This window comes from Flavobacterium sp. CG_9.1 (assembly GCF_015751645.1).
GTDB lineage: Bacteria > Bacteroidota > Bacteroidia > Flavobacteriales > Flavobacteriaceae > Flavobacterium > Flavobacterium xanthum.
Map to the genome: position 1 here is coordinate 173,014 of NZ_JADOVC010000002.1, position 53,817 is coordinate 226,830.

Genomic DNA, 53,817 nt, shown 5'->3' on the forward strand with positions numbered 1-53,817 from the left:
GATGCAATTGCGAATCACAGAAAACTTACAACAAAAAATATTTGTTCGCTCTTCATTTGAATTCGCTGCTCGTTTGCCAAAAATAAAAATGGAGGAGTTGTACAATAGCTATCCTCCAGAATTAGCCAATCGTTTTTTTGATACGATGACCATTCAAAAAGGAACTTCAAAATTATTAATCGATTTTTCGGCAGCATTATTGCAAATAGTCTTCGGTTTGCTCTTATTGTCGTTGTACCATCCTTACTTTATAGTATTTGGAATTTTATTGTTTTTTCTTTTGTATTTTATTTTTAAATTCTCTTTTAAATCTGGACTAGAAACGAGCTTGAAAGAATCTAAATTTAAATACAAAGTCGCTGGATGGTTGCAAGAAATGGCGCGAAACAATTTTAGTTTCAAAAATGACTTCCACTATAATTATGGCTTGCAAAAAAACAACAATCTAGTTGCAGATTATTTAACTAATAGAGAAAAACATTTTAATGTAATCAAAAGACAGTTCACGCAATTGATTATTTTTAAAATGGTTATAACTGCGAGTTTACTGGCGATGGGTGGTTTTTTAGTTTTGTCACAACAAATGAATATTGGACAATTTGTGGCTGCAGAAATCATTATTTTAATGGTTATCAATTCGGTCGAAAAAATAATAGTTGGACTAGAAACATTCTACGATGTACTCACCTCCATTGAAAAAATAGGCCAAGTAACGGATCTAGAATTAGAAGAGGAAGCCTCTTTTAAAAGTGATACGTGTTATGCTAATATTTCATTAGAAATAGAAAACCTTAGCTTTAAATTCCCTGATTCCCCCGGACAAATATTAAATGCGCTAACCTTAAAAATCCAGCAAGGAGAAAGAATTACAATCGAAGGAGAAAATGGCTCTGGAAAAACAACACTCATTCGAATATTATCCGGTTTGTTACAACCCACATCTGGTTCTTTTTTTATTAATGATGATACCTTCAAAAAAATAAACTTGAAGCAATACCGTTCCCAAATTGGAAGTATTATCTATGGCGAAACGCCATTTGAAGGAACGCTATTAGACAACATAACTTTTAATGACACTGCTTTAAACACTGAAGATTTAAAAACAGTTCTTGACGGAGTCCAACTTTCGTCCTTTGTTAAATCATTGCCAAAAGGTCTCGAGACCCATATTTTTCCCGAAGGAAAACAATTGTCCTCTTCTAATGCTCAAAAAGTATTGTTAGCACGCAGTATTCTTCACAATCCGAAAGTACTCTTCTACGAAGATCCAACAGATAAAATGGATGATAAAGTGGCGAATCAAGTTATTGATTTCATCACTTCGGAAAAACACAAATGGACAATCATCGTTTCTTCAAAGAATCCATATTGGAAAACCAAATGTACTCGAAGCATCACCATGCAAAATGGGGCAATTCAACTTGATTTAAAAAATAATTAGCCATGCTAAACATATCCTATAACAAAACTAAACTACAGGCTCTTGACCGCTTCGACACTGTTAAAAACCTTACGAATAGACCTCATTATAAAATTTTAAATAAAATAATAGCAGGTGTATCTATTGTGGCTGTAGTGGGACTATTTCTACCTTGGACACAAAATATTTCCGGAACTGGAAGCGTAACTACACTGAAACCAAATCAAAGACCACAATCGATTCAAAGTGTAATCTCTGGTAGACTTGAAAAATGGTATGTACAAGAAGGTGATTTTGTAAAAAAAGGGGACACCATTGTCTTTATCTCGGAAATAAAAGAAGATTATATGGATCCTAACTTAGTACAAAACACCAAGAGACAAATAGATGCCAAGAAACAATCGTTGCAATCTTATGGGTCTAAAGTAAGTACTTTAACGGGGCAAATTCAAGCCATCGAACAGGAAAAAGTCTTAAAACTGGAACAAGGACGAAACAAAATCAAACAATCATTTTTAAAAATAAAGAGTGATAGTATGGATTTAGTTGCTGTAAAAACACAGCTAAAAATAGCGAACACGCAATACAATCGTTCCGTTGAGCTGAATAAAGAAGGGTTAAAACCACTGACAGACATTGAAGAAAAAAGACTGAAATTACAGGAAGTAGAAGCTAAAATTATTACTCAGGAAAATAAATTTTTAACCAGCAAAAACGAATTAATCAATGCTAAAGTTGAAATAAATAGGATAAGCGCAGAGTATGCAGAGAAAGTTTCAAAAGCCAATAGTGATAAATTTACCGCGTTAAGCAGTCAATTCGATACGGATGCTCAAGTGAATAAACTCGAAAATCAGTATGCTAATTATAGCATTAGAAATGGAATGTATTACATTAAAGCATCACAAAACGGGTATGTCAATAGAGCGCTACAATCCGGTATTGGAGAAACCATTAAGGAAGGAACACCTATAGCAACCATCATGCCGTCCGATTATGATATTGCCGTAGAAACTTTTGTAAATCCAATTGATTTGCCTTTGTTAATTAAAGGAGAAAAAGTCAGAGTTTGGTTTGATGGTTGGCCTACAATCGTATTTTCAGGCTGGCCAAATATGTCTTATGGAACTTTTGGTGGTGAAATAGTTGCCATTGAAAATTTCATCAGTGAAAACGGTAAATACCGCGTATTAATAGCACCAGACAAAAGCGAAGATCAGTGGCCAAAACAACTAAGCATAGGGGCCGGTGCACAAACTATAGCTTTATTAAACAACGTTCCTGTGTGGTTTGAATTATGGAGAGTCTTAAACGGCTTTCCGCCAAATTATTACAAACCCATTAGTAAAACTACAAAAGAAAAGAAGTAATGAAACAAGTATTTATAGCGTTTTTATTCTTTGGGTTTGCTGCCACAGCGCAAAATAGTCCCTCAAAAGAATTCACCTACACTGAGTTTCTAGGTTATGTCAAGAAATACCATCCACTGGTTAAAAGCGCCAATTTAGAAATCAATAAGGCACAAGCTAACTTGATGATGGCCCGAGGTGGATTTGATCCAAAAATTGAGGTCGACTTTAGCCAAAAACAATTCAAAGACAAAGAATATTATTCAATCTTAAACAGCAGTTTCAAAATTCCAACTTGGTATGGAATCGAAATAAAGGCAGGCTTTGACAACAACGAGGGTATTTATTTAAATCCTGAAAACACAGTTCCTAATCAAGGATTGACATCGCTTGGCATAACAGTCCCGCTAGGTCAAGGACTGTTTATCAATCAAAGAATGGCCGATGTTCGAAAAGCAAAAATGCAAATACAACTGAGTCAAGCAGAACGAAAATTGCAAGCTATTGCTGTTTTGTATGACGCCTCTTTGGCATATTTTAATTGGAAGAAAAATTTCAATGAAGTGCAATTGTATCAAGAGTACAATAGTAATGCGCAAATAAGATTCAAAGGAATACAGTCATTAATCAAGCAAGGAGACAAACCATCAATTGACAGTGTTGAAGCTGGGATTATTGTCAAGAACAGAATATTGAACTTAGAAGATTCGGAGCTCAAATTGGCTAAAGCCAAATTGGAACTGTCTAATTTCCTTTGGTTAGAAAACAATATTCCACTTGAATTATCTGACGAACTGATTCCAGAAATACAACTAGAATTCACGATACAAGAAAGTTTAAAAACGAATGATTTGCTAAATGCTGATTTCTCTATTACCAACCATCCCAAAATCAATGCGTTGCAAAGTAAAATTGATATGCTAAACGTGGAAAAAAAGTTAAAAGCCAACATGCTTTTACCAAAAATTGACGTTGGATATTCTTACATATCAGAACCTAGCTATATTGACAATTACCAATTTCAAGATTATAAAATTGGATTGGATTTTTACTTTCCGTTATTTCTACGAAAAGAACGCGGAAGTTTGAAATTAGCAAAGTTTAAGGTGCAGGAAACTGAATTTGCATTGGATCTAGAAAGAGTGCAGTTGACCAATAAAATCAATGCCCAGAAAATGGAAATTGAATCGCTTTTGAGGCAAAAAGAATTAATCAAAGCTTTAGTCCAAGACAATCTCACGATGTTAAATTCAGAGGAACGCTTATTTTCTTTTGGCGAAAGCTCCTTATTTTTAATCAATACCCGAGAGAATAATTTAGTGATTGCGCGTCTTTCAAAAATAGCTTTGGAGAACCGATTTTACATTTCCAATTCCGAACTTTTTAAAATAATGGCTAATCCGGATTAACTAATTTATAAAATTGTATTTTTGCACCCTGAAAATTCGAAATTATGATTATTGTAAAATCCCGTGAAGAAATAGAGTTGATGCGTGAAAGTGCATTAATCGTATCAAAAACATTAGGAATGATTGCTTCTGAAATAAAAGAAGGAGTTACCACTTTATATCTGGACAAATTAGCGGAGGAATTCATTCGTGACCATGGCGCAGAGCCTAGTTTTCTTGGTTTATATGGATTCCCAAACTCCCTTTGTATGAGTCCAAACGCACAAGTGGTGCATGGAATTCCAAATAATAAACCATTAGAAAGTGGCGATGTGATCTCTGTCGATTGTGGCGCTTACAAAAACGGATACCATGGTGACCATGCGTATTCTTTTGAAATAGGTGAAGTGGCTCCAGAAACTAAAAAATTATTGCAGATCACAAAGGAATCACTATATGTAGGAATCCGTGAACTGCGATTAGGAAATCGTGTTGAGGACGTAGGAAATGCAATTCAAAAATATACTGAAGCTCATGGTTACGGCGTGGTACGGGAACTTGTAGGTCACGGCGTGGGTCAAAAAATGCACGAAGACCCTGAAATGCCTAATTATGGTAAAAAAGGAAGAGGAAAACTTTTTTTAGAAGGCATGGTGGTCGCTATTGAACCAATGATCAACCAAGGAACTAGAAATATCAAACAACACAAAGACGGCTGGACTATTACCACCGCTGATGGAAAACCATCTGCTCATTTTGAGCATGATGTTGCTATTATTGATGGAAAACCAGAGATCTTATCGACTTTTGCGTATGTGTATAAAGCATTAGGAATTGTGAGTACTGAAGAGGATGAGTTTAGAAGAGTACCGCTGGTAATCTAAGTTATTACACAAAGATTCGCAAAGGATACCCAGAGATTCGCAAAGGTTTTAAGTAAAGTTTTTTAGTATTTTTAGCATCGAAGAAAATGGAAAATAAAGATAATGACTTAAGCGATGATTTAAATGCACTTTCTTATCAAGTAATTGGATTAGCCATTGAAGTACATCGACAATTGGGTCCGGGTCTTTTAGAATCTGCTTACCAAACATGTCTTTTTTATGAACTTCAAAATGCAGGCTTTAAAGTTGAAAAAGAAATAACACTTCCAATAAAATATAAAGAAATCAGACTTGACCAAGGATATAGAATAGACTTACTTGTTGAGGACAAATTAGTAATCGAATTAAAAACAGTAGAAAATTATACTGCCGTACATTTCGCTCAAATACTAACGTATTTAAAACTTGGCAATTATCCTCTAGGATTATTAATAAATTACAATAGTACAATTTTAAAAAACAACATAAAAAGATTTATAAATACGCCTTCAGATTCCAAAAGATAAACTTAGCGAATCTTTGAGCCTTCTTTGTGAATCTCTGTGAAACAAATATGAAAAAACTTTTTAAATTAATACTCAATACTATTCCTCGTCCTTTATTAATCAGGCTGAGTTATGTAGCCCGTCCTATTATTGCCTTTACTTTAAAAGGAACAAAATTCGCTGATCCTATTGACGGAAAAAGTTTCAAATCGATGTTGCCTTATGGATACGAAACACAACGCAATAACGTGCTTTCGCCAAGTACACTTTCACTGGAAAGACACCGATTGCTTTGGTTGTATTTAAATGAAGAAACCGATTTTTTTACGGCTCCGAAAAAAGTCTTGCACTTTGCACCGGAACAAGCTTTTTATAAATTGTTTCGAAACCAGAAAAACCTAGACTACACCACAACCGATTTATTTTCGCCCTTGGCGGACGTGAAGGCTGATATTTGTAATTTGCCTTTTGATGACAATCAATACGACGTTATTCTTTGCAACCACGTTTTGGAACACATTCCAGATGATACTAAAGCCATGCAAGAATTGTATCGCGTATTAAAACCGGGTGGAATGGCAATTTTGCAAATTCCTCAGGATCTAAAAAGAGCCGTAACATTTGCAGATGATTCTATTACAGACCAAAAAGAACGCGCTAAAATCTTTGGGCAATACGATCACGTTCGTATTTACGGCTTTGATTATTTTGACAAATTACGCAGCATAGGGTTTAAAGTAATTGAAGAAGATTACACCAACAAAATCGCCCCTGAATTAGTAGAAAAATATTGTTTGGCAAAAGGGGAAATTATTCCTGTTTGTTTTAAATAATTCAACCCAGAAATTTACAACATAAAAAAACCTGCTAAAGTCCATTTTAGCAGGTTTTTAGTTTCATAATGTGTCGGTTTATTTTTTTTCCGGCATCAACATTCCAATTACCTTATCTTTAGTAAGATATTTTTTTGCAATATTCTGAAGATCCTTAGCAGTAACTGCATTGACCATTTCTTCAAATTTCAATACATCTTCTGGACTGTTGCCATTCGTGTATGACCTTGTGAAATTAGACAACCAATACCTGTTTTCTTTACTGTCTTTTCTAAAATCAGCCAATTCACCTTCCTTGAATTTAGCTACATCTTTTTCATCCGGACCATTATCAATAATGTTTTGCAATTCTTTTAAAGCAGAAGCAGTCAATTTTTCCGCATTGTCTGGTCCGCAAGGAAAACCAATCGTAAAATTATAGGATCCATTTGGAATTTTACTCAAACTCCCTCTTGCAGAAACACCATAAACACCGCTTTCGTTTTCACGTAATTGTTCGATCAATTTTATGGTCAAAACTTCTCCTAATGCTTGCATGCTCATCGCATCTTTAGCGGAATATGTTGCATCACCATAATACATAATAGTGACAGTACTCTTAGGATCTGTTCCTTTATTAACTACTTTTTTTAGATCCCCCTTTAGCATTCTATATCCTAAATCTACTGCTTTTTCTTTTTTGTCAGTAGCAGGTAAAGAGGCTAAATACTTAACTGCATACCCTTCCATCGCTTTATCATCAATATTACCTACAAAGTAAAACTCAAAATCAGCCGCATTCGCAAAACGCTCTTTGTATTTCTTATAGGCTAATGCATAATCCGTTTCTCCCCATGTTTTTTCATTAGGAATCAACCCGTTAAATCTTGGATTTTCTTTATTTAAATACGAATAAAACTCTTGCTGAAAATAAAATGAAGGAGTCGAAGCCATATTATTAAAGAAAGAAGCCTGTTTTTGTTTGTAACCATCAAAAGCAGTCACATCCATATTCAAATCTGTGAAATAAGCATGCGTCATTTGGAAAAGATATTCTAAATCCTTTGGAGTAGCATTTCCACGTAAACCTTCTGTTGTATTTCCAATATATGGATTTACACGCGCTATTTTACCCGTCATAAATTTATTAATATCATTCAATTTTAGTCCTGAGAATCCGGCCTCTGATAAAGCGCCATTGGCAAATTGAACTTTTTTCATATCCTCATTAGAGTATAAATTAGTTCCTCCAAGACTCACTGCTTCAAAAAGAACTTCATCATTTTTGAAATCTGTATTCTTATACGTCACTTTCACACCATTAGATAAGACTAGTGTCTTTGTACCAATTTTAGCATTGTTCTCACGGCTAACAATAGTACCGGGTTTTACTTCGTTTCGTATCAAACTTGTTGCAACGGCAGCATCTTCATAAGGCTTAAGATCCTCGGCATTTACTTTCAAAGCATCAAGAACTTGTTGTTCTGTCACTTTTTTCAGACCTTCTTTTTCAGGACCAGTAAGAATAATGACACGGTTGTCTTCTTTCACATAATCTTTAATTAAACTATTTACGTCCTTTAAAGTAATCAAAGGCATAACCTGTTTCATCGTTTGGTACGTCCATTCAATTCCAGGAACTGGTTCTTTTTCTAAAAAATTAGCTTGATACTCCCCTACAAAATTCACTGAATTTGTTTTTTCTCTATCATTGTATGCTTTTTCTATAGAGGCAAGAAACTCTAATTTCGCACGCTCTAACTCGCCTTGCGTAAATCCAAATTTCTTGGCTCTTTCATTCTCTGTTACTAAAACTTTCAAGGCGCTTAGTTGTTTGTCCTCTTGAGACATTGCCACAGATTGATATCCTTTTTTATTTCTGGCAAAAGTGCCTCCGTAGTATGAATATCCATAAGTAAAGGGAGGTGTAGCTGAGTTTGTAAGTTCATCTAATCGCGTGTTCAATAATGTCGAGAATAATCCCTCAACCAAAGAGTTTTTAAAATCCCCTACTGTTACCACTTGCTTTGGAGCTCCGTAATCTTTATAAAGCAATTGTACTTGCGCGCTTGAAGCTTCTTTATCACTTTCGACAGCTACAAAAGTTTCTTTGTGATTGGGCACATCGTAAATCTTTCTTGGTTTTTCCTTAGCTGGATTTTTATAAGTGGAGAAGTGCGAAATAATTTTTTGCTCCATTTCGGCCATATCAATATCACCTACCACAATTACACTCATCAAATTAGGTCGGTACCAATCTTTGTAAAAATCAATTAGCGATTGGTACTTGAATTTTTCTAGAACTTCTTTTTGACCTATTGGCAAACGCTCCGCATAATGAGAATCATGCATCATTTTTGAAATATAGCGTCCTTGCATTCTTTTTCCTGCTCCTAATCCCAATCTATATTCTTCTAAGACTACGCCTCTTTCTTTGTCAATTTCTTCTGGAGTCAAAACCGTATTGAACGCCCAGTCTTCTATAATTTGGAATCCTTTCTCTAATTTTTCAGGATCGTCTGATGGAATTGGTAAAAAATAAACTGTCTCATCAAAACTAGTGTACGCATTCAAATGTTGTCCAAACTTCACTCCTATACTTTGTAAATAATCAACCAACTGATTTTTTGGAAAACGCTTGGTTCCATTAAAACACATGTGCTCCATAAAGTGCGCTAATCCTTGTTGGTCATCGGCTTCAAGAATAGAACCAGCATTCACCACCAAACGAAGATCTACTTTATTTTCTGGTTTGGCATTTTTCTTGATGTAATACGTTAAGCCGTTTTCAAGCTTGCCTGTTTTGACACTAGAATCAAAAGGAATTGCCTTCGAATAATCCATTTGCTGTGCGAAAACAGCTAAAGGAAACAGCATTATTCCAAATACTAAATTGTTAATTTTTTTCATAAGGTTTGTTTGTTTGAAGTAAAAATAATACGATTACTCTTAATATCTAACAATATTGTATTTTAATTAACAGAAATTACACACGAAAAATAACTTTTTTGAAAATAAATAAATAAATTAAAAACAGGAGTATTCCTTATATTTACCGAATCTTAAGCACTGCAAAATGACACAATTCTTTTTCAAAAAAGTACTCCTTTTTTCTGTTGTATTTCTGACCCGTACCGCTTTTGCGCAAGCAGAAAAAGAAGTGGCACCTCCCTTTAATATTAAAACCATCTCATTTGTACAAAATGATAAAAATATAATACCAATTGTAAAATTAGGAGAAGGATTTCAATTGCAATTTGATGATCTTTTTGGCAATGAAGCTAATTATTACTACGAAATTATTCATTACAATTACAACTGGAATCCTACCGAAATACCTAAAAATGAATATTTAGAAGGGTTTGACAACCAAAGAATTCAAGATTACACCAACTCCTTTAATACCTTACAAATCTATTCCCATTACAAATTAGCAATTCCCAATCAGTTTACCCAACAGTTAAAAATCAGCGGAAATTACATGCTTAAAATTTTAGATGAAAATAGAGAAGTTGTGTTCTCTAGAAAATTCATTCTTTATGAAGATCTAGTTACCGTTCCCATCCAAGTAAAACGAGCACGAACAGTTAGTAATATTGAATCCAAACAAAATTTAGATTTTACCATTAGATCCAACACCATTACTTTTCAAAATCCGTTACGAAATGTAAAAGTCCTTTTACTTCAAAACGGCCAACTGAATAGTCCTATAAAAAATATAATTCCACAATATACCATTGGAAATGATTTGATTTACAAATACGATTCTGAAACTCAGTTTTGGGCTGGAAACGAATTTTTATTTTTCGAAAATAAAGAAATCAGAGCTGCAAGTAATAATGTCGCTCGCATCGATTCTAATACTCCAATCTATGGATCCCATTTATACACTAGCGCGGCCAGAACTAATTTTCCGTATGTATTTACCCAAGATGTCAATGGCGACTTTGTCGTCAAAAATATAAATGCGGCTAACAGTGAAATAGAAGCGGATTATGCTTGGGTTTATTTCAGTCTTTCGGCTCCTACTTTCAGATTAAATAAAAACATTTATGTCACTGGAATGTTCAATAATTACAATAATACTCCCGCCTACAAAATGGATTATAATCCGCAAAAAGGAATTTATGAAAAGGCAATTTTAATCAAACAGGGGTTCACAAACTTCCAGTATGTAGTTGCTGATGACAAAGGAGTTATTGATTCTGAAAATGCAATTGATGGCAATTTTTATCAGACTGAAAACGACTACACTATTCTAGTTTATTACAGAGAAAGCATTCATCGTTACGACCGAATTGTAGGCAGAGGAATGGCAAATTCTTTAAATATAATTAACTAAAAAAACTTATTTAATTTTTGTAAAACGAAATCAATTTTTTGTAAATTTGACCTTATTAAACACCCCTTCATCCACATAATATGGTTTCTCAAATAACAAGAGGCATAAAAATATCGGTATTGACTAGTTTTGAAGGCACCTACTTCAAGAACTACAAGATTCACTTTGCCTTTAGTTACGTAATCACAATTGAAAATCACAGTAAGGATTCTGTTCAATTAATTTCACGTCATTGGGAAATTTTCGATTCTTTAAATGAAATAGAAATGGTCGATGGCGAGGGAGTAATTGGCAAAAAACCAGTATTAAAACCAGGAGAATTGCATACATACAGTTCTGGTTGTTTACTATCATCCCCTTATGGCGCTATGAAAGGCCATTTTAATATGATTAATTTTACCACAACAAGAAACTTCAAAGTGATTGTACCTACTTTCAGGTTGTGCGCACCATTCGCGTTAAACTAGCTTTTTAATAGTTTCCTTTTGAGCCTATCCTGCTATCCATTTCAAGTTTTTGTACTCTCCTTTATTTTTTTCTAAGTAAAATAAGGAGCTTCTAAAGTCGCTCTTATTTCACAAGAAAAAATATAATGAGACCACAAAAAGCTTTCCATTGTTATCAGGGCTACCACACGACTATTCCTTTTTATCGCCTTTAGTTTAGCTCGAAAATATCATTTCTTTAAAGAAACCTTCGTACTTTTGTGCTTTAGTTACAAAGACACAACACCCATTTTCTAATTTTATAATTTTAAAAATATGTTAAAAGGATTTTTTCACGTACCAAAAGCAGTAAACGAGCCTGTAAAGAGCTACGCACCAAACTCTCCCGAAAGAGCAGCAGTTGATGCGGCCTACGCAGCAATGTGGAATTCTAAAATTGACGTTCCTCTTTATATCGGAAACCAAGAAGTTAGAACAGGAGATACTAAAACAATGTCAGCACCACACGATCATAAACACATCGTTGGAACCTACCACCAAGCTCAAAAATCACATATTGAAGACGCGATTGCAACAGCACTTCAAGCTAAAACCGCTTGGGCAAATATGGCATGGGAACAACGTGCTGGAATTTTCCTAAAAGCAGCTGAATTATTAGCAGGACCCTACAGAGCAAAAATTAATGCTGCAACCATGATTGCGCAATCCAAAACGGTATATCAAGCAGAGATTGATGCTTCTTGTGAGTTAATTGACTTTTTACGTTTCAACGTACAATACATGACGCAAATCTACAGCGAGCAACCTAAGTCTACTTCAGACATGTGGAACCGTGTAGAATACAGACCTCTTGAAGGATTTGTTTATGCGATTACGCCCTTCAACTTTACTGCCATCGCAGGAAACTTACCTACCAGCGCTGCCTTAATGGGCAATGTAGTAGTTTGGAAACCAGCAGCAACACAAGTATACTCTGCAAATTTATTGATGCAAATTTTTAAAGAAGCAGGATTACCTAATGGAGTAATTAATATGGTTATGGGCGACTCTGGAATGATCACTGAAACCTTATTAGCTAGCCCAGATTTTGCAGGAGTACACTTCACAGGATCTACTGGCGTTTTTAATGACATTTGGGCAAAAATTGGAACCAACATCAGCAAGTACAAAACGTACCCAAGAATTGTAGGAGAAACAGGTGGAAAAGATTTTATCATTGCACACCCATCTGCTAATTCAAAACAAGTAAGTACAGGAATTGCTCGTGGTGCTTTTGAGTACCAAGGTCAAAAATGTAGCGCTGCTTCTCGTGTTTATGTTCCACAAAGTTTGTGGCCAGCGGTAAAAGCAGAATTAGAAGCCGATTTAAAATCAATGAAAATGGGATCGCCAGAAGACATGAGTAACTTTATTACTGCTGTTATTTCTGAAACTTCCTTCGATAAATTAGCTCGATTTATTGATCAAGCTAAAAAAGATACTGATGCCGAAGTTATCATTGGTGGAAACTATGATAAATCAAAAGGATATTTCATAGAACCAACAGTTATCTTAACTACAAACCCAAAATACACTACAATGGAAACCGAATTATTCGGACCTGTAGTTACTATTTATGTATACGAAGATGCAAAATGGCATGAGACTCTAAAGTTAGTTGATACTACTTCTGAGTACGCTTTAACAGGTGCGGTATTTAGCCAAGATCGTTATGCAATTGAAGAGGCTACTATTGCGTTGCAAAACGCAGCTGGTAACTTCTATATCAATGACAAACCTACAGGAGCGGTTGTAGGAATGCAACCCTTTGGTGGAGCAAGAGGATCAGGAACCAATGACAAAGCAGGATCTATGCAAAACTTATTGCGTTGGACATCAGCAAGAACAATCAAAGAAACTTTTGTAACTCCAGTTGATTACAGATACCCGTTTTTAGGAGAGTAAATCCCCCTAACCCCATAAGTGGGAAACTAAAATAAAAACCCACAAGATTCAAATTCGTTTGAAATCTTGTGGGTTTTGTTTTTGAATATCATTGTACAGAATGACCTTATGACTACAATTGAAACTTCAACGGCACATACACCACTTTCTTAGTTTCAAAAAATTCATCTTCGAAAAAATCAGCTAAGTTATATTCCGTAGCTTTTGGAAAATCCTTCAACTCTTCGGTTAAGTCTCCTCCTTTTAGATAGAGAATTCCGTTTTTTAATTCGTGTTTGTTGTTCTTTTTGATTTTGGTTTTCACCCAAGAAACAAAATCCGGCATATTGGTTACGGCACGACTCACGATAAAATCGAAATCCCCTTTCACATTTTCGGCGCGTAATTGTTCTGCTTTTACATTTTTCAATTCTAAACCTTCGGCAACCGCCTGAACCACTTTTATTTTTTTGGCAATAATATCAATCAAATGAAAACGGGTTTCTGGAAAAAGAATCGCTAAGGGAATTCCTGGAAAACCACCACCGGTTCCCACATCTAAAACATACGTTCCAGGTTCAAAATTTATAATTTTGGCAATTCCCAACGAATGCAGAATATGTTTGGTGTACAATCCATCAATATCTTTTCTCGAAATAACATTGATTTTTTCGTTCCAATCATGGTATAAAAAATCCAGCTTTTCGAACTGTTCTTTCTGAATATCAGTTAAATTAGGAAAATACTTAAGAATCTCGTCCATCTATTATTTTTTTTAACAAAAGTAATACTTTAGAGTTAAAATATTTATCTCAATTTTGTATATCGAAAAATTTATAATAATTACCTTTGAACTTTATCGAAAATATATGAATAATAATAATGCGCCAACATTTGCGAAGCAAGACAGCTTAAAGTTTTTTAGAACACTTAACTCACGGGTTAACAATTACTTCAAAGAAAACAACATACAAAAAACAGGAAATTGGAAACTATATCTGAAAACTATAATTCTCTTCTCCGTTTTTCTTGCGCCCTATTTTTTAATTCTAACACTTGGTATGCCATTTTGGGCACATTTGTTATTGACCATCGTTATGGGAATTGGAATGGCCGGAGTAGGAATGAATGTGATGCACGATGGGAACCACGGATCGTATTCTAATAAAACTTGGGTGAACAAATTCATGGGTGGATCTATTTATGTTTTGGCAGGAAATGTTCACAACTGGCAAGTACAACATAACGTTTTGCACCATACCTATACAAACATTCCTGGTCACGATGAGGACTTAGACGCAGGACGTGTTATTCGTTTTACAAAAGATGCAAAATGGTATAATTTTCACCGTTTTCAGCAATATTATTCTGTTTTTCTTTATGGATTGCTAACCTTCAATTGGGCAATCACAACTGATTTTAAACAGATGCGTAACTATATAAAAAGAAAATTATCGTACGGAGAATTAAAAAGTCCGAAAGTACTTTGGACGACTTTAATCATTACAAAAGTGATCTACGTTTCTATCTGGATTGTTTTGCCAATCGTTATTGGAATCACATGGTGGAAAGTATTAATAGGCTTTTTCGTAATGCATTACACTGCAGGACTAATTCTGAGTGTTGTATTCCAATTGGCACACGTTGTAGAAGAAACAACCAATCCATCTCCAAATGAATTAGGCGAAATGGACAATACTTGGGCGATACACCAATTGTTTACCACTACGAATTTTGCACCTAAAAACGCTATCATAAACTGGTACACTGGCGGATTGAATCACCAAATTGAGCACCATATTTTCCCAAATATCAGTCACGTACATTATGGTAAAATTGCCAGTATCGTAAAAGAAACGGCTCAAGAATGCAACTTACCTTATTACGAATACAAAACAATGCGAAGTGCCGTTATTGCTCATTTCAAACATTTGAAAGAGTTGGGAATGAAACCGGAACTTACCTAATCATAATAACCTAAAGATGTGCTGCAGTACCTCTTTAACTAATAAATAAACTAACTACAACCTATTACAATGAATCCATTATCCGATAGAATAAACAATTTATCTACGTCTCAAACCTTAGCGATGGCAGCTTTGGCCAGAGAATTAAAATCACAAGGAAAAGACATCATCAGTTTAAGTTTAGGCGAACCTGATTTCAATACGCCAGACTTCATCAAAGAAGCGGCTAAAAAAGCGATTGACGAAAATTACAGTACGTATTCTCCAGTAGAAGGCTATTTAGAATTAAAAGAAGCTATCTGTAGAAAATTCAAAAGAGACAATGATTTAGAGTACAAACCATCTCAAATTGTAGTTTCAACAGGAGCAAAACAATCCTTATACAACATTGCACAAGTAATGTTAAACGATGGTGATGAAGTAATTTTACCAGCACCATATTGGGTTTCGTATTTCGAAATTGTAAAATTATCCGGTGGCGTTCCTGTAGAAGTTCCTACTTCTGTAGATACTGATTTCAAAATCACACCAGAACAATTAGAAGCAGCCATCACACCAAAAACAAAAATGATGTGGTTCAGTTCTCCTTGTAATCCAAGTGGATCTGTTTATAATAGAGAAGAATTAACAGCTCTTGCTAAAGTGTTGGAGAAATATCCAAACGTTTATGTAGTTGCTGATGAAATCTACGAACACATCAATTTCTCAGGGACTTTTTGCAGTATTGCATCTATCCCGGGAATGTTAGAAAGAACAATCACCGTAAATGGAGTTGCCAAAGCTTTCGCCATGACCGGATGGAGAATCGGTTATATTGGCGGACCAGAATTCATTGCAAAAGCGTGTACCAAAATTCAAGGTCAAGTAACTTCAGGAGCAAATTCTATCGCGCAACGCGCTACCATTACCGCTGTAGATGCTGATCCAAGCGTTTTAAAATATATGGTTGATGCGTTCCATAGCCGCAGAGATTTAGTGGTTGGATTATTAAAAGACATTCCTGGAATAAAGATCAACGTTCCCGAAGGCGCTTTTTATGTATTCCCAGATGTATCCTCTTTCTTCGGAAAAACATTGAAAGGAACCTTCATCAAGGATGCCAACGATTTCTCAATGTACCTTTTGGGCGAAGCCAATGTAGCCACCGTAACAGGTGATGCGTTTGGAAACCCAGACTGTATCCGTTTTTCTTACGCCACAAGCGAAGAATTACTCACTGAAGCTTTACGCCGAATCAAAGAAGCGGTGACCCTTATTGAAGTTACTGCTTAAAATAAAAACAGCTGTTTCAACTGTAAAAAATAGTTTAAGGTTTAGAGTTTAATGACTTTAAATTTTAAACTATTTTTGTTTGTGTTATCTTCCTGAGCAGATTCTAAATCTGGGCGTAACCATGCTTTCACTACCGTTACAGCATTGGTCGGGCTATTCGTTGCAATCTTTTTCATCATTCCGCTTTCGCTTCATGACAAAAAAGGATTTCCACTGCTATCCCTTACGCTGATTGTGCCAGACCACATTTTCTTATTTGGTTCAGACCTATTAAACTTTGATTTTTATCTTGACTTTATACAAGCATTCAAATTTCATAGAAAATAAGAATTAGTAAGAATATATTGGTATATTTGATAGGAGTTAATGTATAAACAACATTTAATTTTTCACATCTATTAAATAACCAAATAAACCAGAGTTCATGGAAGCAGAAATAAAATTAAAATTAGAGCAATTGCACAGCAGAGTTGACTCTTTAAAAGATCAAATAAATACAGAGGAAGCAACTAAGAATGCATTTGTAATGCCATTTATTCAAATATTAGGTTATGATATTTTTAATCCAACAGAGGTTATTCCAGAATTTATATGTGACATCGGAACAAAAAAAGGGGAAAAAATAGATTATGTGATTAAAAAAGATGGTGAACCGATATTAATTATAGAATGTAAACACTGGAAAGAAAATGTAGATGCTCACAATTCTCAATTACATAGATACTACCATGCTTCAAAATGTAGGTTTGGTGTTTTAACTAATGGGCATACGTATAATTTTTATGCAGATTTAGAAAAACCTAATATAATGGATGATAAGCCATTTTTTACTTTGGACTTATCAAATCTTAAAGAAACAAGTCTTAAAATATTAGAAAAATTTACAAAAAACGGTTATAACTTAGAAGGAATTTTAGATTCAGCGGAAGGTTTAAAATATATAAAAGCAATCAGAAATGAATTTGAAAAAGAACTAAAAGATCCATCAGATGAAATCGTAAAATTATTAGTAAATAGATTTTATGGAAAACCTTTAACAGCATCTAGAATGGTAACTTTCAAAGAATATACCCAGAAAGCTTTTTCAAATTCAATAAATGAATCCATCAATTTTAGGTTGAAAAACGCATTGAATATTAATGAAACAATTCCAACCAAAAGTAACAAAGAGCTTTCACCAATTGATGAAAATATAGAAACACCTAAATTTATTACTACTGAAGAAGAAATGGAAGGCTCTCAAATAATTAAAGCAATTCTGCGAGAAATACTACCTGCTTCTCGCATCGCGTTTAGAGATACACAATCTTATTTTGGAATTTTATTAGATGACAACAACCGAAAACCAATTTGTCGTCTTCATTTTAATTCATCTAATAAATATATTGAACTTTTTAGCAACGGAAAAGACAATGGGGAAAAAAAACTCTTAAATACATTAGAAGAGATTTACATTTACAAAACGGAGTTGTTAAATACTTTAAAGAATTATGAATGAAAAACATCATTCACTATTATTCTTTGGCATAAAAAACCAATTAAATAGTAAACTAAGTTCAATAGTTACATACTATATCATTTTTAGATTGCTTTTTATCTGTTGTGTCAGGCTGTAGCTAAAATAATTATAGAAAACGTATACAGCATTTTTTAACCATACGTTTTCTAAGCATTTTAAGTACAGAATATTACAAATAATCAATTTAATTCTGTAACAATTTACACAACTTAAAGTAAGAGATTTGTAATATACATTAATTAAAAAATATTTATCATGGAAAACACAGATGAAACCACAAAAGAAATAGTTAGTACGTTTGAAGGATTAATTTCAATTCTAGAGGATGGAAAATTAGGGTATACAAATGCAGCTGAACACGCAGAAAATCCGGCTATAAAAAGTGATTTTTTAGAATATGCTAGACAGCGAGCGCTCTTTATTGTAGAGATACAAGATGAAATTAATAAATTAGGCAAATCTACAGATACATCCGGTGGAGGTCCATTAGGCGCTTTGCACCGTACTTGGATTGACATAAAATCATCTTTTACCAGTGGCGACACAGAAGCTATTATAAATGCTTGTATCACGGGAGAAGAAGCAGCAATTGAAAAATACAAAATGGCTTTAGAAAAAGACGAACTTCAAACTTATCAAATTGCAATGGTTGCAAAACAATTAAGTAGCATCGAAAGTACTTTGATCGCAATTAAAGCAAAAAAAATGATGTAATCCTGTGAAAGGATTATTTATAAAAACCACTTAGTGCATATACTAAGTGGTTTTCATGTTTTGTACCAATCATAAACTTTAAACTTTGGGAGATTTTAAGTTGACTACAAAAAGTGAATGTGAAAATTTTATCTTTCCGTTGCTAGGAAACGATTACTTAAACAAACAAAAAATTAATTTTATGATGTTTGGGTATTTTAAAATATTATCTTATCTGAGAAAAATGATTCTAAAATCTAATGCCACAAAAAACCATTTTCTTATTTTTACAGAAATATAAGATAGACAAAATCATGAAAATACTCCTCCTCGGCTCAGGCGAATTAGGAAAAGAATTTACCATCGCAGCGCAGCGAATCGGGCAAACCGTAATTGCGGTTGACAGCTACGAAAATGCTCCAGCCATGCAAGTTGCACACGGTTTTGAAGTCATCAATATGCTAGATGGTAATGCATTGGACAAAATTGTCGCTAAACATAATCCTAACTTTATCGTACCAGAAATAGAAGCCATTCGCACCGAACGTTTTTATGATTATGAAAAACAAGGTATTACTGTCGTTCCCTCTGCGAAAGCAGCGAACTTCACGATGAACAGGAAAGCGATTAGGGATTTAGCTTCCAAAGAATTGGGTTTAAAAACAGCCAACTATCGTTACGCAACCACCGCTGAAGAATTGCGAAAAGGAGTGGAGACCGTTGGGATGCCTTGCGTCGTAAAACCATTAATGTCTTCCTCAGGAAAGGGACAGTCTACCATAAAAACCGAATCCGATATCGAAAAAGCATGGAACTACGCCGTAGAAGGTTCCCGTGGTGATCTGGTCGAAGTAATTGTAGAGGCGTTTGTCAAATTCAATTCGGAGATTACTTTATTGACCGTGGTTCAAAATAATAATCCTACTTTATTTTGCCCGCCAATTGGTCATAGGCAAGAACGTGGCGATTATCAGGAAAGCTGGCAACCGGCCAGAATTTCTGACAAGGATTTATACGAAGCACAAGACATGGCTGAAAAAGTAACCGAAGCTTTGGGTGGCGCAGGACTTTTTGGAGTCGAATTTTTCTTGGCTGATGATGGTGTTTATTTCTCGGAATTATCGCCTCGTCCACACGACACCGGAATGGTAACTTTGGCCGGAACGCAAAACTTTAATGAATTTGAGTTGCATTTACGAGCGATTATGAGTTTACCTATTTTCGAAATTACATTAGAAAAAAACGGTGCGAGTGCTGTAATTTTAGCCTCGGAAAACTCCACAAACCCTAGTTATATTGGAATAACGGAAATAGCAAGTTTACCAAGAACTGATTTCAGAATCTTTGGTAAACCCACTTCAAGACCGTACCGAAGAATGGGCGTAGCTTTAGTCAATGATACTTTAGAAACTCCAATTGAAGAAGTGGTAGAAAAAGCAAAAAAAGCAGCTAGTTTGGTTACCGTGCATTCATAATTGAATAGTGATAGTATTGTCAAGTCGAGCGCAGTCGAGACTAACTGTTGAATCTCGACTGCGCTCCACTCGGCAACCTTATGAATTAAACGGCATTGATCCCCATTAATTTTTAAAAATGCGAAAGTTCGAAGGAGTGATTCCAGTGTTTTTTTTAAACAAACGTGTAAAATAAGAATAATCATCAAAGCCTAATCGCGTTGCAATTTCATTGACAGTAAACTTTTTATCCATCAACATGCGTTTTGCTTCGAGAATGATTCTGTCTGTAATTACTTCGGTAGTGGTTTTTTGTAGCATTTCATTGCAAATCCTGTTCAAGTGTTTCAAAGTTATGGCCAATTGCGATGCATAGAAAGAAGGTGCTTTTTCTATTCTAAAATTATTCTCTAAAACCGTTTCAAACATTTTAATTTTCACATTGTAGGAATGTGCTTCGTGCAGATGGGTTTCACTATATTTTCTGGCAATTTCAATATGGATAATGTCTAATAAGTTCATAATTTTATCTTGATTCAAAAGCTGATCCGATTGCGTTTCTGCAATCAGACTTTTAAAATAAGGGAGAATTGCTTTTGATTCGGTTGCATCAAAAATCATTTCCGGCTTATTATCCACGGAAGAATAAAACGGATAATCCCCAATGGTTTTTTGTCCAAAATATAGATTATACATTTCCTGTGAATAGAAAATTACAAATCCTTCCACATCATCAGACAAATGCCAATGATGCATTTGTCCGGGTTGCAGGAAAAACATACTACCCTGCTGAATCGCAAACACATCAAAATCAATTTCATGTGTTCCCGAACCTTTGGTAAAAAAGACTAGAACATAGGAATTATGTCGGTGCGGTTCTTCTACAAAACTATGATCAATTAAATGATTCTTGAAGGTATTAATGTACAAATCACTATTCACTGAATTACAGTTAAATCGCTGAATGTTATAAATAGGATATTTTTTCATTTTGCTCAAAATGTCTTTATTGTGCTATTATAAGCGAATATAGAAAACATTCATGACATGAATAAGGAATACCTTTGATAAAAATTATAACGATGTCAAATTCTATCGTACACATACTGAATAATGATTGCCCTCACTGTCTTCAAGGGAAAGTTTTCAAAGAAAAAAATATTTTCTTACACATTGGGTTTCCCAAAATGAATGAATATTGCCCGCATTGCAACAATAAGTTCGAGAAAGAACCTGGCTATTTTTATGGCGCCATGTATGTGAATTATGGTCTGACAGTGGCGCAAAGTATTGCTACGTTTACTATTGCTCAATTTTTCTTTACTGAAAATTTTGATTTACGAATCATACCAATTATTGCCGTGGTGATTTTTGCCATGGCTTCTATTAATATTCGTCTTTCCCGATTATTATGGATTTACATGTTTAAAAATTATTCGATGTAAAAAAACCAGTATCTTAGCTAAAGTAAAAATTGAAACATTTATGAAAAAGTTACTATACTTAGCTATTTTATTTTCTGCAACACTTGCAAGTGCTCAGGTTAAAGATAAAAAAGAAGAACCAAAACCTCAAATTGTTGAAGCATCTTGTGGACAATGCCAATTTGGAATGGAAGGACACGGTTGTGAATTAGCGGTTCGCATGGACGGAAAATCCTATTTTGTTGACGGAAGTTCTATCGATTCCCACGGAGATGCACATGCCAGTGATGGTTTTTGCACCGCTATTAGAAAAGCGGAAGTTGTTGGTAAAGTCGTTGATAATAAATTCAAAGTCACCTCATTTAAAGTATTACCTAAAAAATAAAAAAAGGGCTTAAAGAAAATTCTTTAAGCCCTTTTGAACTACTTCGATTTCATACTTGATTTGAGATTGATGTTCTCAAAACTGGAAACATCTATTACTTCTTCTAAATCCACATCAAAGGAAATTTGTATACTATCACCTACTATTGTTACTGGCAATTGATTTGATATTTGTGAGGAACCTACAAAAATATTCGGATAATCTTTCACCTTGAAATAATAAAAGCTATTCCCATTTTTGACATCATTCTGAATTCGGGTCACCACTGATTTAAGTATTTTTTTATTGGAAACACTATTCGGATTTATTTTATTATCCGACATATTATAAACGTTTTTAAACGAAGTCAACGTTTCTCGCATTGTATTGCCCACGCCTACAATCGTATAATCTGAAATGGCGACCATCGCAAACATTTTAACCAATCCACCATCATCTTTCAGTGTCATCACATACGTGGGAATGTTATTGATATTATAAGGAATAGGCAAAGAAGCCTTGTATCCTTTTTCTTGAACTTTCCCTTGCGCGGAACTTTGAGCAGCAAATTCAGTTGCACCACCTTGTTTGTAAAAGGTAGTTTCTTTAGTTCTGGTATCTACTAGTACAAAACCCACTGCCGACTCATCTTTTCCCACCGAAGTCAATCCAGTATACCAATACGATTTATCGTTCTTTCCGTAAACCAATGTCAAACCTTCTGTAATTTGAAGTTTGTCCGCGTTAGAAAAATTCCAATACCCGTGCACATATTCACCCCAATCGTTCAATTGATCTTCAATAAATTCCAAGGGCTGGATTCGATCCACCCATTTTGGAGTTGCAACAATAGCATACTCATTCATAGTACCAGATTGTGCATCAACGACAATAGTTCCAATAGCTTCTTTTCCAGCAAAACCAATTTTTTTCGCATATTTGGTAACAATCCAAAATGGTTTTCCTGCATCATCAATTTCAAAACTAAAATCAGCCAAACCAACAGTAGCATTGCCGTTAAAATAAACGTGTCTGTGAATATCACTTTGAAAATAAGCTCCTGGTTGGTATTTAATTTTGATTGCTACCTCACCCACTTGTTGAACTAATTTCACATCCCGTTCATTGGTTGCAGAAACCATAACATAGCCGGCTGTTCCTTCTTGGTTGTTAAACCATTTAAAAAAACCCGAATGCAATAATGGCGCAACCCAATACAAATTGTTGTTTACTTTTTGAATACAAAAATCACCTAATTCTACTTGACTTCCTAGAGCAGGTTGCGAACCTAAAACTTTTTCTCCCAAAAGATGGGCTAATTCCTCATCAACCACACGGATTTTATCAATAGAAATTGGAGCAATATGATTGGTGATTTTTTGGCCGTTTTTAACCTCGCCTATTAGTTCTTGATAGGAACTACTTCTAAACATTTTTAAACTAGTTACAAAAGGAAGTACAATACAATACACTAAAAGCATTCCTGCCAGAATAGACAAAAACTTATTTGGCTTGGAAACGATCTTAACTTGTTTGGTTTGCTGTGAAACGGAAAGCCCTATTGAAAACAAAATTCCAAGAATCACCAACAGTAAAAAAATAACAGCAAAACCAGTAAAACCATAATGAAGTACAGGCAGGTTGATGTAAAAAAGTAAAAATCCAAAAAGGAGTAAGAACGCAATGGAGAAAATCTTTTTCATAATATTCAATCTTTATAGTTTCTAATTAGTCTTTAATACTGCTAAATGTTACACTTAAGAAAGCGTCAATTTTAAAGAATAGAGTAACCTGATTTGCAATACCACAAAAAATAGTATTTTTGCATCCCGATTGAAACTAACTTTTCAATCTACAAATTTTTTCAATCTTTAAAGTAAACACATGAAAGCATACGTATTTCCAGGTCAAGGCGCGCAATTTACAGGAATGGGTAAAGATTTATATGAAAACTCTCCACTTGCAAAAGAATTGTTCGAAAGAGCAAATGAAATTTTAGGTTTCCGCATCACAGACATCATGTTTGAAGGAACAGCCGAGGAATTGAAAGAAACCAAAGTGACGCAGCCAGCCGTTTTCTTGCATTCAGTGATTTTAGCAAAAACATTAGGTGAGGAATTCAAACCAGAAATGGTAGCGGGACATTCTTTAGGTGAATTCTCCGCTTTAGTAGCTAATGGTGCTTTGTCTTTTGAAGACGGTTTAAAATTAGTTTCACAAAGAGCTTTAGCCATGCAAAAAGCCTGCGAAATTAAGCCATCTACAATGGCTGCCGTTTTAGGATTGGCTGACACTATTGTGGAGGAAGTTTGCGCTTCGATTGACGGAATTGTAGTAGCTGCAAATTATAACTGCCCGGGACAATTAGTAATTTCAGGAGAAACATCAGCAGTAGAAAAAGCATGTGAAGCAATGAAAGCTGCTGGCGCAAAACGGGCGTTGTTGTTACCTGTTGGCGGTGCTTTTCACTCTCCAATGATGGAGCCAGCAAGAGAAGAGCTAGCGGCAGCCATTGAAGCGACTACGTTCTCTACTCCTATTTGTCCGGTATACCAAAACGTAACAGCAAGTGCAGTCTCAGATCCAAACGAAATCAAAAAGAACTTAATTATTCAATTGACTGCTCCAGTAAAATGGACACAATCTGTACAACAAATGATTGCTGACGGTGCTACTTTATTTACGGAAGTAGGTCCAGGAAAAGTATTAGCTGGACTAATTGGAAAAATTGATAAAGAAGCGGTTACTGCGAATGCTTAATCCCTTAACTTCCGAAGGGAGAACAAATACAATCCTCATAAATACATTTTTATGAGGATTTTTAATTTAAAAATCAGAATTCTTTAGCCTCATCGCAATGATTATTTAAAATTCCAGTAATCAAGAATACGAACTCCTGTCTTTCAAAGAATATGTACCAAGTGGTTCGATTATTCGCTTTGTAGAAAATGTAATGTGATCCTAAATAGCGGAGCTTTTGTGTCGTTGGTTTGTGAGTACTTAATCGTAAGTTTTCAGGAACAGAATCATAAATTTTAGAAACATATTCTTCTGCCGTTTCTATAAACCCAAAATATTCTTTTTTATACAAAAGACGAACTAGGTCATCCAAAAAATCAATCACGTGCGGCGTGAAAACAACTTTTATTTTCCCCACCATCCTCTAATTCTTCTAATAGATTCCGCTTTTGCTTCCTCGGGAGTGTACCCTTTTTTCACTTCTTCGTCAAAATCAAAAGTAGCTCTATCAATCCCTTTGAACTTAATTTTTGAAGTTTCGTAATCTATTGAAGGCTCTTCGGCTTTCGTATTTTCAGATTTCTTTTTTTCAGCATCCATAATTCATTTCTTTGTGTAACGAATTTACAACAAATAACTTAAACGAAAAAATCCCAAATTATCGTTGTGATAATTCAGGATTTTAAATATGTTTTCTAGAGAGACTATGTAGTTTATCGCTACGAACGAATTTTCTGTTCCCATTTCCAAGCACTCGCCATCGCTTCTTCAAGCGTAGATTGCGCTTTCCATCCTAAAACATCGTTCGCTTTATCGGTATTGGCGTAAGCCGAAGTTATATCACCTTCTCTGCGTCCTACAATTTTATAAGGCAATTTTTTACCACTCACTTTTTCAAAAGTATGGATCACTTCTAAAACGGAGCTTCCGGTTCCGGTTCCTAGATTAAAGGTTTCTACTTTAGTGGTATTTTTTTTGTTCAGTAAGCGTTGTAAAGCGATTACATGGGCTTTCGCCAAATCGACTACGTGAATATAATCGCGTATTGCTGTACCATCTGGAGTAGGGTAATCATCTCCATAAACAGCTAATTCTTTACGCAATCCATAACCGGTTTGTGTTATAAACGGCACTAAATTCTGAGGAACTCCAATAGGCAATTCCCCTATTTCAGCGGATGGATGTGAACCGATAGGATTAAAATAACGTAATAAAATAGCATTGATATTAGTTACCTTGGCAGTATCAGTGATAATCTCCTCTCCTATTTGTTTTGTGTTTCCATACGGAGACATTGCCGTTTGAATAGAAGCATTTTCAGTAATCGGCATGGTTTCGGCCTGACCATAAACCGTACATGACGAGCTGAAAATGAAATTTGCTTCCGGTTTTTGCTGCAATTCCTGCAAAACATAAACCAAGGCATTGATATTATTTTCATAGTACAACAACGGATTTTCAACACTTTCTCCCACTGCTTTCGAAGCTGCAAAATGAATGACACCTGAAATATCATGATGTCTTTTGAAAAAATCCTGCACTTTTTCTTTTTCACGCAAATCTAATTTTTCGAAAGCCGGAACTTTTCCCGTAATATTCTGAATTCCATCTAAAACACTCAAGGAAGTATTTGATAAATCGTCTACAACTATCACTTCATACCCTTCGTTTTGCAATTCAACTACGGTATGAGATCCTATAAAACCCAAACCTCCTGTAACTAGTATTTTCATGATTTCTATTTTTATACAAACGCGATGTATTGCGTTCTTTCATTTATAAAAAAGATGCGATACATCGCGTCTCTACTAAAATTATCCTAAATATTCTAAAACGGAATCCGTAATAAACTTAATTTGCTCGTCATCTAATTCAGTGTGCATTGGCAATGAAAGTACTTCCGTCACTAATTGATTGGTTACCGGAAAATCTTCTTCTTTATAACGGGAATCGGCGTATGCTTTTTGCGAATGCAACGGAATTGGGTAATAAATAGCGCAAGGGATTCCTTTGTCTAACAAGTGTTGCATTAAGCCGTTCCTGTCGGCATCTATGATTCGCAACGTATATTGATGAAAAACGTGGCAGTCACAAATATCACAAATACTTGGCGCAACAATATTTTTATGTCCTTCAAAAGCAGCAGAATATTTCCTAGCTGCATCTTGTCTGGCTCTTCCATATTCATCTAACAAAGGCAATTTAGCGTTCAAAACTGCAGCTTGAATACTGTCTAAACGAGAATTAACACCTACAACATCATGGTGGTATCGCTCATACATTCCGTGATTTACAATGCCGCGAAGTTTGTGTGCCAAAGCATCATCATTCGTGAAAATCGCTCCACCATCGCCGTAGCATCCTAGATTTTTGGAAGGAAAAAATGAAGTCGCTCCTACATGTCCAATCGTTCCCGCTTTCTTTTTAGTCCCATCCGAAAATTTACAGTTGGCACCAATCGCTTGCGCATTATCTTCGATAACGTATAAGTTAAATTCTTTGGCGATAGCCATAATTGCTTCCATATTGGCGGCACGACCAAACAAATGTACCGGAACAATCGCTTTTGTTTTTGATGTAATCGCTTTTTTAATACCTTCAATGGAAATATTCATATTGTACAAATCCACATCCACTAAAACGGGTGTCAGTTGCAATAAAGCAATAACTTCCACTGTCGCAGCAAAAGTAAAATCGGCAGTAATAACCTCATCACCTCGCTTTAAATCCAATCCCATCATAGCAATTTGCAACGCATCGGTTCCATTTGCACAAGGAATTACGTGTTTTACGTCAAGATATTCTTCTAATGATTTTTGAAATTCATGAACCTGAGGTCCATTAATATAAGTATTAGTGTCTAAAACTTCCTGAATAGAAATGTTAACGACGTCTTTTATTTTTTCATATTGACTTTTTAAGTCAACCATTTGGATTTTTTTCATTGTAATTTATGTTTAATGTTCGAAAGATTCCCGTTTCTAAAAACCGCAGATACTTTCATAAAACGAAGAACAAAAATAGTTATTTATGAGTTGAAACCAATGCAACTCACAGTAAAAAAAGATAATATTACAATGAAATAAAAAGGGAGTTCCTAACACCCAAAATTTAAATATTGCTGCGGAAGAAATTAAAATAAAGAAAACGTATTTTAGCCCAAAAATTTAAATGATGCTTTCATTATATAACTTAATCGTTCATTTTGTTGGTTTTTTACTAAAAATCATGGCGCTTTTCAGTCAAAAAATGAAACTTTTTGTGGATGGACGGAAAGTAGTTTTTCCGGTTTTGGAACAAAAAATAAAACCTAATGACAAAACAATCTGGTTTCATGCCGCTTCTTTGGGAGAATACGAGCAAGGTTTACCTGTGATTGAAAAAATTAAAGAGCAATTTCCTTCACATAAAATAGTAGTTACTTTTTTCTCTCCCTCGGGTTATGAAGTTCGTAAAAACAATACTGTTGCTGATGTTACCGTGTATTTGCCCTTGGACACCCAGAAAAATGCACAACAATTTCTGAAACTTGTTCATCCGGATTTGGTGTTTTTTATTAAATACGAATATTGGCCCAATTATTTAGCCGAGCTCAAAAAATCAAATACTAAAACCTATTTAATTTCTGGAATTCTTAGAAAAAATCAACTGTTTTTCAAATGGTACGGTGGCTTTTACAGAGAGGCATTAAATACATTTACCTACTTTTTTGTGCAAAATGAAACTTCCAAAAAACTACTGCAGCAGTTAGGAAAAACCAATGTTGCCGTTTCCGGAGATACCCGATTTGACCGAGTAGCCACAATTTTAGAAAAAGACAATTCACTGGATTTTATTTCTGATTTTAAAGACAATACAATAACAATTGTCGTAGGAAGTTCGTGGCCAAAAGATGAAGATTTATTAGTGAATTTTATTAATTCAAATACTTTCAATGTCAAATTTATACTTGCGCCACATAATATTAAAGAACAACAAATTCAACAATTAAAAAACAGCATCACTAAAAAAACTGTTTTGTTCTCTGAAAAAGAAGGAAAGAAGTTGGCTGATTTCGATGTTTTTATCATTGATACGATCGGCATTTTGACCAAAATCTACAGTTATGCGGATATTGCATATGTGGGCGGCGGTTTTGGGAATCCGGGAGTTCACAATGTATTGGAACCGGCCACTTTTGGCGTTCCAATCGTTATTGGACCCAACTATTCGCATTTTGCAGAAGCAATCGCGCTGGTCAATATGGAAGCCTGTGTTTCGGTTACCAATCAAAAAGAATTAAATGAAGCGCTTGAAAACCTAATACGCAATGACGACATCCGAAGGGAGAAAGGTCACATATCTAGCACTTTTGTAAAAATGAATGAAGGCGCCACTGCCATCATTTTAAAAAATATTTTGAATGATTACATTTAAAACCCTAACACTTTCTGATATAGAAACCGTCGTCTCCATGATGCAGGAATTCTATGCGATTGATAATTATCCAATGGACATTGACGTATCTAAAGCTTTATTTCAAGAATTTATTTCCAATGAAAATCTGGGAAAAGCTTGGCTCATTTTTTCTGACAATGAAATTGTAGGATATATTATTTTGACTTTTATATTCAGTTTCGAATACCAAGGCAAAATTGCTTTTTTAGATGAATTGTATTTGAACGAAAATGCTCGAGGCAAAGGAATTGGAAGTCAAGCCATACAATTTATAGTAGAGGAAAGTAAAAAATTAGCACTACAATTAATATATCTAGAGATAGAAAATCACAATCAAAACGCACAAAAATTGTATATTGCCAGCGGTTTTGAATTACATAATCGAAAATTAATGGCATACAAAACCAGATAAAATTGCAAACTAAATACATAAACATGAAATTTTTAAAACTATTCCTATTATTATTCGTCTTGCAGACACAAGCCCAACAAGGTGGTATGTGGATTCCTTCGCTACTGAAAGGAATGAACGAGACCGAAATGAAAAATCTGGGCATGAAAATGTCTGTACAAGACATTTATGACGTGAATCAGTCAAGCATGAAAGATGCGGTTCCACATTTTAACGGAGGTTGTACATCAGAAGTTATTTCTCCAAAAGGATTGATTTTAACCAATCACCACTGCGGATATTCACAAATCCAATCCCACTCTACTGTCGAAAAAGATTACTTGACAGATGGATTTTGGGCCTACAAAATGGAAGACGAATTGCCTAACGAAGGTTTGACAGTAACTTTCATTGTCAAAATAGAAGATGTAACCGTTTCCGTTCTAGAAGGAACTGCTGCACTTACCAGTGAAGCCGCAAAACAAAAGAAAATTCAGGAAAACATTTCGGCATTAAGTAATTCGTTGCCAAAGGAAAATTGGCAGGAAAATAAAATCCGTACCTTTTTCGAAGGCAATCAATACATGCTTTTTGTAACAGAAACCTTTACGGATGTTCGTCTAGTTGGTGCTCCACCTACATCAATAGGGAAATTTGGTTCCGATACAGACAACTGGGTTTGGCCACGTCATACCGGAGATTTTTCATTGTTTAGAATTTATGCTGACAAAAACAATCACCCAGCTGCCTACTCAAAAGAGAATGTTCCTTACACTCCAAAACACTTCTTACCTATTTCATTGGATGGCGTAGCCGAAGATGATTTTACTTTGGTATTTGGTTACCCAGGAAAAACAAACGAATATTTACCTTCGGTTGCCATTGAGCAAATTGTAAACGAACTGAATCCTGCCAAAATCGAAATCAGAGATAAAGCCTTAAAAGTTGCCGATGGTTTTATGCGAAAAGACAACGCTATCAAAATTCAATACGCTTCAAAATATGCAAGTATTGCCAATTATTGGAAAAAATGGATCGGCGAAACGCAAGGCTTACAAAAATCAAATGCAGTTGCTGTAAAAAAAGAGTCTGAAAAAGCCTTTCAGCAAAAAATAGCAAAAGCAGGCAAAGAAAAAGAATACGGAACGCTCTTAGCTGATTTCGAAAAAAACTATACGGAAATTGCGCCTTATGCTGTAGCAAGAGACTATTTTACAGAAGTAGTACTGCGCAATACTGAATTGTTGAGTACTGGATATAGATTATATCAATTGGAGCAAGTATACAATGCTAGAGGAGAGCAAGCTTTCAATGACAGAAAAAACAATTTGATTACTGGACTGGCTGATTTTTACAAAAATTTCAATGCAACTGTTGATGAAAAAGTTTTTGAACAATTAATTGAATTGTATGCTACCAAATCCCCAAAACAATTTTTACCAAAAGGGTTGGTGAATGTCAACGCTAAAAATCTAGCTTCGGAAGTTTATACCAAATCTCAACTGAAAAATTACGCCGGTTTGAAACAATTGCTATCCGGCGATGCCCGTACTGTTTTAGCAAATTTAAATAATGATCCGGGTTTCTTGCTTGTAAAAGAATTAGCCGACAAATATTCTAAAGAAGTTGCGCCAAAATACGACGAACTGAACTTAACGATTACGGCATTGCAACGCACGTACATGAAAGCGCAATTAGAATTGAATAAGGAAAGCCGTATTTTTCCTGATGCTAACAGCACCTTACGTGTAACCTACGGAAAAGTAAAAGGATACGAGCCTAAAGATGCTACAGTGTATACTCCAGTAACGTATTTAGACGGCGTAATGGAAAAATATATTCCAGGAGACTATGAATTTGATGTTCCTACTAAATTGATTGATTTATACAAAACAAAGGATTACGGTCCTTATGGCGAAAATGGAAAAATGCCTGTATGTTTTATTGGTACAAATCACACCACAGGAGGCAATTCAGGAAGTCCGGCAATTGACGCTAATGGATACTTAATAGGACTCAATTTTGACAGAGTTTGGGAAGGAACAATGAGTGATATTTATTACGATCCAAGTATTTGCAGAAATATCATGGTCGATATCCGTTACGTACTGTTCATTATGGACAAATATGCAGGTGCAAAAAACTTAATCAGCGAATTAAAACTAGTCCACCCAAAGAAAATTAAACCCTTGAAAAAGAAAAACTTACAAAAAAAATAGCCGCAAAATAAGGCCTCGCAAACGCTATCAAACAGTAATGACCCATTTATACTCACTGGCATAATAATTGGTGTCTGTTTGTATGTTGACAAAAAATATTATTTTTTAAAAAAAAAATAAAAAAATATTTTACATATTAAAAAATTTATATCTTTGCCACGAATTAATAATTAACCTTTTATATTAAATTAAGATGAAAAAAGTATTTTTAAGTTTAGCTGCTGTTGCTGTATTGACTGTTGTATCATGTAAAAAAGCTGACGCTCCTGCTGAAGATTCTGCAACTGCTGTTGATTCTGCTGCTATGGTAGTTGATTCTGCTGCTATGGTAGTTGATTCTGCTGCACAAGTTGTTGATTCTGCTGCTGCTGCTGCTACTGATGCTGCTGAAGTTGCTACTGATGCTGCTACAGAAGTAAAAAAATAATTAGAACTCAAATTCTAAAAATTTTAAAGCCATCCGCTCTGCGAGATGGCTTTTTTAATTTGTAAAAGTTTCCTCAACAAGAAACAGCTTTACAGAACAAAAAAAAGAGAGTCTTGGCTATATACCAAGACTCTCTTTTTTTTATCAATTCAATTAAAAACCTCAATCAATAAAAATAAAATCATTTACTGAGAAATCTAATATTTCAGATATAGAACCATATTTTATGATTTCGTCAATTCCCTTTTGTAAACGTAAAGAAGTAGTATACTTTCTGCTTGTTGCAAAATGAGTATCTCCAAGCATCAATTTGAAATAAAACTTCCCACTAGAAGATTTAAATTTCAAAAAATTAGCTGATTGCATATTCGTTTTAAATCTTTCGATATCTTCTTCACACTCAAACTTGAGTTCATAACTCAAACTTGTAAAAACAACTTTTCCCTTTCTAGAAGTAAATACGAATTTATATTCATCGTTGTATCGTTTACTGATAACAAAAGCCCCCATAAAATTTCGTGTTAGTAAAAATTAAGCAACAGTACTCCCAATAGCATTTTTAATAAGATTTCTTTTCTTGGCTGAATAAAAGCCATAAAAAAAGCTCCTTCTTTCGAAGGAGCTTTGTACTCAGAGCGGGACTTGAACCCGCACGAACATTGCTGTTCACTGGATTTTAAGTCCAGCGTGTCTACCAATTTCACCATCCGAGCATTATGTGGTGTGGAGCGAAAAACGGGGCTCGAACCCGCGACCTCGACCTTGGCAAGGTCGCGCTCTACCAACTGAGCTATTTTCGCATTTTCAATTCTTAGAAAGAACCGCGATACTTGTTCTGTATTGCGGATGCAAATTTAGGACATTTATTGAATTACACAAGCCTTTTTTGCAAAAAATTTACAGATAAAAGTTAACCTTCTGATAACGTAAACTTTAAAACGAAAAATTTATTTTCGCGTCAACATTCTTTTAATTTCATTGAGTTTCATCAGTGCTTCCATCGGAGTAATGGTATTGATATCCAAATTTAAGATCTCTTCTTTGATCTCTTCCAATAAAGGATCATCCAGATTAAAAAAGCTCATTTGCATGTCGTCTTGCGCTGCTTTAATCCCGTTTAACGCATCACTAGAATGATTCTTTTCCAATTTTTTCAATAGCTTTTGTGCTTTCAAAATTACAATCTGAGGCATTCCGGCCATTTTTGCTACGTGTATTCCAAAACTATGAGCACTTCCTCCTTTGACCAATTTTCGAATAAAAAGTACCGTATCTTTCAATTCCTTTACAGCCACATTATAATTCTGAATTCTAGGCAATGATTCACTCATTTCATTCAATTCATGATAATGCGTTGCAAACAAAGTTTTAGGCTTAGAAGGATGTTCGTGCAAAAACTCTGCAATTGCCCAAGCGATAGAAATCCCGTCATACGTACTCGTTCCTCTTCCAATTTCATCTAAAAGCACTAAACTACGATCCGAAATATTATTCAAGATGGAAGCTGTTTCATTCATTTCGACCATAAAAGTAGATTCACCCATCGAAATATTATCGCTGGCTCCCACTCTTGTGAAAATTTTATCTACAATTCCCATTCTCACGCTTTCTGCAGGAACAAAACTTCCCATTTGAGACAAGAGCACAATCAAAGCGGTTTGACGCAAAATAGCCGACTTTCCGGACATATTAGGACCAGTAATCATAATGAGTTGCTGTGTTTCTCGATCTAAAAAAACATCATTAGCAATATAAGGCATCCCCAGCGGCAATTGTTTTTCGATAACGGGATGCCTTCCATTTTTAATTTCCAGTTCGAATGTTTGATCGAGTTCCGGGCAAACATATTTGTTTTCAATAGCCAATTGCGTGAACGAACAAAGACAATCCAACTGTGCTATTAAATTAGCATTCATCTGAACAGGCTTTATGTAAGTTGCAATCCAACTGACCAACTGTTCAAACAATTCTACTTCTATTTTATGAATTTTTTCTTCGGCACCGAGGATTTTCGTTTCATATTCTTTTAATTCTTCGGTAATGTATCGTTCTGCATTGACCAAGGTTTGTTTCCGAATCCATTCCGTGGGAACTTTGTCCTTGTGCATATTCCTCACTTCGATGTAATATCCAAAAACGTTATTAAAAGAGATTTTCAACGACGAAATTCCAGTTGCTAGTGATTCTCGTTTTTCAATTCCTTCTAAAAATTCTTTTCCAGAAGTTGATATTGCCCGTAACTCATCTAATTCCGCATTGATTCCTTTTGCAATCGCATTCCCTTTGGCAATAGCCACAGGAGCATCTTGATTTAAAACCGTTTTAATTTTTTCACGCAGCAATTCGCAACTGTGCAAACTATCACCGATTACTTTTACAGCTTCTTGCGGACTTTCCAGAGCCAATGTTTTTATTGGAATAATTGCATCTAAGGATTCTTTCAAATACACCACTTCGCGAGGTGATACTTTTCCAGCAGCAATTTTTGAAATCAACCGCTCTAAATCGGAAATCTGCTTGATTTGATTTTGGATGTTTTTCAGAACGCTTTGATTTTCTTTTAAATAAGAAACCACTTGGTGTCGACCTTGAATTTTATGACTGTCTTTTAACGGCAATGCCAACCAACGTTTTAGCAAACGCCCCCCCATTGGCGAAAGCGTTTTATCAATAACATCAAGCAGCGTGACCGCATTTGGATTATAACTGTGATACAATTCTAAATTTCGAATCGTAAACCGATCCATCCAGACATAAGCATCTTCGGCAATGCGCTGAATCGCTGTGATGTGCTGCACTCTATTGTGTTGCGTTTCGGACAAATAATACAAAATAGCGCCCGAAGCAATAATTCCTTCTTTGAGTTCTTCGATTCCAAATCCTTTTAAAGAAACGGTTTGAAAATGCTTCGTTAAGGTTTCGAATGCGTAATCTTCCTTATAAATCCAGTCTTCGAGATAAAAACTATGGTAATCGTCACCGAAAATTTCTCGGAAATCATTTTTATTGTTTTTTGGAATCAAAACCTCACTTGGGTTAAAATTCTGCAACAGCTTATCAATGTATTCCGCGTTTCCTTGAGCTGTCAAAAACTCTCCTGTGGAAACATCAAGAAAGGAAATTCCTATAGATTTATTTGCAAAATAAATAGATGCTAAAAAGTTATTCGTTTTAGATTGTAAAACCTCATCATTCATTGAAACTCCTGGAGTTACAAGTTCAGTAACACCACGTTTCACAATAGTTTTAGTCATTTTAGGATCTTCAAGCTGATCACAAATAGCTACGCGAAGTCCAGCCTTAACTAATTTTGGCAAATAGGTATTTAAGGAATGATGCGGAAAACCTGCCAAAGCCGTTTCCGTCTCAGAACCCGCTCCACGCTTAGTCAAGACGATTCCTAAAATTTTAGAAGCACGGACGGCGTCTTCACCAAATGTCTCGTAAAAATCCCCCACACGAAACAAAAGACAAGCATCAGGATATTTCCTTTTTATCTCGTTGTATTGTTTCATTAACGGTGTTTCCTTAACTACTTTATCTTTAGATGCCAATGGTTTTGTGTTTGAAATTAAATAAAATTTAAGCGAATTTATAGATTTTAAAACAAAAATGCGATCTCCTCCAAAAATTAAACTATTTTTTTAAGAGAATATTAAGGCGTAAATTCTAATTTTTACATAGATTTGTGAATATTTATAAATTAAACAAAGATGAAAAAAATAATTGCTCTAGCCTTGCTAGTTACTTTAGGAGTTACTACTTCTAACGCACAAGAAACATCAAAAAAATTAAAAGCAACAAATACTAAAGTTGCAACTGCAAAAGTAAATGGAGCAGGAATGGTATTCGTAACTGAAACCATTGACTACGGTACTGTAGCTTACAATTCTGATGGTCGTCGTGAATTTGTTTTTACTAATAACGGTAACAAACCATTAATCATAACTAATGCTCAAGGTTCATGTGGTTGTACTGTACCAACATATCCAAAAGAGCCAATTGCTCCAGGTGCAAAAGGTGTTATTGGAGTAAAATATGATACTTCAAGAGCAGGACAAGCATTTACAAAAACGGTAACTTTGACCACAAATGCTGTTGTACCAAGTAAAACACTTACAATAAAAGGAAATGTTTCAGCTGCTGATGCTGCAAAAAGCTAAATTTTAGAAAACAATAAAAAAAAGCTCCCTCCTTGTCGGGAGCTTTTTTATGCATAAAAATCCCAAAAAAAATATGAGAAAGCTTGAAAACAGCGAATTGGAGCGAAAATCCATTGAAGATTTTAAACAATCGGAAAAAACACCCCTTATTTTGGTTTTAGATGATATTCGCAGCTTGCATAATATAGGTTCTGTTTTTAGAACTGCTGATGCTTTTTTAATTGAAAAAATTTATTTGTGCGGCATTACCGCTACTCCTCCTAATAAAGAAATTCACAAAACAGCCCTTGGCGCCACTGAAACAGTTGTTTGGGAACATCACAAAAATGTATTAGAAGTAATTGAAAATTTAAAAAAAGAAAACATAATCACACTTGCCATAGAACAAGTGGAAAGCGCTATTTTTCTACAAAATTTTGAAGTTAAAAAGGGAGAAAAATATGCTTTAGTTTTTGGAAACGAAGTCTATGGCGTTTCTCAAGAAGCAGTTGCCTTGTGCGATGGTTCTATCGAAATCCCGCAATTAGGCACCAAACATTCTTTGAATATATCCGTTAGTGCAGGAATTGTAGTTTGGGATTTGTTTCAAAAAATGAATTGGCCGAAATAAAGTTGCTTTTTTTAGCATAAAACGTCTACTTTTATAAAATGAGATTTAGTGCTTTTTTCAAAATAACTTTGCTGTTTTTAGTGTTTGCTCCAATAGCAAATTACTCTGCCATTCCCACTTACACAAAAAACAATAAATGTAATGCAAGTGAAAAAGAAATAAAATCAACATTTATTGAAAACCCTCCAAAGATTACGGCCTCTGGCAATCAAATCTTTTGCCCGGGAACTCCCCTAAAGATTGTAACCGATGTAAATATCATCGGCTCTGACGTCCTCGACACTGGAGCAGATACTATATATATTCAGATCTCTTCGGGATATGTTAATGGACAGGATATAATACAATTAAGCAATCCTGCACTTCACCCAAAAATCACCTTTGACTGGAATCCTGCTGAAGGAAAACTAAAATTATCAAGTCCAATTATTGGCACAGAAGTAGTGTACGAAGACTTTATTAGTGCAATAAAAGATGTTGTTTTTAGCACTTCCTCTCCTGCTCCGTCAGGGATTAGGAAATTCTCAATAACAATAGGACAGGCAAATTATTTACCTAGAAATGGCCATTATTATGAATATTTCGCTAACATAGGTATTAGCTGGACTGCAGCAAAAGCACTAGCTGAACAGAAAGACTATTATGGTCTTAAAGGATATTTAGCTACACTCACAGCAGCCGATGAAGCACAACTAGCAGGAAAACAAGCCCCTGGAGCGGGATGGATTGGCGGTAGTGATGCCGAAACTGAGGGCGTTTGGAAATGGGTAACCGGACCAGAAACGGGAACTACTTTCTGGAATGGACTAGCAAATGGTTCAACAACTCCACCCTTTAATTTTGACTTTTGGAATACTAATGAACCCAATCAGGCAGGAAATGAAGATTACGCACACATAACAGCTCCCTCAGTTGGAAATCCTGGATCATGGAATGATTTATCAAATACAGGAGCAACAAGCGGCGATTACCAACCCAAAGGATATATTGTAGAATATGGTGGCATGCCTGGAGATCTAGTTCTTGAAATCTCAGCTAGTACCACAATTACAATTCCTAAAATAACATCTACAACACCCAATTCAAGATGCGGTTCCGGGCCAGTTACACTGAACGCTACAGCCACAGATGGAACAATCAATTGGTATGCTAGTTCCTCAGGTGGTACGCCGTTAACAACTGGTGAAACTTATAGTCCAGTCCTAACAAATACCACAACTTATTATATAGATGCAGGATGCTCCACTTCCAGAATTGCCATAATTGCCACCATCATAAATTTACCTGACGCACCAGCTGTTATCTCACCTGTTTTCTATTGTCAAAACGATACTCCTGTTGCTTTGTCTGCAGCTGTTTCTCCAAATAGCATCTTAAATTGGTACACCGTGGCAACGGGCGGAACTTCAAATGCAACAAGACCTATTCCGTCATCAACAACAATTGGCACAACATCCTATTATGTGAGCCAAACGAATACTGCTACAGGTTGTGAAGGAGCTCGTTCCGAAATAAAAGTTATCATTAACGCTCGGCCTTTGGCTCCAGTAATCAGTGACATTCGTTATTGCCAAAACGAAACTGGAATAGCGGCTTTAAACGCAACAGCATCTACAAATTGCACTTTAAATTGGTATGTCTCTGCAACGGGTGGAACCCCAAGTTCATCAAGCCCTATTCCAGCAACAACAACTGTAGGCATTTACTCTTATTTTGTAAGTCAAACTAGTAACATTACAAATTGCGAAGGACCTCGTTCCGAAATAAAGGTAACCATTAACGCGCGTCCCTCTGCTCCAGAAGTTACTAATATTAGTTACTGTAAAAATGAGACGGCACCCCCATTATCAGCAACGGCAGCTACAAATTGTATATTAAATTGGTATACCGCAGCAACTGGCGGAACATCTAGTACAACAAATCCTACTCCATCAACTACAAACCAGGGTTCAACGTCTTATTTCGTAAGCCAAACTAATAACACTACTGGATGTGAAGGTCCTAGAACGGAACTAATAGTCACTGTAAATGCACTTCCTGTTGTGGTCAATATTACAATTTCTCAATGCGACACCGATGCAATTCCAGATGGGAAAACTTTGTTTAATCTAAGGGTAAATAATAGTGTAATTTCGGAAAATTACACCGAGGAAACTTTTACCTATTACACCACTCAGGAGGGCGCAAATACACCATTAGCTTCGGATTTAATTGTAAATGATTTGTCCTTTGAAAACACAACTGCTTCCACAACTGTAATTTGGGCGAGAGCAGCCAATAATACTACTGGTTGTCATAGCGTTGCCGAAATAATACTAAAAGTCTCAGCCACCAACATTGATCCAAACTATAAATTTCCAATATTAGTAGAATGTGATGATAATTTTGACCTCAATGGGAACGACTCGAGTGACAACAACAAAAGAGACGGAGTGGCCTCTTTTGACTTGACCCCTTCTAAAGCTGCAATAGAATCAAAATTACCTCCCAATGATGTGTACACTATTGCGTATTATAGAAACGAAAAAGAGGCTTTACAAGAGATCAATAGCATAGTAAACTTATCCAATTACAGAAACATTGGTTATCCAAATTTGCAAGATATTTGGATACGGATTGACAGTGATTTGGATAATGCTTGTTATGGTTTAGGCCCGTACTTAACTTTAAGAATTGAAGCTTTACCTGTTGCAAATACAGTTGTTATTCCTCGACAATGCGACGATAACAACGATAGAATATTTACATTCAATACTTCATCGTTGGAATCTGATTTATTACAAGGACAAACCAATGTAACGGTTACTTATTTCGATCAAGCCAATAATCCTCTGAAAGATGCCAACGGAGTTTCGATTACAAGTCCATTTCCAGCAAATTTCACATCAACTTCGCAAACCATTAAAGCGGTTGTAACCAATAATACAACTCAACAATGCTTTGATGAAAACACCATAACATTTATTGTAGATGCTTCGCCAATTGCTAATGCTGTTCCTTCAGCCCTTACAACAACTTGTGACGACGAAGCGAATCCAATCAATCAAGATGGTCAATTTGCTTTTGATACCTCATCATTTGAAACCACCATTCTTGGCGGACAAACTGGAATGATTGTCAAATATTACGATCAAAACAATATGCTTTTGCCAAGTCCATTACCCAATCCATTTGTAACCAATACACAAAATATTACTGTAAATGTTCAAAACCCATTAAACACAATTTGCACGGCATCGACGACATTAAATTTTGTTGTCAACCCTATTCCAAATATTGACTTGAATTTGGATGGCCTTTCAAATGAACTAGTTTGTTCCAATCTTTCGAGCTTTTTTGTAACGCTGGATGCAGGTATTTTAGATGGTTCGCCAACAAGTAATTACGATTATATTTGGACGAAAGATGGAATAATTGTTGGGACAAATTCCCCAGCATTAGATGTAAATACCGTGGGAAATTATACCGTTGAAGTAATCAATAATGCGGGATGCAGTCGCATTAGAACGATAACGGTCAACGCTTCGAATGTTGCTACTATTGACTCTAGTGACATTGCAGACTTGACAGATAGCAATACAGTGACAATTAACACTTCTGGAACTGGAGATTATGAATACAGCTTGGATGACCCCAATAATTTTTGGCAAGACTCCAATTTTTTTGATAATGTGCCTGCTGGAATTCACGAGGTTTTCATCAATGACAAAAACGGTTGTGGTATCGTTAGTCAAACTATTTCTGTAATAGGAGCGCCAAAATTCTTTACACCAAACAGCGATGGTTATAATGATTATTGGAGTATTAAAGGAATAAATGACACTTTCAATTCAAAATCGATACTCTACATTTTTGACCGGTACGGAAAACTCCTAAAGCAATGGGTTCCTAATTCAAGTCAAGGCTGGGATGGCACTTTCAATGGAACACCTTTGCCAACAGATGATTATTGGTTTACCTTGAAACTAGAAGATGGAAGAGAAACAAAAGGCCATTTTACTTTAAAAAGGTAAAATATTTTATTTACTAATTTTCTTTCGTATCTGCTCTAAAATATACAGATAATCTTCTTGATTTTTTACAAAATCCCGGTCCGATACGTCTATTATCAAAACATTCAAATCCGTTTGTGATTTGATGTAATCCAGATAACCACTATTGATTTTATCTAAATATTCGGCTGGAATTTTTTGTTCGTAGCTTCTGCCACGCTTTTTTATATTTTGCAAAAGCCGTTCTGAATTTTGATACAAATAAATATACAAATCCGGTTTTGGCATTTCTCTGTAAATGATATCAAAAAGATTGCGATACAAACGATACTCATCTTCGGCCAAAGTTATTTTGGCAAAAATCAGCGATTTAAAAATATGATAATCGGCAACCAGAAAGTCTTTAAACAAATCAAATTGAGCCAAATCATCGGATAATTGCTGGTATCTATCTGCAAGAAATGACATTTCAAGTGGAAATGCATACCGGTTTTGGTCTTTATAAAATTTGGGTAAAAATGGATTATCTGCGAAACGTTCTAACACGGTTTTCGCATTAAAATCCTCCGAAATTTTTGTAGCCAAAGTGGTTTTTCCTGCTCCAATATTTCCTTCAAAAGCAACGTAATTAAATTGCTCCAAAGAGATATTTTGTAATGGACTTCTTAATTCTTGAACAATTGTACAAACACTGTCATCTGGAGATAAAAGGATTAATTCCGATATGTTTTTTTGAAGAACGGGATGTTTCCAATCCAATGCTAAATCCTGAACGGGAAGCAATACAAAATTCCTATTCTGCATTAACGGATGTGGAATTTGGAGTTTTTCAGTTGTAATAATTTCTAAATCGAATGCAATCAAATCAATATCAATCGTGCGAGATTGGTATACTTTTGTCTTGTTTCGCAAACGCCCCAACCGTTTTTCGATTTTTAAGACCTGCGTCAGAATTTTAGCTGCGGAACTGAAAGTATGCAAAACCACTGCACAATTATAAAAAGCATCACTTTCAAATCCCCAAGCGGGCGTTTCATACAATCTGGAAACTTTTATAAGCGTACCAACTTCCTGATGTATCCATTCTAAACAGCGCTCGATATTTTCCAAACGATTGCCTTCATTACTCCCTATCGATAAAATAACCTGATGCTGTGATTTCATAATTAGGTGCAAATTAACTAAAAGAATTTTAGAATAAGCAATATATTTGCATCAGGTATTGATAAATAAAGTGGAAAGGTCTAAACGACTGCTTGTAACATTTTCTGCTTTTTTACGACCTATTAAAAAAATATAATTATGAAATTTTTAGGTAATGTATTAGCGACTATTATAGGAATTTTTGTTTTTTTCATGCTGTCCTTTTTTGGAATTATACTCATTGGGGCTATTTTTGGTGGTGAATCCGAAGGTGTTACTGTAAAAAACAATTCGGTTATCGAATTGAATTTGGAAAACATACAAAATGATTATGCCGGAAAGTACAAAGATCCTTGGGTAACTATTTTTTCAGAAAACAAAAAAGTAGGCGTTACAGATATCATCAATGCCATTGAAGAAGCAAAAACAGACAATGATATTAAAGGTATTTCTATTCTAAACAATGCTTCGTCATTAGGCATGGCGCAAAGCAAAGCTTTGAGAGATGCGTTAGAAAGTTTTAAAAAATCAGGAAAATTTGTAATGGCGTATGCCAATTCGTATTCTCAAAAAGAATATTATTTGAACTCCGTTGCCAGCCCAATTTATATTAATCCGGTTGGAGAAATGGATTTCAAGGGGTTATCTTCTGAAATTATGTTCTTTAAAGATTTTCAGGAAAAATCAGGATTGAAAATGGAAGTTATTCGCCATGGAAAGTATAAAAGTGCCGTGGAACCGTTTTTAGAAAATAAAATGAGTGATGCCAACAGGGAACAAACAACAGCATTATTAAATTCTGTTTGGAGTTCCATCACCGCTGACATCGCAAAAAGTAGAAACATATCAGTGGCAAAATTAAATGAAATTGCTAACGGACTTCTTGCCAGAACTCCAGAAATGGCAAAAGCACAAAAATTAGTTGATATTATTGCCTATGAAGATGTATACCATAATGCCATCCGAAAAGCGCTTAAAGTAGCCAATGACGAAGATTACAACACCGTATCCGTTGTAGATTATGCTCAAAAAATCGCTACAACTTCACAAACTTTCGACAGTTCAGATCAAATTGCCATTATTTATGCTCAAGGAGAAATTTTGAGCGGTGAAGGCGATGTAAATGTGATTGGAGAAGGTTCTATGCGTCGTTCGTTACAAGAAGCTCGAAAAAATAAAAATGTAAAAGCAATTGTACTCCGCATTGACAGCCCAGGCGGAAGCGCTTTGACCTCTGATTTGATTTGGAGAGAAATTGAATTGACCAAAAAAGTAAAACCAATAGTCGTTTCTATGGGGAATTATGCAGCATCAGGTGGGTATTATATTGCTTGTAATGCAAATACTATTTTTGCCGAAGCCAATACCATTACTGGCTCCATAGGTGTTTTTGGCATACTCCCTAATTTCACTCCATTGGCTACTAAAATAGGTATCTACACAGAACAAGTAAAAACCCATGAAAATTCGGCTAATTACAGTCCTTTTGTACCAATCGACGAAAAATTCAAAGCGGTTACATTAGAAGGTGTAGAACACATCTACAAAACTTTTGTCACCCACGTAGCACAAGGTCGGAAAATGACTTTTGCACAAGTGGACGCGATCGCTCAAGGTAGAGTTTGGACGGGTTCAGAGGCATTGAAAATTGGACTAGTAGATAAAATTGGAGGCTTAGATGATGCAATTGCAAAAGCGGCTTCTTTGGCAAAAGTGAAAAGCTACAGCACTCAAAATTATCCAGAATACGAGAAAAACTTTAATGATCTTTTAGCTAATATTCCTTTTGCAAAATCGAAAGCTGATTTCATAAAAGAAGAAATAGGAGAAGAAAACTATCGTATGATGCAGGAAATAAAAAAGCTGCAAGCACGAAAAGGAATTCAAGCCATCATGCCGTTTGAAATCAAGATTAATTAATTTTTAAAATATCCGTTCAAAATCCGTTTAAATAATCATTTGAACGGATTTTTTTTTAAATCTAAAATGTAAACCAGACCGCTGCACAAAACTATTAGTGATTTCAATATACACTCCTAAATTATATTCCACTATTTTTGTGGGGATTTGGGTATCATTTTTGCTGAATAAATAAAATTAAAGAAAATCAAATTATGCTAAAGACAATTTTAAAAATTATTGGAGCTCTTATCATCCTGTTCCTAGTTGCATTATTTACAATTCCTTACTTTTTTAAGGATCAAATAAAAGCTAAAATTACTGAAGCAATCAATGAAAAAGTGGACGCACGAGTTACTTTTTCGGATGTGGATTTAAGTTTGATCAAAAGTTTTCCAAATGCAAATGTTTCACTCGAACAATTAGTGATCATAAACAAAGCGCCTTTTGAAGGCGATACTTTAGTTTCTTTGGGCGAATTAGATTTAAAAATGTATATCAAAGAATTATTCAAAGGCAAAGAGGAAGCTATAAAAATTGACGGAATCACTTCAAAAAATGGATTGATCAATATCATTTTCAACAAAGACGGAATCGGGAATTATGATATCGCCTTAAAAAATCAAGAAACTTCCACGGCTGGCAAAAGTGATCCTTTATCACTAACGATTAAGAATTATGCTGTTGAAAATTTCAAGTTTCGCTATTTTGATGAAAAATCAAAAATCAAAATGGTGATTGACAGTATCAATCATGAAGGTGTTGGAGATTTTGCAGCCCAAAAATTAGATTTGGTTACCAAGTCCACTGCGAAAATCACTTTAGATTTGGACAAAGTCAATTACATGAACAATGTTGCCTTAACTCTGGATGCCATTTTAGGAATTGATTTAAACAATAGCAAATATACCTTCAAGGAAAACAAAGCGCTTATTAATCAATTGCCTTTGGAATTTGATGGTTTTATTCAAATGGTGGAAGCGGGTCAGCAATACGATTTGAAATTTAAAACGCCAACTTCTACTTTCAAAAACTTCTTGGGAATTATTCCTGCAGCGTATGCCGCGAGTTTGGACAACGTGAAAACAACCGGAGATTTTACCGTAATCGGTTTTGCAAAAGGCTTGTATTCTGATACCACTGTACCAAAATTTAATATTGAAATTGCTTCCAATAACGCCTCCTTCAAATACCCTAACTTACCAAAAACAGTTCAAAATATCGTTATTGACACTAAAATCATCAACGAAACGGGTATTCTAAATGACACCTATGTCAACTTAGACAAACTCTCTTTCAAAATTGACCAAGATGTTTTTAATGCCAAAGCCAATATTAGAAACATTACTCAAAATGCAATTGTCGATGCTGTTTTGAAAGGAACTATCAATTTAGCCAATCTTTCGAAAGCGTATCCTATAAAACTGGACAAGCCCTTATCCGGAATTTTAAAAGCCGATGTGACTACAAAATTCGACATGCAATCTGTAGAGAAAAGTCAGTATGAAAACATCAATAATGCGGGAACTATGAGTTTATCCGGTTTCAAGTATGCAGATGAAAATGGCAAAACAATGAACATTAGCACCGCTGTAGTTCAATTTAATCCTAGCCAAGTCAATTTAAAAGAACTGAACGCAACGACGGGGAAAAGCGATATTAGTGTAACCGGAGTTTTAGAGAATTTCTACGGATTTATTTTTAGAAACCAAGAGTTGAAAGGAAATTTCAACATGAATTCGAAACAATTAGCCGTTGACGATTTCATGACAACCGGGGAAACTGCGAAAACGGGAACAGCAACAGCTAAAAAACCTGATGCCATGAAGATTCCTGCGTTTTTAAATTGTACGCTTACCGCAAAAGCGACTACGGTTTTATATGATAATTTAACCTTGAAAGACGTATCAGGAAAACTAATCGTGAAAGACGAAAAAGTAACTTTAGAAAATGTGAAAACATCTATTTTCGGTGGAACAATTGGCGTGAATGGAGCTGTTTCAACAAAAGGAAAAACACCCGTTTTCAATATGGATTTAAAATTAAGTCAAGTCGATATCGCACAATCTTTCACACAGCTGGATATGTTGAAGAAAATTGCACCAATCGCAGGAATTATCAACGGTAGATTGAACTCAAACATCAAATTAAACGGAAATCTAAATGCAACGAAGTTTACTCCTGACTTAAAAACGCTTACTGGAGATTTATTAGGACAATTACTTTCAACGACGGTAAATTCAAAAAATTCGACTTTATTGACGGCTTTAGGCTCTAACTTGAAATTCATTGATGTGAGTAAAATCAATTTAAACGATATCAAAGCGGCAATTACGTTTAAAGATGGAAAAGTAAATGTTAAACCATTTGACATCAAGTATAAAGATATTAAAGCAACAGTTGGAGGTACTCATGGTTTTGACCAAAGTATGAATTACAATTTAAAATTTGATGTTCCAGCTAAATATTTGGGTTCAGAAGCCAATGCGCTGATTGCAAAATTATCTGCTGCTGACGCGGCTAAATTAGAAAGCTTCCCGATAAATGCTGTATTAGGAGGTAATTTTACAAATCCAAAAATCACCACGGATATTAATAGCGCAGTAACTAAATTGACGACTCAATTGGTAAACCAACAAAAAGACAGATTGGTAAAACAAGGAACGTCAGCTTTGACAGACTATATCAATAAAAACAAGAAACCTGGAGACACTACTAAAACAGCTACTCCTGCTGTGCCAGCGACTAAGGAAGAAGTAAAAGCAAAAGCCTCTGAATTATTAAATGGATTATTTAATAGAAAGAAAAAAGTAGACACTACAAAGGCGAACTAAGAACACTTTATGAAGCAAGAAAGAGGAATTCCACTATGTGACATTCCTCTTTTTTATTGTGAATACATTTGTACAAGAGTGTTGTAATGTATAAATATGCTATTGTGACTGGATTTTTTGCGTAAAGGATGGCAGCGGCATCCTTTTATGTAGCAGAGCGAAATAAAAGATACAGCGAACAGCCTGACCTTTTTTTTAAAATTTTTTCTATTTTAAAAAAAAGGATACGCCCAAGTGCAACTCCCTAAACTGTAATGGTAACAACATAGCCTTCGGAACCACGAATATTGAAAACCGTTCCATCTTCAAAAAGCAAATATTGTCCTTTTATTCCGGTCAATTTTCCTTGAAAGTGAGGCGATTTATCTAAACTTAAACTTGCAACTTTAGTAGGATATTCTAGAACGGGATAATGCATTTCGTACAAGTCATTCTTCTGCGAATAAAAGTATTCCTGAACTTCGGTTGGGATTAAATTTTCGACTTTCAATCGTTCCGCAACTAAGTCAATTTGCTCCACATTATTTGTTAGCATTTTTCTCCAATTGGTTTTATCGGCATAATGGTTTTTCAACGCTACCTCGGTAATTCCGGCTAAGTATCGATTCGGAACTTCCACAATCGAAATAGCTTGTGTCGCACCTTGATCAATCCATCGCGTTGGCATTTGGGTTTTGCGGGTCACTCCAACTTTGACTTCACTGGACAAAGCCAAATACACAATATGTGGTTGCAACTGCACTTTCTCTTCATAAGCTAAATCTCGATCCTGAATCCCAAGATGAGCGGTACTCAGTTCTGGTTTCATAATCCAATCGCCTACAGCCGCACTGGAATAGAAGCAATCATAACAAAATCCCTGACGGAATATTTTTTTCTTCTTGCCGCAATTCAAACACTGATAGCCTACAAAACTAATTTCTAGGTTCTTGTTCAGTAATTGGTTTACATTCAAAAAACTATTTTCGAAAACCAGATAATATTGAATTGGGTTTCCAAATTCAGTTTGCATTTTTTTGAGTACACCTTCGTATGTCATTGTGATTTTAGATTTTTAATTGCTTCGCCAGTTCGAGCATAGCTCTCGGGTAACGATTTCTGATTTTAGATTTAGCGATCCCATTTTAGAATTCCGATTAGTAGCATCCTTTACTGAGTTCAAATCTTTACTGTGATATAGAATTGTTTTTTGCAAAAAAACACTATTTTTGATATTTTGACAAAGTTACTATTTGTCAATCGATATTCAAATCTTATATTTCAGCCTTTTTCAAATAGAAAGAAATCTGAAATATAAAATCGTTAATCAACAATCTGAAATCTATATGCCACTAACCATAATCAATTCGTTTGCCTCCTGGGTTCTCAAACAAAGAATTCATCAGATCGAACTTTTCTTGAAATATCCAAATGAAGTTCAGGAGGAATTGCTTATGAATTTGATTCAGTCGTCCAAAAACACTGTTTTAGGCAAAGAATATGATTATGCTTCAATAAAATCTTATGCGAATTTTGCAGAGCGAGTTCCAATAGCAACTTATGAAGAATTGCAGCCGCTAATAGAAAGAACACGCAAAGGTGAGCAAAATGTTTTTTGGGAAACACCTATAAAATGGTTTGCCAAATCCAGTGGAACTACCAATGCCAAAAGCAAATTTATTCCCGTAAGTAATGACGCTTTAGAAGATTGTCATTACAAAGGCAGCAAGGATTTATTGTGTTTGTATTTGAATAACAATGAAGATTCCGAACTATTTCTTGGTAAAAGTTTACGCCTAGGTGGAAGTTCTCAAATCTATGAAGACAACCATACGTTCTTTGGCGATTTATCAGCGATATTAATTGAAAACATGCCGATTTGGGCGGAGTTCAGCAGTACGCCCAGCAATAAAATTTCTTTGATGAGCGAATGGGAAACTAAAATTGCTGCCATAATCCACGAAACGAAAAACGAAAATGTAACGAGTTTTGCAGGAGTTCCTTCTTGGATGTTAGTTTTAATGAACAAAATGCTCGAAGATACAGGAAAAGGAAATTTACTAGAAATTTGGCCCAAATTAGAAGTGTATTTTCACGGAGGCGTAAATTTTGAACCCTATCGAGAACAATTTCAAAAAATACTCCCTAAAAAAGATTTTAAATACTACGAAATATACAATGCGTCAGAAGGTTTTTTTGCCATCCAAGATTTAAACAATTCGAGTGATTTATTGTTGATGCTAGATTACGGAATTTTCTATGAATTTATTCCAATGGATACTTTTGGGACACTGGATCAAAAAGTAATTCGGTTAGCAGATGTGGAATTATTCAAAAATTACGCTTTGGTCATTACCACCAATTCCGGTTTGTGGCGTTATTTGATTGGTGATACGGTTCGTTTCACTTCCTTAAATCCGTACCGCATTCGGGTTACAGGCAGAACCAAGCACCATATTAATGTTTTTGGCGAAGAATTAATGGTCGAAAATACAGATCAGGCTATAGCTAAAGCTAGTAAATTAACAAATACTCAAGTAGTTGATTACACCGTTGCTCCCGTATTTATGGAAGGCAAAGAGAAAGGTGCACATGAATGGATGATTGAATTCAAAAACAATCCTGTTGATATTAATCAATTTCAAAAAGCATTAGATGAAGCAATTCAATCTCTAAATTCTGATTATGAAGCCAAACGTTACAACAACATGACCCTGAATCCATTGCTGATCAATGTTGCTCGAAAAAATTTATTTTACGATTGGCTAAAAGATCGTGATAAATTAGGCGGTCAACATAAAATACCAAGATTATCAAACCAAAGGGATTATATGGAACAATTGAAAAGTATGCAGTTGGAGCGGGTTTGATTACAATAAAATAACATAGTATTTCATTGATGGTCAAAGAGATAAATTACTGTTTTATAAAGCCTTATTTTACAAACTTATTACTGTAAATAAATATATCAGCTAACTCAAAAATTAAATTTTTCTAAAATTTTTGTAAGTCTTATCTAATAAAGTATATTAGCCGTTTACGAAAATAAGCAATTCATGCCAATAATAAACCTATTTTTTGTTGATGATCATCCTATTATAATTGATGGTTACAGCAATATTCTTTCTACTACAAAAACTAATGATACCACAATTTCAATAACTGCAGCGTACTCTTGTGAGCAAGCTTATTTCAAAATCATTGAAAGTCATCAAGCTCAAAAATACTTTGACCTCGCTTTTGTAGACATAAGTTTGCCTACTTACCCTGCTCAAAATCTTTATACTGGTATCGATGTAGCTAAACTAATTAGATATTATTTTCCAGCTTGTAACATAGTTGTACTCACCATGCACAGCGAACCTGCGATTATCACTGCTGCATTACAAGAAATTAATCCTGAGGGATTTATTTTAAAGAATGCCATTAATGCCGCTTCTTTGGTAGCGGCATACCAAGCTATTATGATGGGTGCCACCTTTTACAGTAGTACCATAACTAAAGTGCAAAAAGAGAATGCCATAAAAAGATTAAATTTGGATGCTATAGATTGCCAGATCTTGACACTACTTGATAAGAAAATTAAAATGAAAGACATGCCGAATCACATTGATCTTTCTTTGAGTGCGATTGAAAAAAGGAAAACCAATATTAAAAACCGACTTTTGAAGGACAAAGGCAACGATGCGGCTATAGTTACTGCTGCAAAAAAACTAGGCTTACTTTTAGTTTATTAAAAACCGTACTTTTTTAACATAAAAACAGTAAAATACATCCCAATAAAAATAATAGATTTGACAAACGCTAACAATCTAAAATTAAGTGCACGTAATCGAAGGTTTTGTTAGTAAACTATTATTAACCAATTAAATTATTATTTTATGAAAACATTAGAATTAAAACAGATGGAAAGTCTGGAAGGTGGAAGAGATTTAGAGGCGGCAGCTGGTAATTTAGCTATGGGAACTTTATGTTCAGTTGTGGGGGCGATAGCAGGTACTGCTGTACCAGTTCTTGGCGGTATCCTAGTAGGAGTGTCATGTGGATTTATTTTCGGTGGTGGTCTCAAAGCAATATGGTAATAATAATTTAATTATGATTTTCGAATATGCAACATGTTGGCTTGGTGGAATTTTGTTTTGCTACATAATTTTTTATCACAAAATTAAAAATAATAAGCTACAGAATGAAAAATACATATTTACCATTATTATGGTAATTTTAATGATGTGCTTGACAATATTATGTAGATATTTACTTTATAGATTCAAAGGTATTTAAAAATTAGTTGTATCATTTCTCATTAAAGTAAAATATAAATCATCCATTTAAAAAGTTAGGGGTATTAAATCGATATCCCTAGCTTAATTATTTTTTTCATCAAATTAAATATTACTAATATTTAATTTATTTCTACGTAAGATTTAGAGAAGTATAACTTATTTCAAAAGTCGCAAAACTTAATTACGACCAAATTTAGTGCACAAACAGATCTATTAATTTTATTCTATAATGCAGCAATCTAGATATTTTCTTTTAAAAATAATTATATGAAAATTAATTTATACAAAGCAGTGGCAATAGTTTTGATAATTGCAGATTTGTTGATATATTTTATTGATAATGAAATAAAACAAGGTCGTTTTCTTACTGTTTTTGCATTATTAATACTCCTAATGAATGATTTTAAAATTAAAAAAGAGAAACAATAGAGAAATAATTAGAAATTTACCGTTAATGAAACTTCCATTGTTTAAATATATATTTTTAACAATTATCACAATTTTATTGATAGAAATTACACGTAAATCGCTAGACTTCAATAGTGCTTTATATAATTCATTAGCCGATAAACTAACAAATCAACAAATTCATGATTATTTTGAATTTCAAAAAAAATGGCAATGGTTAGAATATTTAATCATCCCGATAATATTGCTAATCAAAACAAGCCTAATAGCAAGTATACTCTATATGGGCATATTTTTCTTCAGCAAGATTCCAATTACTTTCAAGCAGTTATGGAATTTTGCGATTATTGCAGAGTTTATTTTTTTGATTGTACCAATAATTAAAACCATTTGGTTTTACTTTTTTCAAACCAATTATACTATTGAAGACATTCAATATTTTTTCCCATTATCAGCATTAAATATTGTCGATTATAAAGGACTCGAACCATGGTTGATTTATCCTTTTCAGATAATTAATTTATTTGAATTAGCCTACTGGTTGGTTCTTGCCTATTTGATCGGAAAAACTACTGAAACTAACATGGATCGCGGATTAAAAATAGTAGCTTCGAGTTATGGCAGCGCTTTATTGCTGTGGGTAGTGGTCATCATGTTTTTTACTTTAAATTATTCCTAAAAAAGCAAAATGAAAAAATATCTTAAATTAATAATACTAATAATTTTTATTAGTTTGTTAACTTTTTTGGGCTACCAAATAGTGACTAAAATAAACCATAAAAAAGAAGTGGCAGCCAACATAAAAACCATTCCTACTTTTAAGTATCAAAATATAAATGGTGAACAATTTTCCAATAATAATTTAAAAGTAGACACCCCAACTCTCTTTATCTACTTCAACAGTGAATGCGAGTACTGTAATGAAGAGACAAAAATGATACAAGAACGTATAGAGCAATTCACACCAAATCAACTTGTCTTTGTTTCTTTTGAAAAAGCTAAAAAAATAGAATCTTTTGCTAAAAAATACAACCTTCAAAATTATGATAACATTCATTTTGTATGTGACACTAAAGTTACTTTCGCTGCTACCTTTGATGTTCAATCCTTACCTTGCTTAGTTTTGTACGATAAAAATCAGCAACTAATTGAAAAGATAAAAGGACAAACTAAGGTAGAAGTTTTGCTAAAAAAACTACAATAAAAATGATGAGATTTCTCCTTTGTCAGAATGACGAACTGAAGAAATAGCAAACTAAAAATAATGACTATAAAACATATTGAAAAAACCCATACGCTACAATTGGATCAGTCTGATTGTGGGGTTGCCTGCTTATTGTCTATCATTAAATTGTATGGTGGCATGCAGTCTATTGAAAAGCTACGAGAACTAAGTGGTACTACCAAACAAGGTACAACGTTATTAGGCTTATATCAAGTTGCCAATAAATTAGGTTTTACTGCTGAAGGTTGTGAAGCAGATATTCAGGCACTTATAGATCATAAACAACCCGTAATTCTTCACGTATTAATAGAAGTGAAATTACAACACTACATTGTTTGCTATCACTATGATGAACAAAAAGGTTTCTTGATTAGCGATCCAGGTAAAGGAATTTATTATTTATCTGCTATAGAATTAGATAAAATTTGGGTTTCAAAAAGCTGTTTGACGCTGGAACCGAATGAAAAATTCATAAAAGAAACTGAAGTTAAACATGCACAGCAAAAATGGTTTTTAACTTTACTAGAACCAGATTACAAATTATTGTGGATTAGTGTTCTACTTGGTATTTTTGTAGCAGGCTTGGGAATGGCTATGTCTTTGTTTTCCCAAAAACTAATTGATGACATTTTACCTTCGCATAAAATCAACAAACTGATCTCTGGAATTGTTTTACTAGCCATATTACTTTTGGCACGAGTTGGAATTTCGGTATTACGAGAGTTTTTCCTGCTACAACAATCTAAAGATTTCAATAATCGCATTAATAATCAGTTTTTTTCCTCTTTGCTTCATCTTCCAAAACCTTTTTTTGATACGCGAAAAATAGGGGAATTAGTTGCTCGACTGAATGACACACAAAGAGTTCAGCGAGTCATTAAGATGCTGGCAAGCAGTTTAGTAATTGATGTATTAGTTTCCATTATTTCGCTAGTTTTCTTATTTGGCTACTCTTGGAAATTAGGCTTGATTTCATTGTTGACTATGCCTGTCTATTTTTATATTATTTATAGAAGTAACAAAGCCATCATCGATTCTCAAAAAGCGGTGATGCAAGGTTATGCCTTTAACGAAAGCAACTACATCAATACGATTCAGGGAATCGCAACTATAAAAAACGATAATAAACAAGATATTTTTAATAAAACCAACGAAGTCATTTTTGGTAATTTCCAAGAAAAACTATTTCATTTAGGAAAAATAAATATTCGCCTTTCCTGGCAATCAGGATTAGCAAGTGTTTTCTTTTTGACAGGCGTATTAATTTACACTTCTATTCAAGTTTTCAATAAAGAAATTAAATTAGGGGAATTAATGGCAATTTTA

At 34.7% G+C, this 53,817-nt stretch carries 45 protein-coding genes and 2 tRNA genes (1 of these 47 only partly in view); 33 read left to right on the forward strand and 14 right to left on the reverse strand.

Features of this window, described 5'->3' with window-relative positions:
- From IWX83_RS01975 to IWX83_RS02000, 6 genes are all read left to right on the forward strand, one after another.
- Positions 1–1,441, forward strand: the 3' portion of a protein-coding gene (locus tag IWX83_RS01975; RefSeq protein WP_066080069.1) for a peptidase domain-containing ABC transporter. The gene continues 227 nt to the left of window position 1, outside the view; 1,441 of the gene's 1,668 nt are visible here — the last part of the coding sequence; the start codon falls outside the window, past its left edge; it ends in the stop codon at positions 1,439–1,441.
- Between the two features lie 2 nt (positions 1,442–1,443).
- On the forward strand, positions 1,444–2,790 hold the full coding sequence (locus IWX83_RS01980) for an HlyD family secretion protein (RefSeq protein ID WP_066080072.1): 1,347 nt from the start codon (positions 1,444–1,446) through the stop codon (positions 2,788–2,790).
- Positions 2,790–4,178 carry a TolC family protein gene (locus tag IWX83_RS01985; protein WP_196827271.1) on the forward strand — a complete coding sequence of 463 codons (1,389 nt, stop codon included), beginning with the start codon at positions 2,790–2,792 and terminating at the stop codon, positions 4,176–4,178. The genes IWX83_RS01980 and IWX83_RS01985 overlap by 1 nt, the downstream gene beginning before the upstream one ends.
- A gap of 44 nt (positions 4,179–4,222) precedes the next feature.
- Positions 4,223–5,041, forward strand: coding sequence for a type I methionyl aminopeptidase (map, locus tag IWX83_RS01990; protein WP_196827273.1), 819 nt, complete (start codon positions 4,223–4,225; stop codon positions 5,039–5,041).
- Positions 5,042–5,127: 86 nt separating this feature from the next.
- Positions 5,128–5,547 carry a GxxExxY protein gene (locus IWX83_RS01995; protein WP_066080079.1) on the forward strand — a complete coding sequence of 140 codons (420 nt, stop codon included), beginning with the start codon at positions 5,128–5,130 and terminating at the stop codon, positions 5,545–5,547.
- Between the two features lie 47 nt (positions 5,548–5,594).
- Positions 5,595–6,359: a class I SAM-dependent methyltransferase gene (locus IWX83_RS02000; RefSeq protein WP_196827275.1), complete on the forward strand. Its 765-nt coding sequence runs from the start codon at positions 5,595–5,597 to the stop codon at positions 6,357–6,359.
- A 78-nt stretch (positions 6,360–6,437) separates the two neighbouring features.
- On the opposite strand, the gene IWX83_RS02005 is transcribed toward IWX83_RS02000, so the two are convergent.
- A complete protein-coding gene (locus IWX83_RS02005) occupies positions 6,438–9,248 on the reverse strand; it encodes a pitrilysin family protein (protein WP_196827277.1) in 2,811 nt (936 codons plus the stop codon).
- Between the two features lie 166 nt (positions 9,249–9,414).
- Here IWX83_RS02005 and IWX83_RS02010 point away from each other — a divergent pair, with 166 nt between their 5' ends.
- From IWX83_RS02010 to pruA, 3 genes are all read left to right on the forward strand, one after another.
- The gene (locus IWX83_RS02010; protein ID WP_196827279.1) at positions 9,415–10,680 is read left to right on the forward strand and encodes a DUF5103 domain-containing protein; all 1,266 of its coding nucleotides are present in this window, start codon (positions 9,415–9,417) and stop codon (positions 10,678–10,680) included.
- 80 nt (positions 10,681–10,760) lie between these two features.
- Entirely contained in the window at positions 10,761–11,147 is a 387-nt protein-coding gene (gene apaG / locus IWX83_RS02015; RefSeq protein ID WP_073351881.1) for a Co2+/Mg2+ efflux protein ApaG, read from the forward strand.
- A gap of 294 nt (positions 11,148–11,441) precedes the next feature.
- Entirely contained in the window at positions 11,442–13,070 is a 1,629-nt protein-coding gene (gene pruA, locus IWX83_RS02020; protein WP_196827281.1) for an L-glutamate gamma-semialdehyde dehydrogenase, read from the forward strand.
- A 112-nt stretch (positions 13,071–13,182) separates the two neighbouring features.
- Here pruA and rsmG read toward each other — a convergent pair whose 3' ends face one another.
- Positions 13,183–13,812, reverse strand: coding sequence for a 16S rRNA (guanine(527)-N(7))-methyltransferase RsmG (rsmG, locus tag IWX83_RS02025; protein ID WP_196827283.1), 630 nt, complete (start codon positions 13,810–13,812; stop codon positions 13,183–13,185).
- Between the two features lie 106 nt (positions 13,813–13,918).
- Between rsmG and IWX83_RS02030 the strand changes: the two genes are divergently transcribed.
- From IWX83_RS02030 to purT, 5 genes are all read left to right on the forward strand, one after another.
- Positions 13,919–15,016: an acyl-CoA desaturase gene (locus tag IWX83_RS02030; RefSeq protein ID WP_196827285.1), complete on the forward strand. Its 1,098-nt coding sequence runs from the start codon at positions 13,919–13,921 to the stop codon at positions 15,014–15,016.
- Positions 15,017–15,085: 69 nt separating this feature from the next.
- On the forward strand, positions 15,086–16,288 hold the full coding sequence (locus tag IWX83_RS02035; RefSeq protein ID WP_196827287.1) for a pyridoxal phosphate-dependent aminotransferase: 1,203 nt from the start codon (positions 15,086–15,088) through the stop codon (positions 16,286–16,288).
- 424 nt (positions 16,289–16,712) lie between these two features.
- A complete protein-coding gene (locus IWX83_RS02040) occupies positions 16,713–17,786 on the forward strand; it encodes a type I restriction endonuclease (RefSeq protein WP_196827289.1) in 1,074 nt (357 codons plus the stop codon).
- 276 nt (positions 17,787–18,062) lie between these two features.
- Positions 18,063–18,521 carry a PA2169 family four-helix-bundle protein gene (locus tag IWX83_RS02045; protein WP_196827291.1) on the forward strand — a complete coding sequence of 153 codons (459 nt, stop codon included), beginning with the start codon at positions 18,063–18,065 and terminating at the stop codon, positions 18,519–18,521.
- Between the two features lie 293 nt (positions 18,522–18,814).
- On the forward strand, positions 18,815–19,975 hold the full coding sequence (gene purT, locus IWX83_RS02050) for a formate-dependent phosphoribosylglycinamide formyltransferase (protein ID WP_196827293.1): 1,161 nt from the start codon (positions 18,815–18,817) through the stop codon (positions 19,973–19,975).
- Positions 19,976–20,080: 105 nt separating this feature from the next.
- Here purT and IWX83_RS02055 read toward each other — a convergent pair whose 3' ends face one another.
- Positions 20,081–20,944, reverse strand: a complete 864-nt coding sequence (locus tag IWX83_RS02055; RefSeq protein ID WP_196827295.1) for an AraC family transcriptional regulator — start codon at positions 20,942–20,944, stop codon at positions 20,081–20,083.
- 92 nt (positions 20,945–21,036) lie between these two features.
- Between IWX83_RS02055 and IWX83_RS02060 the strand changes: the two genes are divergently transcribed.
- Positions 21,037–21,399: a DUF983 domain-containing protein gene (locus IWX83_RS02060; RefSeq protein ID WP_073351869.1), complete on the forward strand. Its 363-nt coding sequence runs from the start codon at positions 21,037–21,039 to the stop codon at positions 21,397–21,399.
- Positions 21,400–21,439: 40 nt separating this feature from the next.
- Complete coding sequence (locus IWX83_RS02065; protein WP_073351867.1) at positions 21,440–21,763, forward strand: DUF6370 family protein; 324 nt, start codon at positions 21,440–21,442, stop codon at positions 21,761–21,763.
- A 38-nt stretch (positions 21,764–21,801) separates the two neighbouring features.
- Here the strand turns inward: IWX83_RS02065 and IWX83_RS02070 are convergent, their stop codons facing one another.
- Positions 21,802–23,445 (reverse strand): hypothetical protein, encoded by a 1,644-nt coding sequence (locus tag IWX83_RS02070; protein WP_196827297.1) that lies wholly within the window; start codon positions 23,443–23,445, stop codon positions 21,802–21,804.
- A gap of 181 nt (positions 23,446–23,626) precedes the next feature.
- Here IWX83_RS02070 and fabD point away from each other — a divergent pair, with 181 nt between their 5' ends.
- A complete protein-coding gene (gene fabD / locus IWX83_RS02075; RefSeq protein ID WP_073351866.1) occupies positions 23,627–24,502 on the forward strand; it encodes an ACP S-malonyltransferase in 876 nt (291 codons plus the stop codon).
- Positions 24,503–24,575: 73 nt separating this feature from the next.
- On the opposite strand, the gene IWX83_RS02080 is transcribed toward fabD, so the two are convergent.
- The 4 genes from IWX83_RS02080 to IWX83_RS02095 form a co-directional block, all read right to left on the reverse strand.
- Entirely contained in the window at positions 24,576–24,902 is a 327-nt protein-coding gene (locus IWX83_RS02080) for a hypothetical protein (protein ID WP_073351863.1), read from the reverse strand.
- Entirely contained in the window at positions 24,887–25,081 is a 195-nt protein-coding gene (locus IWX83_RS02085; RefSeq protein WP_073351862.1) for a hypothetical protein, read from the reverse strand. Before IWX83_RS02085 ends, IWX83_RS02080 begins: the two co-directional genes overlap by 16 nt.
- A gap of 119 nt (positions 25,082–25,200) precedes the next feature.
- On the reverse strand, positions 25,201–26,214 hold the full coding sequence (gene galE, locus IWX83_RS02090; protein ID WP_196827299.1) for a UDP-glucose 4-epimerase GalE: 1,014 nt from the start codon (positions 26,212–26,214) through the stop codon (positions 25,201–25,203).
- Between the two features lie 81 nt (positions 26,215–26,295).
- On the reverse strand, positions 26,296–27,426 hold the full coding sequence (locus IWX83_RS02095) for a DegT/DnrJ/EryC1/StrS aminotransferase family protein (protein WP_196827301.1): 1,131 nt from the start codon (positions 27,424–27,426) through the stop codon (positions 26,296–26,298).
- A 229-nt stretch (positions 27,427–27,655) separates the two neighbouring features.
- Between IWX83_RS02095 and IWX83_RS02100 the strand changes: the two genes are divergently transcribed.
- The 4 genes from IWX83_RS02100 (at position 27,656) to IWX83_RS02115 (ending at position 31,955) form a co-directional block, all read left to right on the forward strand.
- The gene (locus tag IWX83_RS02100) at positions 27,656–28,897 is read left to right on the forward strand and encodes a 3-deoxy-D-manno-octulosonic acid transferase (protein ID WP_196827341.1); all 1,242 of its coding nucleotides are present in this window, start codon (positions 27,656–27,658) and stop codon (positions 28,895–28,897) included.
- On the forward strand, positions 28,884–29,330 hold the full coding sequence (locus IWX83_RS02105; RefSeq protein WP_073351854.1) for a GNAT family N-acetyltransferase: 447 nt from the start codon (positions 28,884–28,886) through the stop codon (positions 29,328–29,330). Before IWX83_RS02100 ends, IWX83_RS02105 begins: the two co-directional genes overlap by 14 nt.
- Positions 29,331–29,353: 23 nt before the next feature.
- Entirely contained in the window at positions 29,354–31,528 is a 2,175-nt protein-coding gene (locus IWX83_RS02110) for a S46 family peptidase (RefSeq protein ID WP_196827303.1), read from the forward strand.
- Between the two features lie 193 nt (positions 31,529–31,721).
- Positions 31,722–31,955, forward strand: a complete 234-nt coding sequence (locus IWX83_RS02115) for a hypothetical protein (protein ID WP_073351851.1) — start codon at positions 31,722–31,724, stop codon at positions 31,953–31,955.
- 162 nt (positions 31,956–32,117) lie between these two features.
- Here IWX83_RS02115 and IWX83_RS02120 read toward each other — a convergent pair whose 3' ends face one another.
- From IWX83_RS02120 to mutS, 4 genes are all read right to left on the reverse strand, one after another.
- Positions 32,118–32,465 carry a DUF1508 domain-containing protein gene (locus IWX83_RS02120; protein ID WP_196827305.1) on the reverse strand — a complete coding sequence of 116 codons (348 nt, stop codon included), beginning with the start codon at positions 32,463–32,465 and terminating at the stop codon, positions 32,118–32,120.
- A 117-nt stretch (positions 32,466–32,582) separates the two neighbouring features.
- A tRNA-Leu gene (locus IWX83_RS02125) sits at positions 32,583–32,668 on the reverse strand.
- 11 nt (positions 32,669–32,679) lie between these two features.
- Positions 32,680–32,755: transfer RNA gene (locus tag IWX83_RS02130), tRNA-Gly, on the reverse strand.
- A gap of 147 nt (positions 32,756–32,902) precedes the next feature.
- Positions 32,903–35,509, reverse strand: a complete 2,607-nt coding sequence (gene mutS, locus IWX83_RS02135; RefSeq protein ID WP_196827307.1) for a DNA mismatch repair protein MutS — start codon at positions 35,507–35,509, stop codon at positions 32,903–32,905.
- A 159-nt stretch (positions 35,510–35,668) separates the two neighbouring features.
- On the opposite strand from mutS, the gene IWX83_RS02140 reads away from it, so the two are divergent.
- The 3 genes from IWX83_RS02140 to IWX83_RS02150 all read left to right on the forward strand — a co-directional run bounded on the left by IWX83_RS02140 (position 35,669) and on the right by IWX83_RS02150 (position 40,741).
- Positions 35,669–36,118: a DUF1573 domain-containing protein gene (locus tag IWX83_RS02140; RefSeq protein ID WP_073351845.1), complete on the forward strand. Its 450-nt coding sequence runs from the start codon at positions 35,669–35,671 to the stop codon at positions 36,116–36,118.
- A 73-nt stretch (positions 36,119–36,191) separates the two neighbouring features.
- Positions 36,192–36,728: an RNA methyltransferase gene (locus IWX83_RS02145; protein ID WP_196827309.1), complete on the forward strand. Its 537-nt coding sequence runs from the start codon at positions 36,192–36,194 to the stop codon at positions 36,726–36,728.
- Between the two features lie 38 nt (positions 36,729–36,766).
- Positions 36,767–40,741, forward strand: coding sequence for a T9SS type B sorting domain-containing protein (locus tag IWX83_RS02150; protein ID WP_196827311.1), 3,975 nt, complete (start codon positions 36,767–36,769; stop codon positions 40,739–40,741).
- Between the two features lie 6 nt (positions 40,742–40,747).
- Here IWX83_RS02150 and folK read toward each other — a convergent pair whose 3' ends face one another.
- Entirely contained in the window at positions 40,748–41,884 is a 1,137-nt protein-coding gene (folK, locus tag IWX83_RS02155) for a 2-amino-4-hydroxy-6-hydroxymethyldihydropteridine diphosphokinase (protein ID WP_196827313.1), read from the reverse strand.
- Positions 41,885–42,022: 138 nt separating this feature from the next.
- Between folK and sppA the strand changes: the two genes are divergently transcribed.
- Positions 42,023–43,783, forward strand: coding sequence for a signal peptide peptidase SppA (gene sppA / locus IWX83_RS02160; protein ID WP_196827315.1), 1,761 nt, complete (start codon positions 42,023–42,025; stop codon positions 43,781–43,783).
- Between the two features lie 194 nt (positions 43,784–43,977).
- Positions 43,978–46,596, forward strand: a complete 2,619-nt coding sequence (locus IWX83_RS02165) for an AsmA-like C-terminal region-containing protein (RefSeq protein WP_196827317.1) — start codon at positions 43,978–43,980, stop codon at positions 46,594–46,596.
- Positions 46,597–46,840: 244 nt separating this feature from the next.
- Here IWX83_RS02165 and IWX83_RS02170 read toward each other — a convergent pair whose 3' ends face one another.
- Positions 46,841–47,635 (reverse strand): DUF2797 domain-containing protein, encoded by a 795-nt coding sequence (locus tag IWX83_RS02170; RefSeq protein ID WP_196827319.1) that lies wholly within the window; start codon positions 47,633–47,635, stop codon positions 46,841–46,843.
- Positions 47,636–47,921: 286 nt separating this feature from the next.
- Between IWX83_RS02170 and IWX83_RS02175 the strand changes: the two genes are divergently transcribed.
- From IWX83_RS02175 to IWX83_RS02205, 7 genes are all read left to right on the forward strand, one after another.
- Positions 47,922–49,445 (forward strand): GH3 auxin-responsive promoter family protein, encoded by a 1,524-nt coding sequence (locus tag IWX83_RS02175; protein ID WP_196827321.1) that lies wholly within the window; start codon positions 47,922–47,924, stop codon positions 49,443–49,445.
- 186 nt (positions 49,446–49,631) lie between these two features.
- Entirely contained in the window at positions 49,632–50,312 is a 681-nt protein-coding gene (locus IWX83_RS02180) for a response regulator (protein ID WP_196827323.1), read from the forward strand.
- Between the two features lie 144 nt (positions 50,313–50,456).
- On the forward strand, positions 50,457–50,657 hold the full coding sequence (locus tag IWX83_RS02185) for a hypothetical protein (protein WP_196827325.1): 201 nt from the start codon (positions 50,457–50,459) through the stop codon (positions 50,655–50,657).
- Between the two features lie 468 nt (positions 50,658–51,125).
- The gene (locus IWX83_RS02190) at positions 51,126–51,287 is read left to right on the forward strand and encodes a hypothetical protein (RefSeq protein WP_196827327.1); all 162 of its coding nucleotides are present in this window, start codon (positions 51,126–51,128) and stop codon (positions 51,285–51,287) included.
- A 25-nt stretch (positions 51,288–51,312) separates the two neighbouring features.
- Positions 51,313–51,945, forward strand: coding sequence for a hypothetical protein (locus tag IWX83_RS02195; RefSeq protein WP_196827329.1), 633 nt, complete (start codon positions 51,313–51,315; stop codon positions 51,943–51,945).
- 9 nt (positions 51,946–51,954) lie between these two features.
- Positions 51,955–52,470, forward strand: a complete 516-nt coding sequence (locus tag IWX83_RS02200; protein WP_196827331.1) for a redoxin domain-containing protein — start codon at positions 51,955–51,957, stop codon at positions 52,468–52,470.
- A 60-nt stretch (positions 52,471–52,530) separates the two neighbouring features.
- A partial coding sequence (locus IWX83_RS02205; protein WP_231379760.1) for an ABC transporter transmembrane domain-containing protein occupies positions 52,531–53,817 on the forward strand: 1,287 nt, incomplete at its 3' end.

Excerpts from the sequence above, each read along its gene's own strand:
- IWX83_RS01995 (WP_066080079.1), top strand. The coding sequence starts at position 5,128 with ATGGAAAATAAAGATAATGACTTAAGCGATGATTTAAATGCACTTTCT.
- IWX83_RS02070 (WP_196827297.1), bottom strand. The coding sequence starts at position 23,445 with ATGAAAAAGATTTTCTCCATTGCGTTCTTACTCCTTTTTGGATTTTTA.
- IWX83_RS02165 (WP_196827317.1), top strand. The coding sequence starts at position 43,978 with ATGCTAAAGACAATTTTAAAAATTATTGGAGCTCTTATCATCCTGTTC.
- IWX83_RS02000 (WP_196827275.1), top strand. The coding sequence starts at position 5,595 with ATGAAAAAACTTTTTAAATTAATACTCAATACTATTCCTCGTCCTTTA.
- IWX83_RS02190 (WP_196827327.1), top strand. The coding sequence starts at position 51,126 with ATGAAAATTAATTTATACAAAGCAGTGGCAATAGTTTTGATAATTGCA.
- IWX83_RS02055 (WP_196827295.1), bottom strand. The coding sequence starts at position 20,944 with ATGAAAAAATATCCTATTTATAACATTCAGCGATTTAACTGTAATTCA.
- IWX83_RS02005 (WP_196827277.1), bottom strand. The coding sequence starts at position 9,248 with ATGAAAAAAATTAACAATTTAGTATTTGGAATAATGCTGTTTCCTTTA.
- map (WP_196827273.1), top strand. The coding sequence starts at position 4,223 with ATGATTATTGTAAAATCCCGTGAAGAAATAGAGTTGATGCGTGAAAGT.
- fabD (WP_073351866.1), top strand. The coding sequence starts at position 23,627 with ATGAAAGCATACGTATTTCCAGGTCAAGGCGCGCAATTTACAGGAATG.
- IWX83_RS02110 (WP_196827303.1), top strand. The coding sequence starts at position 29,354 with ATGAAATTTTTAAAACTATTCCTATTATTATTCGTCTTGCAGACACAA.
- IWX83_RS02060 (WP_073351869.1), top strand. The coding sequence starts at position 21,037 with ATGTCAAATTCTATCGTACACATACTGAATAATGATTGCCCTCACTGT.
- IWX83_RS02080 (WP_073351863.1), bottom strand. The coding sequence starts at position 24,902 with ATGGTGGGGAAAATAAAAGTTGTTTTCACGCCGCACGTGATTGATTTT.
- IWX83_RS02175 (WP_196827321.1), top strand. The coding sequence starts at position 47,922 with ATGCCACTAACCATAATCAATTCGTTTGCCTCCTGGGTTCTCAAACAA.
- galE (WP_196827299.1), bottom strand. The coding sequence starts at position 26,214 with ATGAAAATACTAGTTACAGGAGGTTTGGGTTTTATAGGATCTCATACC.
- IWX83_RS02065 (WP_073351867.1), top strand. The coding sequence starts at position 21,440 with ATGAAAAAGTTACTATACTTAGCTATTTTATTTTCTGCAACACTTGCA.
- IWX83_RS02195 (WP_196827329.1), top strand. The coding sequence starts at position 51,313 with ATGAAACTTCCATTGTTTAAATATATATTTTTAACAATTATCACAATT.
- rsmG (WP_196827283.1), bottom strand. The coding sequence starts at position 13,812 with ATGGACGAGATTCTTAAGTATTTTCCTAATTTAACTGATATTCAGAAA.
- IWX83_RS02105 (WP_073351854.1), top strand. The coding sequence starts at position 28,884 with ATGATTACATTTAAAACCCTAACACTTTCTGATATAGAAACCGTCGTC.
- folK (WP_196827313.1), bottom strand. The coding sequence starts at position 41,884 with ATGAAATCACAGCATCAGGTTATTTTATCGATAGGGAGTAATGAAGGC.
- IWX83_RS02145 (WP_196827309.1), top strand. The coding sequence starts at position 36,192 with ATGAGAAAGCTTGAAAACAGCGAATTGGAGCGAAAATCCATTGAAGAT.
- IWX83_RS02010 (WP_196827279.1), top strand. The coding sequence starts at position 9,415 with ATGACACAATTCTTTTTCAAAAAAGTACTCCTTTTTTCTGTTGTATTT.
- IWX83_RS02200 (WP_196827331.1), top strand. The coding sequence starts at position 51,955 with ATGAAAAAATATCTTAAATTAATAATACTAATAATTTTTATTAGTTTG.
- apaG (WP_073351881.1), top strand. The coding sequence starts at position 10,761 with ATGGTTTCTCAAATAACAAGAGGCATAAAAATATCGGTATTGACTAGT.
- IWX83_RS02140 (WP_073351845.1), top strand. The coding sequence starts at position 35,669 with ATGAAAAAAATAATTGCTCTAGCCTTGCTAGTTACTTTAGGAGTTACT.
- IWX83_RS02185 (WP_196827325.1), top strand. The coding sequence starts at position 50,457 with ATGAAAACATTAGAATTAAAACAGATGGAAAGTCTGGAAGGTGGAAGA.
- IWX83_RS01985 (WP_196827271.1), top strand. The coding sequence starts at position 2,790 with ATGAAACAAGTATTTATAGCGTTTTTATTCTTTGGGTTTGCTGCCACA.
- IWX83_RS02120 (WP_196827305.1), bottom strand. The coding sequence starts at position 32,465 with ATGGGGGCTTTTGTTATCAGTAAACGATACAACGATGAATATAAATTC.
- IWX83_RS02035 (WP_196827287.1), top strand. The coding sequence starts at position 15,086 with ATGAATCCATTATCCGATAGAATAAACAATTTATCTACGTCTCAAACC.
- IWX83_RS02170 (WP_196827319.1), bottom strand. The coding sequence starts at position 47,635 with ATGACATACGAAGGTGTACTCAAAAAAATGCAAACTGAATTTGGAAAC.
- IWX83_RS02115 (WP_073351851.1), top strand. The coding sequence starts at position 31,722 with ATGAAAAAAGTATTTTTAAGTTTAGCTGCTGTTGCTGTATTGACTGTT.
- sppA (WP_196827315.1), top strand. The coding sequence starts at position 42,023 with ATGAAATTTTTAGGTAATGTATTAGCGACTATTATAGGAATTTTTGTT.
- IWX83_RS02085 (WP_073351862.1), bottom strand. The coding sequence starts at position 25,081 with ATGGATGCTGAAAAAAAGAAATCTGAAAATACGAAAGCCGAAGAGCCT.
- IWX83_RS02095 (WP_196827301.1), bottom strand. The coding sequence starts at position 27,426 with ATGAAAAAAATCCAAATGGTTGACTTAAAAAGTCAATATGAAAAAATA.
- pruA (WP_196827281.1), top strand. The coding sequence starts at position 11,442 with ATGTTAAAAGGATTTTTTCACGTACCAAAAGCAGTAAACGAGCCTGTA.
- IWX83_RS02150 (WP_196827311.1), top strand. The coding sequence starts at position 36,767 with ATGAGATTTAGTGCTTTTTTCAAAATAACTTTGCTGTTTTTAGTGTTT.
- IWX83_RS02045 (WP_196827291.1), top strand. The coding sequence starts at position 18,063 with ATGGAAAACACAGATGAAACCACAAAAGAAATAGTTAGTACGTTTGAA.
- IWX83_RS01980 (WP_066080072.1), top strand. The coding sequence starts at position 1,444 with ATGCTAAACATATCCTATAACAAAACTAAACTACAGGCTCTTGACCGC.
- purT (WP_196827293.1), top strand. The coding sequence starts at position 18,815 with ATGAAAATACTCCTCCTCGGCTCAGGCGAATTAGGAAAAGAATTTACC.
- IWX83_RS02040 (WP_196827289.1), top strand. The coding sequence starts at position 16,713 with ATGGAAGCAGAAATAAAATTAAAATTAGAGCAATTGCACAGCAGAGTT.
- IWX83_RS02030 (WP_196827285.1), top strand. The coding sequence starts at position 13,919 with ATGAATAATAATAATGCGCCAACATTTGCGAAGCAAGACAGCTTAAAG.
- IWX83_RS02100 (WP_196827341.1), top strand. The coding sequence starts at position 27,656 with ATGCTTTCATTATATAACTTAATCGTTCATTTTGTTGGTTTTTTACTA.
- IWX83_RS02180 (WP_196827323.1), top strand. The coding sequence starts at position 49,632 with ATGCCAATAATAAACCTATTTTTTGTTGATGATCATCCTATTATAATT.